47 protein-coding genes and 2 pseudogenes (1 of these 49 only partly in view) are annotated in these 57,329 nt (G+C 71.1%); 19 read left to right on the plus strand and 30 right to left on the minus strand.

Features of this window, described 5'->3' with window-relative positions; translation table 11 throughout:
• The 3 genes from ACFV2X_RS08260 to ACFV2X_RS08270 form a co-directional block, all read right to left on the minus strand.
• On the minus strand, positions 1–911 hold the 5' portion of the coding sequence (locus tag ACFV2X_RS08260; RefSeq protein ID WP_385613467.1) for an ABC transporter permease. Its footprint begins 34 nt before the window's first position; only the first 911 of its 945 coding nucleotides appear in the window; its start codon is at positions 909–911; its stop codon lies off the left edge, out of view.
• 152 nt (positions 912–1,063) lie between these two features.
• Positions 1,064–2,593, minus strand: a complete 1,530-nt coding sequence (locus ACFV2X_RS08265) for a sugar ABC transporter ATP-binding protein (RefSeq protein WP_385613031.1) — start codon at positions 2,591–2,593, stop codon at positions 1,064–1,066.
• Positions 2,594–2,797: 204 nt separating this feature from the next.
• Positions 2,798–3,979: an ROK family protein gene (locus ACFV2X_RS08270; RefSeq protein WP_385613033.1), complete on the minus strand. Its 1,182-nt coding sequence runs from the start codon at positions 3,977–3,979 to the stop codon at positions 2,798–2,800.
• 350 nt (positions 3,980–4,329) lie between these two features.
• Between ACFV2X_RS08270 and ACFV2X_RS08275 the strand changes: the two genes are divergently transcribed.
• The 8 genes and pseudogenes from ACFV2X_RS08275 to ACFV2X_RS08310 form a co-directional block, all read left to right on the plus strand.
• Entirely contained in the window at positions 4,330–5,028 is a 699-nt protein-coding gene (locus ACFV2X_RS08275; RefSeq protein ID WP_385613470.1) for a DUF1684 domain-containing protein, read from the plus strand.
• A 77-nt stretch (positions 5,029–5,105) separates the two neighbouring features.
• Complete coding sequence (locus tag ACFV2X_RS08280) at positions 5,106–6,626, plus strand: ABC transporter substrate-binding protein (protein WP_385613036.1); 1,521 nt, start codon at positions 5,106–5,108, stop codon at positions 6,624–6,626.
• Complete coding sequence (locus tag ACFV2X_RS08285; protein ID WP_385613039.1) at positions 6,626–7,591, plus strand: ABC transporter permease; 966 nt, start codon at positions 6,626–6,628, stop codon at positions 7,589–7,591. Before ACFV2X_RS08280 ends, ACFV2X_RS08285 begins: the two co-directional genes overlap by 1 nt.
• Positions 7,588–8,460, plus strand: a complete 873-nt coding sequence (locus ACFV2X_RS08290) for an ABC transporter permease (RefSeq protein ID WP_385613041.1) — start codon at positions 7,588–7,590, stop codon at positions 8,458–8,460. The genes ACFV2X_RS08285 and ACFV2X_RS08290 overlap by 4 nt, the downstream gene beginning before the upstream one ends.
• Positions 8,457–9,260 (plus strand): ATP-binding cassette domain-containing protein, encoded by an 804-nt coding sequence (locus ACFV2X_RS08295; protein WP_385613043.1) that lies wholly within the window; start codon positions 8,457–8,459, stop codon positions 9,258–9,260. The genes ACFV2X_RS08290 and ACFV2X_RS08295 overlap by 4 nt, the downstream gene beginning before the upstream one ends.
• Positions 9,257–10,042, plus strand: coding sequence for an ABC transporter ATP-binding protein (locus tag ACFV2X_RS08300; RefSeq protein WP_385613045.1), 786 nt, complete (start codon positions 9,257–9,259; stop codon positions 10,040–10,042). The genes ACFV2X_RS08295 and ACFV2X_RS08300 overlap by 4 nt, the downstream gene beginning before the upstream one ends.
• A gap of 24 nt (positions 10,043–10,066) precedes the next feature.
• Positions 10,067–11,272 (plus strand): PP2C family protein-serine/threonine phosphatase, encoded by a 1,206-nt coding sequence (locus ACFV2X_RS08305; protein WP_385613049.1) that lies wholly within the window; start codon positions 10,067–10,069, stop codon positions 11,270–11,272.
• 119 nt (positions 11,273–11,391) lie between these two features.
• A pseudogene (locus tag ACFV2X_RS08310) lies at positions 11,392–12,480 on the plus strand (polysaccharide lyase family 1 protein); the annotation flags it as partial.
• Positions 12,481–12,553: 73 nt separating this feature from the next.
• Here ACFV2X_RS08310 and ACFV2X_RS08315 read toward each other — a convergent pair.
• The 12 genes from ACFV2X_RS08315 to ACFV2X_RS08370 all read right to left on the minus strand — a co-directional run bounded on the left by ACFV2X_RS08315 (position 12,554) and on the right by ACFV2X_RS08370 (position 23,197).
• Positions 12,554–13,477 (minus strand): carbohydrate ABC transporter permease, encoded by a 924-nt coding sequence (locus ACFV2X_RS08315; RefSeq protein WP_385613052.1) that lies wholly within the window; start codon positions 13,475–13,477, stop codon positions 12,554–12,556.
• Positions 13,470–14,432, minus strand: coding sequence for a carbohydrate ABC transporter permease (locus ACFV2X_RS08320; protein WP_385613055.1), 963 nt, complete (start codon positions 14,430–14,432; stop codon positions 13,470–13,472). The genes ACFV2X_RS08315 and ACFV2X_RS08320 overlap by 8 nt, the downstream gene beginning before the upstream one ends.
• On the minus strand, positions 14,429–15,748 hold the full coding sequence (locus ACFV2X_RS08325) for an extracellular solute-binding protein (protein WP_385613058.1): 1,320 nt from the start codon (positions 15,746–15,748) through the stop codon (positions 14,429–14,431). Before ACFV2X_RS08325 ends, ACFV2X_RS08320 begins: the two co-directional genes overlap by 4 nt.
• Before the next feature lie 114 nt (positions 15,749–15,862).
• Positions 15,863–16,507 (minus strand): DUF624 domain-containing protein, encoded by a 645-nt coding sequence (locus tag ACFV2X_RS08330; protein WP_385613060.1) that lies wholly within the window; start codon positions 16,505–16,507, stop codon positions 15,863–15,865.
• Positions 16,504–17,568, minus strand: coding sequence for a LacI family DNA-binding transcriptional regulator (locus tag ACFV2X_RS08335; RefSeq protein WP_385613063.1), 1,065 nt, complete (start codon positions 17,566–17,568; stop codon positions 16,504–16,506). Before ACFV2X_RS08335 ends, ACFV2X_RS08330 begins: the two co-directional genes overlap by 4 nt.
• Positions 17,569–17,673: 105 nt before the next feature.
• Positions 17,674–18,447 (minus strand): HdeD family acid-resistance protein, encoded by a 774-nt coding sequence (locus tag ACFV2X_RS08340; protein WP_385613065.1) that lies wholly within the window; start codon positions 18,445–18,447, stop codon positions 17,674–17,676.
• A 122-nt stretch (positions 18,448–18,569) separates the two neighbouring features.
• The gene (locus ACFV2X_RS08345; protein WP_385613067.1) at positions 18,570–19,010 is read right to left on the minus strand and encodes a TIGR03668 family PPOX class F420-dependent oxidoreductase; all 441 of its coding nucleotides are present in this window, start codon (positions 19,008–19,010) and stop codon (positions 18,570–18,572) included.
• Between the two features lie 18 nt (positions 19,011–19,028).
• Positions 19,029–19,853 carry an LLM class F420-dependent oxidoreductase gene (locus tag ACFV2X_RS08350; protein WP_385613070.1) on the minus strand — a complete coding sequence of 275 codons (825 nt, stop codon included), beginning with the start codon at positions 19,851–19,853 and terminating at the stop codon, positions 19,029–19,031.
• A gap of 91 nt (positions 19,854–19,944) precedes the next feature.
• Entirely contained in the window at positions 19,945–20,100 is a 156-nt protein-coding gene (locus ACFV2X_RS08355) for a hypothetical protein (RefSeq protein WP_014174767.1), read from the minus strand.
• A 27-nt stretch (positions 20,101–20,127) separates the two neighbouring features.
• On the minus strand, positions 20,128–20,604 hold the full coding sequence (locus ACFV2X_RS08360) for an SPW repeat protein (RefSeq protein ID WP_385613074.1): 477 nt from the start codon (positions 20,602–20,604) through the stop codon (positions 20,128–20,130).
• Positions 20,605–20,712: 108 nt separating this feature from the next.
• Positions 20,713–21,732 carry a cytochrome d ubiquinol oxidase subunit II gene (locus ACFV2X_RS08365; RefSeq protein WP_385613077.1) on the minus strand — a complete coding sequence of 340 codons (1,020 nt, stop codon included), beginning with the start codon at positions 21,730–21,732 and terminating at the stop codon, positions 20,713–20,715.
• Positions 21,733–21,799: 67 nt separating this feature from the next.
• A complete protein-coding gene (locus tag ACFV2X_RS08370; RefSeq protein WP_385613079.1) occupies positions 21,800–23,197 on the minus strand; it encodes a cytochrome ubiquinol oxidase subunit I in 1,398 nt (465 codons plus the stop codon).
• 192 nt (positions 23,198–23,389) lie between these two features.
• Between ACFV2X_RS08370 and ACFV2X_RS08375 the strand changes: the two genes are divergently transcribed.
• Positions 23,390–24,133 carry an SDR family NAD(P)-dependent oxidoreductase gene (locus tag ACFV2X_RS08375; RefSeq protein ID WP_385613080.1) on the plus strand — a complete coding sequence of 248 codons (744 nt, stop codon included), beginning with the start codon at positions 23,390–23,392 and terminating at the stop codon, positions 24,131–24,133.
• Positions 24,134–24,381: 248 nt separating this feature from the next.
• Here the strand turns inward: ACFV2X_RS08375 and ACFV2X_RS08380 are convergent, their stop codons facing one another.
• Together ACFV2X_RS08380 and ACFV2X_RS08385 are read right to left on the minus strand one after the other, a co-directional pair.
• Entirely contained in the window at positions 24,382–25,350 is a 969-nt protein-coding gene (locus ACFV2X_RS08380; protein WP_385613084.1) for an acetylxylan esterase, read from the minus strand.
• Between the two features lie 111 nt (positions 25,351–25,461).
• Positions 25,462–26,448, minus strand: a complete 987-nt coding sequence (locus ACFV2X_RS08385; RefSeq protein ID WP_385613087.1) for an Lrp/AsnC family transcriptional regulator — start codon at positions 26,446–26,448, stop codon at positions 25,462–25,464.
• Between the two features lie 170 nt (positions 26,449–26,618).
• Here ACFV2X_RS08385 and htpG point away from each other — a divergent pair, with 170 nt between their 5' ends.
• Positions 26,619–28,526, plus strand: a complete 1,908-nt coding sequence (gene htpG, locus ACFV2X_RS08390) for a molecular chaperone HtpG (RefSeq protein ID WP_385613472.1) — start codon at positions 26,619–26,621, stop codon at positions 28,524–28,526.
• Between the two features lie 52 nt (positions 28,527–28,578).
• Here the strand turns inward: htpG and recQ are convergent, their stop codons facing one another.
• Positions 28,579–30,456, minus strand: a complete 1,878-nt coding sequence (gene recQ / locus ACFV2X_RS08395; protein WP_385613474.1) for a DNA helicase RecQ — start codon at positions 30,454–30,456, stop codon at positions 28,579–28,581.
• A 256-nt stretch (positions 30,457–30,712) separates the two neighbouring features.
• Here recQ and ACFV2X_RS08400 point away from each other — a divergent pair, with 256 nt between their 5' ends.
• Positions 30,713–31,279 carry a snapalysin family zinc-dependent metalloprotease gene (locus ACFV2X_RS08400; RefSeq protein ID WP_385613090.1) on the plus strand — a complete coding sequence of 189 codons (567 nt, stop codon included), beginning with the start codon at positions 30,713–30,715 and terminating at the stop codon, positions 31,277–31,279.
• Between the two features lie 313 nt (positions 31,280–31,592).
• Here ACFV2X_RS08400 and ACFV2X_RS08405 read toward each other — a convergent pair whose 3' ends face one another.
• Positions 31,593–32,645 carry a LacI family DNA-binding transcriptional regulator gene (locus ACFV2X_RS08405; protein WP_385613093.1) on the minus strand — a complete coding sequence of 351 codons (1,053 nt, stop codon included), beginning with the start codon at positions 32,643–32,645 and terminating at the stop codon, positions 31,593–31,595.
• Between the two features lie 236 nt (positions 32,646–32,881).
• Here ACFV2X_RS08405 and ACFV2X_RS08410 point away from each other — a divergent pair, with 236 nt between their 5' ends.
• From ACFV2X_RS08410 to ACFV2X_RS08420, 3 genes are read left to right on the plus strand one after another with little or no spacing between them, the layout of a single operon-like run.
• Positions 32,882–34,207, plus strand: coding sequence for an MFS transporter (locus tag ACFV2X_RS08410; protein WP_385613096.1), 1,326 nt, complete (start codon positions 32,882–32,884; stop codon positions 34,205–34,207).
• Positions 34,204–38,271, plus strand: coding sequence for a hypothetical protein (locus ACFV2X_RS08415; protein WP_385613099.1), 4,068 nt, complete (start codon positions 34,204–34,206; stop codon positions 38,269–38,271). The genes ACFV2X_RS08410 and ACFV2X_RS08415 overlap by 4 nt, the downstream gene beginning before the upstream one ends.
• A gap of 34 nt (positions 38,272–38,305) precedes the next feature.
• Positions 38,306–40,888, plus strand: coding sequence for a family 78 glycoside hydrolase catalytic domain (locus ACFV2X_RS08420; RefSeq protein WP_385613101.1), 2,583 nt, complete (start codon positions 38,306–38,308; stop codon positions 40,886–40,888).
• On the opposite strand, the gene ACFV2X_RS08425 is transcribed toward ACFV2X_RS08420, so the two are convergent.
• Entirely contained in the window at positions 40,878–41,708 is an 831-nt protein-coding gene (locus tag ACFV2X_RS08425) for a DeoR/GlpR family DNA-binding transcription regulator (RefSeq protein ID WP_385613104.1), read from the minus strand. The two genes, ACFV2X_RS08420 and ACFV2X_RS08425, sit on opposite strands and share 11 nt — an antisense overlap.
• Before the next feature lie 173 nt (positions 41,709–41,881).
• Here ACFV2X_RS08425 and ACFV2X_RS08430 point away from each other — a divergent pair, with 173 nt between their 5' ends.
• Entirely contained in the window at positions 41,882–42,655 is a 774-nt protein-coding gene (locus ACFV2X_RS08430) for an HpcH/HpaI aldolase/citrate lyase family protein (RefSeq protein ID WP_385613106.1), read from the plus strand.
• A 68-nt stretch (positions 42,656–42,723) separates the two neighbouring features.
• Here the strand turns inward: ACFV2X_RS08430 and ACFV2X_RS08435 are convergent, their stop codons facing one another.
• Together ACFV2X_RS08435 and ACFV2X_RS08440 are read right to left on the minus strand one after the other, a co-directional pair.
• Complete coding sequence (locus tag ACFV2X_RS08435) at positions 42,724–43,281, minus strand: GNAT family N-acetyltransferase (protein ID WP_385613108.1); 558 nt, start codon at positions 43,279–43,281, stop codon at positions 42,724–42,726.
• A 16-nt stretch (positions 43,282–43,297) separates the two neighbouring features.
• On the minus strand, positions 43,298–44,272 hold the full coding sequence (locus tag ACFV2X_RS08440) for a hypothetical protein (protein ID WP_385613110.1): 975 nt from the start codon (positions 44,270–44,272) through the stop codon (positions 43,298–43,300).
• A gap of 489 nt (positions 44,273–44,761) precedes the next feature.
• On the opposite strand from ACFV2X_RS08440, the gene ACFV2X_RS08445 reads away from it, so the two are divergent.
• The 3 genes and pseudogenes from ACFV2X_RS08445 to ACFV2X_RS08455 form a co-directional block, all read left to right on the plus strand.
• Positions 44,762–45,193 (plus strand): ATP-binding protein, encoded by a 432-nt coding sequence (locus ACFV2X_RS08445; RefSeq protein WP_385613113.1) that lies wholly within the window; start codon positions 44,762–44,764, stop codon positions 45,191–45,193.
• Entirely contained in the window at positions 45,193–45,366 is a 174-nt protein-coding gene (locus ACFV2X_RS08450) for a hypothetical protein (RefSeq protein WP_385613116.1), read from the plus strand. The genes ACFV2X_RS08445 and ACFV2X_RS08450 overlap by 1 nt, the downstream gene beginning before the upstream one ends.
• A 392-nt stretch (positions 45,367–45,758) precedes the next feature.
• A pseudogene (locus ACFV2X_RS08455) lies at positions 45,759–46,458 on the plus strand (transposase); the annotation flags it as partial.
• Between the two features lie 609 nt (positions 46,459–47,067).
• Here the strand turns inward: ACFV2X_RS08455 and ACFV2X_RS08460 are convergent.
• The 8 genes from ACFV2X_RS08460 to ACFV2X_RS08495 form a co-directional block, all read right to left on the minus strand.
• Positions 47,068–48,447, minus strand: a complete 1,380-nt coding sequence (locus ACFV2X_RS08460; protein ID WP_385613118.1) for an NAD(P)/FAD-dependent oxidoreductase — start codon at positions 48,445–48,447, stop codon at positions 47,068–47,070.
• 121 nt (positions 48,448–48,568) lie between these two features.
• Positions 48,569–49,558: a zinc-dependent alcohol dehydrogenase family protein gene (locus ACFV2X_RS08465; protein WP_385613121.1), complete on the minus strand. Its 990-nt coding sequence runs from the start codon at positions 49,556–49,558 to the stop codon at positions 48,569–48,571.
• The gene (locus ACFV2X_RS08470; protein WP_385613124.1) at positions 49,555–50,442 is read right to left on the minus strand and encodes a carbohydrate ABC transporter permease; all 888 of its coding nucleotides are present in this window, start codon (positions 50,440–50,442) and stop codon (positions 49,555–49,557) included. The genes ACFV2X_RS08465 and ACFV2X_RS08470 overlap by 4 nt, the downstream gene beginning before the upstream one ends.
• Positions 50,439–51,422, minus strand: coding sequence for a carbohydrate ABC transporter permease (locus ACFV2X_RS08475; protein ID WP_385613127.1), 984 nt, complete (start codon positions 51,420–51,422; stop codon positions 50,439–50,441). Before ACFV2X_RS08475 ends, ACFV2X_RS08470 begins: the two co-directional genes overlap by 4 nt.
• The gene (locus tag ACFV2X_RS08480; protein WP_089510174.1) at positions 51,415–52,770 is read right to left on the minus strand and encodes a sugar ABC transporter substrate-binding protein; all 1,356 of its coding nucleotides are present in this window, start codon (positions 52,768–52,770) and stop codon (positions 51,415–51,417) included. Before ACFV2X_RS08480 ends, ACFV2X_RS08475 begins: the two co-directional genes overlap by 8 nt.
• 75 nt (positions 52,771–52,845) lie before the next feature.
• On the minus strand, positions 52,846–53,607 hold the full coding sequence (locus ACFV2X_RS08485) for a DeoR/GlpR family DNA-binding transcription regulator (RefSeq protein ID WP_353591831.1): 762 nt from the start codon (positions 53,605–53,607) through the stop codon (positions 52,846–52,848).
• A 274-nt stretch (positions 53,608–53,881) separates the two neighbouring features.
• On the minus strand, positions 53,882–55,243 hold the full coding sequence (locus ACFV2X_RS08490; RefSeq protein WP_385613131.1) for a 6-phospho-beta-glucosidase: 1,362 nt from the start codon (positions 55,241–55,243) through the stop codon (positions 53,882–53,884).
• Positions 55,240–56,001, minus strand: coding sequence for a DeoR/GlpR family DNA-binding transcription regulator (locus ACFV2X_RS08495; protein WP_385613133.1), 762 nt, complete (start codon positions 55,999–56,001; stop codon positions 55,240–55,242). The genes ACFV2X_RS08490 and ACFV2X_RS08495 overlap by 4 nt, the downstream gene beginning before the upstream one ends.
• Before the next feature lie 168 nt (positions 56,002–56,169).
• On the opposite strand from ACFV2X_RS08495, the gene ACFV2X_RS08500 reads away from it, so the two are divergent.
• The gene (locus tag ACFV2X_RS08500; protein WP_385613136.1) at positions 56,170–57,288 is read left to right on the plus strand and encodes a carbohydrate kinase family protein; all 1,119 of its coding nucleotides are present in this window, start codon (positions 56,170–56,172) and stop codon (positions 57,286–57,288) included.
• Positions 57,289–57,329: the final 41 nt, after the last annotated feature.

A 57,329-nucleotide genomic window follows, 5' to 3' on the forward strand; every position in this document is an offset into this window, starting at 1 on the left:
AGGACGGCGGCGACGATGATCGCCCCCTTGGCGATCTGCTGGACATCGCTCTGCAGGTTGTTCAGGGCGAACAGGTTGGTGATGGTGGTGAAGACGAGGACGCCGAGGACCGAGCCGGTGATGGTGCCCCGGCCGCCGCTGAGCAGTGTGCCGCCGATGATCGCGGCGGCGATGGCGTCGAGTTCGTAGAGGTTGCCGTTGGTGTTCTGGCCGGACCCGGTGAGCACGATCAGCATGAACGCGCCGATTCCGCAGCACAGCCCGGACAGCAGGTACAGCATCAGGCGCTGCCGCCTGACGTCGATGCCCGCGAGCCGGGCGGCCTCCGCGTTGCCGCCGATGGCGACGGTGCGCCGGCCGAAGGTCGTACGGTTCAGCACCAGCCAGCCGACCACGGTGACCAAGGCGAAGATCATCACCAGCGGCGGGATGCCCAGGACGTACGCGTCGGGCAGCCCCAGGTCCAGGACCGGCTGCACGGTGACGACCTGCGTCTTGCCGTCGCTGAGGTGCAGCGCGAGGCCGCGGGCCGAGGCGAGCATGGCGAGCGTGGCGATGAAGGGGACCATGCCGCCGTACGCGATGAGCACACCGTTGACCAGGCCGCAGCCGAGCCCGACCAGGACGGCGCACATCAGGATGCCGCCGAGCCCGAAGTCCTGGGTGGCCAGCGTCGTGGCCCATACGGAGGCCAGGGCGACCATCGCGCCGACGGACAGGTCGATGCCGCCGCTGGTGATGACGAAGGTCATGCCGACGGTGACGACGCCGATGACGGACGCCTGAGTGAGGACGAGTTGCAGATTGTCGGTGGTCAGGAACTCATTGGGCTTGGTGAAGCCGCCCACGGCCACCAGCACCGCGAGGACCCCGACCAGGGACAGATTGCGCAGATCGACGAGCGCCCGCAGCCGGCCGCCCCCGGCGGTCCGGCTCGCCGGCGGACGGCCATTGGACGCTCCCGGCGGGCTCTGCTTGGTGAGCGTGGCGGTGGATTCGGCGGTGGCATCTGCGGATACGGCATTCGCGGGGGCGGCGGACCCCGGCTGCCCCCCGGGTTGATTCAGCACGACGGGCTCCCTTCCATGACGAGGTCGAGGACGCGGTGTTCGTCCAGCTCCCGCGCCGGTGCGGTGTGTACGACGCGGCCCTCGCGGAGCACCAGCACCCGGTCGGCCAGGCCCAGGACCTCGGGCAGTTCGCTGGAGACGAGCAGGACAGCCACGCCGTCGTCGGCGAGGCGGCGGATCAGGGCGTACAACTCGGCGCGGGCGCCCACGTCGACGCCGCGCGTGGGCTCGTCCAGCAGCAGCACGCGGCAGCCGCGCAGCAGCCAGCGGGCGAGCACGGCCTTTTGCTGGTTGCCGCCGGACAGGGTGCGCACCGGGCGCTCCGGGTTGTCCGGGCGCAGCGACAGATCCCGTACGGCCTCCCGGGCCGCGGCCCGTTCGGCCCCGCGGTCCAGCCACCCGGCGCGCGAGAAGCGGGCCAGCGAGGACACCGAGACATTGCGGGTGACGGACTCCAGCATCAGCAGCCCCTGCGCCTTGCGCTCCTCGGGGGCGAGGCCGAGCCCGGCGCGTACGGCGGCGGTAACGCTGCCGGGGCGCAGCGGGCGCCCGTCGACGAGGACGCGGCCGGCGGTCGGCCGCCGGGCCCCGTAGACGGTCTCCAGGATCTCCGAGCGGCCGGAGCCGACGAGGCCGGCGAGACCCACGATCTCGCCGGGGCGCAGATCCAGGTCGAGCGGTTCGAACTCGCCCTCCCTGGCCAGCCCCTCGAGCCGCAGCACGGCCTGCCCTTCACCGGGGTCCTCGGCCGGTGCGGGCCGCTCGGGGAAGGCGTACTCGACGTCGCGGCCGGTCATCAGGGCGACGATGTCGCGGGTCGAGGTGGTGCGGGCGGGCAGTCCGCGGGCGGCGACGCGGCCGTCCTTGAGGACGGACACGCGGTCGCCGATGCGGCGGATCTCCTCCAGCCGGTGGGAGATGTAGACGACGGCGACGCCGTCCCCGGTCAGATCGCCGACGATGCGGAAGAGGTTGTCCACCTCGTCGGGGTCGAGGGCGGCGGACGGCTCGTCCATGACGATCAGGCGTACGTCGTGGGAGAGGGCGCGGGCCATGGAGACGATCTGCTGTCCGGCCGCGGGGAGCGAGCCGACCAGCGCGTCCGCGGGGATCTCCGGGTGGCCGAGGCGGGCGAGGAGATCGGCGGTGGCGGCGCGGGCCGAGCGTGGGCGCAGAAATCCGCCGGTGGCGAGCTCGTGGCCGAGGAACACGTTCTCGGCCACGGACAGCCCCTCCACCAGGTCGAGTTCCTGGTAGATGGTGGCGATGCCCAGGCGCATGGCGGCGACCGGCGACTTGAGCCGCACCGGGCGGCCCTGCCAGTGGATCTCGCCCTGGTCGGGCTGATGGGCCCCGGCCAGCACCTTGATCAGGGTGGACTTGCCCGCGCCGTTCTGGCCGAGCAGACAGTGGACCTCACCCGCCTGGACGTCGAGGTCGACCCCGTCGAGGGCCCGTACGCCGGGGAAGGACTTGGCGATGGCGGACATGGTGAGCAGTGGTGGCGGTTCTGGCGGTGCCATGGCGGGCCTCCTCGGCGGTGCGCCGGTGAGTGGGCAGGGCTGATCGCGGAATGGCGGGGGGTTGGTGTGGTGCGCGTGGTGCGGTGCGTACGGAATGCGGCGGGTGTGGCGCGCGTCGCGCGGATTACGTGCGCGCGTGCCCGTGGTGCGTGCCTGTGGTGCGGTGGGGTGTGGTGCCTGTGGTTGCGGGTGGTGCGTGTCGGGTCAGGCCGGGGAGTAGAGGTGGTCGCTGATCAGGCGGGCCGCCCCGATGACCCCGGCCACGGCGCCGAGTTCGCCCAGCACGATGGGGAGGTTGCCGGTGGCCAGCGGCAGTGACTGGCGGTAGACCTGGGTGCGGATGGCGGCGAGCAGGTTGTGGCCGAGGCCGGTCACCCCGCCGCCGATCACCACCAGGCCGGGGTTGAAGAAGCTGACGAGTGAGGCGAGTACCTGGCCGGTGCGGGTGCCGCCGTCGCGGATGAGGTCGAGCGCGGCTGCGTCGCCCGCCGAGGCGGCAGCCGCGACATCGGTGGCGGCGAGGGATCCGGCGGCCTCCAGCCGGGCGGCGAGCTCGGCGGACCGGCCCTCCCGCGCGGCCGCCTCGGCGTCGCGGGCGAGCGCCGCGCCGCCGAAGTACGCCTCCAGGCAGCCGCGGTTGCCGCAGGCGCACGGCCGGCCGTCGCGTTCGGCCTGGATATGGCCGATGTCGCCCGCGCTGCCGGTCGTACCGCGGTAGACCTCGCCGCCGACCACGATGCCGCAGCCGATACCGGTGCCGATCTTGACGCAGAGGAAGTCCTTCGCGGAGCGCGCGACGCCCGCCTGCTGCTCTCCCATCGCCATCAGGTTCACGTCGTTGTCCACCATGACGGGGCAGCCCAGCTCCTGGCTGAGCGCTTCCCGTACGGGGAAGCCGTCCCATCCGGGCATGATCGGTGGTGCGACCGGCACCCCTTCGGGGAAGCGCACCGGGCCCGGGACCCCGATCCCGGCCCCGTCGAACCCCTCGGCCACCCCGGACCCCCGGAGCTTCGCGGCCATGGCCAGGACCTGCTCGAAGACCGCGACCGGGCCCTCGCGCACATCCATGGGCTGGGTCACGTGGCCGAGCACTTCCAGCTCGGCGTTGGTGACGGCCACGTCGACCGAGGTGGCGCCGATGTCGACGCCGAGGAAGCGCAGCGTGGGGGCGAGCCGGATGTTGTGCGAGCGGCGCCCGCCGCGGGAGGCGGCGAGCCCGTCGGCGATCACGAGCCCGGTTTCGAGCAGCCGGTCGACCTCCACGGCCAGCCGGGAGCGCGAGAGGTCCATCCAGTCGCCCAGCTGCGCCCGGGAGGTGGGTCCCCCGTCGCGCAGCAGACGCAGCAGACGCGCCTGATGGGCGTTCGCGGGTCGTGCCGTCATGCGCCTCACACTGCCCCTCCCGCCGTCATCGGCATGCCACTGGTCGGGCTTTCAGGGGGAACGTAGCAGCGGTTGTCCGGCGTGGGAAGAACTTACGCTGCAATCGCTGTGGACTTTCTCCTGTCTCAGGACAAAGCCTCGCCGAATCCGCCGTCCGCGCCCCCTGTGAGGCGGGGGCATCTCGCCATCTGGCGCGAATTTGACATTAGGAAGACTTATGGGTGATAAAGAAGGCCCTTTGGATACTTCACGCAGCGTGATCATCGAGGCGTGACACACTCCGAAATGAGCCGCCCGCCGTGACCCGCACAGCCGCCACCCCGGATCAGCCGACCGCCGACCAGCCGACCGTGGACCCCGCCGCGGCCTGGGAGGACTGGCGAGCCCGGCGTCGGCGTTCGGTCACCTCCGCCACCGGGAACCTCGCCCTCGTGGAGACCCGCTGGCTGCCGGCCGGTGAGCGCCCCGACCTCGACGCGGCCCGCGCGGGACAGCCGGAGCACGTCACCGTCACCGCCCTCGCCCGCACCGACCTGGTCACCGGCGAGCCCGAGCACGGTCTGCGCTTCTGGGACGCCCAGTCGCCGGCCATCCGCCACTTCGAGCGCACCGACGCCTTCCCGTACGACCCGGCGTGGGTCCTCGAAGCGTCGTACCACCCGGTGCCGGGCGCCCGGCGCGTCGCGTTCGAGCACATCCGCGACAACGGCGGCACCCGCGATCTGGTCGTACCGGGCGATATCGCGCTCACCGTGGACGGCCGCGACTACACGCTCAGCGCCTTCGACGACGACGGCACCCTGCTGCTCGTCTTCGGCGACCCCACCAACGGCGACACCACCTATGGCGCCGGACGCTTCCTCTTCGTGGAGCGCACCGCCGACCCGGGCCGGGTCCGGCTGGACTTCAACCGCGCCTTCGTGCCGCCCTGCGGATTCTCCGACCAGTACAACTGTCCGATGCCGCCGCGGCAGAACCGCTTCCACCTGCCCGTCGAGGCCGGTGAGCAGCGCCCCGTCTTCCGCGACGGCTTCCTCGCACAGCACTGATCTCCCCGCAGCACACCCCTTCGCGGCACACCCCGCGGCATTCGCGGCACTCCCCGCAGAAAACGAGCTCACCCGCCATGAACATCACCAAGTCCGCCCTGTACGGCGGCGCCACGGCCGCCACCCTCGCCCTGACCCTCACCGCCTGCGGCGGGGGCGGGAACGGAGGCAGCGCCTCGGGCGGCGCGTACGACAAGAACGCCACCGTCGGCGTCGGCTCGCTCTACGAGCCGCAGAACCTCGACAACACCGCGGGCGGCGGCCAGGGCGTCACCGAGGCGCTGGCCGGCAATGTCTACGAAGGGCTGTTCCGGCTCACCGACGACGGCAAGGTCGAGAAGCTGCTCGCCCAGGACTACAAGGTCAGCGGCGACGGGCTCACCTACACCCTCACCCTGCGCGACGGCGTGAAGTTCCACAGCGGCAAGAAGCTCACCAGCCAGGACGTCAAGTACAGCCTGGAGAAGGTGATCGGGAAGGACTCGCAGTCCGCCCGCAAGAGCAACCTCGAGGTCATCAAGGACATCGCCACACCCGATGCGAAGACCGTGAAGGTCACGCTGTCGAAGAAGTCGATCTCCTTCGTCTACAACCTCTCCTACGTCTGGATCGTCAACTCCGAGGCGAAGAGCCTGAAGACGAGCGAGGACGGCACCGGGCCGTACACGCTGAACAAGTGGACCCGCGGCTCGGCCCTCTCCCTCGACCGGTTCGCCGGCTACTGGGGCCGCGCGGCCGCCAACAAGGGCGTCGTCTTCCACTACTACAAGAACGCCACGGCGCTGAACAACGCGCTGCTGACCAACGCGGTGGACGTGGTCACCAGCGAGCAGTCGCCCGACGCCCTCGACCAGTTCAAGAACAACCAGAACTACAAGGTCAACGACGGCGACTCGACCACCAAGCTGCTGCTCGCCTTCAACGACAAGGCCAAGCCGTTCACCGACGTCCGGGTCCGCCAGGCGGTGTCCTCCGCCATCGACGACAAGAAGCTGCTGGAGTCCGTCTGGGGCGGATACGGCAAGCTCATCGGCTCGATGGTGCCGCCCACCGACCCCTGGTACGAAGACCTCACCAAGGTCAACGCGTATGACACCGCCCGGGCCAAGAAGCTGCTGAAGGACGCCGGCTACGAGAACGGCTTCACCTTCACCCTCGACACCCCGAACTACGACCCGCACCCGACCGCGGCCACCTTCATCAAGTCGCAGCTCGCCAAGGTCGGCATCACCGTCAAGATCAACACCATCACGCCGGACGAGTGGTACACGAAGGTCTACAAGAACCACGACTTCGCGGCCACCCTCCAGGAGCACGTCAACGACCGCGACCTGGTCTGGTACGGCAACCCCGACTTCTACTGGGGCTACGACAACAAGCAGGTCACCCGCTGGGTGGAGCAGGCGGAGGCGGCGCCCACCACGGCCGCGCAGACCGAGCTGCTGAAGAAGGTCAACCGCAAGACCGCCGAGGACGCGGCCAGCGACTGGCTGTACCTGTACCCGCAGATCGTCGTCGCGAACAGCAAGCTCTCCGGCTACCCCGTCAACGGCCTCAACTCGCAGTTCTACGCCTACGACATCCAGAAGAAGGGCTGATGGCGCGGTATCTCCTGCGCCGCCTCGCCTTCCTGCTGGTGTCGCTGGCGCTGGCGAGCGTGGTGCTGTTCGTACTGCTGCGCATGCTGCCCGGGGACCCCGCCAACGCGCTCACCTCGGTCGGCGCGGGCCCCGAGCAGATCGCGGCGGCACGCCACTCCATAGGCTCCGACCGGCCGCTGCCCGAGCAGTTCACCCACTGGATCGGGCAGCTGGCCAGGGGCGACCTCGGCACCTCGTTCGTCAGCTCGCTGCCGGTCGGGCCCGAGGTCTCCTCGCGGCTGAACGTCACCATCCCGCTGACGCTCGCGGCCTTCGTACTGGCGGTGCTGATCGCAGTCCCGGCCGGGTTCCTCGCCGCGTACAAGCGGCGGACCTGGTACGGCGCGCTGCTCAGCGGGGTGTCACAGCTGGGCATCGCGATCCCGGTGTTCTGGCTCGGCATGATCCTCATCGCCGTGTTCGCGCTGAACGCCGGATGGCTGCCCGCGGGCGGCTTCCCGCAGGACGGCTGGGCCGAGCCCGCCGAGGCGATCCGCTCGCTCGCGCTGCCGGTCGTCACGATCGCGCTGGTCATGGGCGCCTCGCTGACCCGGTACGTCCGGTCGGCCACCCTCGACGTCCTGGGCAGCGACTATCTGCGGACCGCGCGGGCCCTGGGCGCCTCGTTCGGGCGCGCCATGTGGCGGCACGGGTTGCGCAACGCCTCCGTGCCGGTGATCTCGATCCTCGGCATCGAGCTGGCGTCCACGCTGCTCGGCGCCGTCGTCGTGGAGTCGGTGTTCGCGCTGCCGGGCCTGGGCTCGATGCTCGCGACCGGTATCGCCCAGCACGACTATCCGGTCATCCAGGGCGTGCTGTTCGTCTCCACGCTCGCGGTGCTGCTGATCGGCTTCGCGGCCGACCTCATCCAGCGGATCATCGACCCGCGGCTGCGGGGCAGGCTGTCGGGAGGCTCCCGATGACGCGCGTGACACCCCCGGCGAAGCTCTCCACCAAGTCCGAGGCCAAGCCCCGGGCCAAGCGGTCGTACACGCTGATCGTGGGCTGCGTCCTGGCCGGTCTGATCTTCCTGCTCGCCCTGGTCTCCCTGTTCTGGCTCCCGTACGCCGCCGACGACACCTCCGGCGGACGGCTCACCGGCCCCGCCGCCGATCATCTCCTGGGCACCGACAAACTCGGCCGCGACCTGTTCACGCAAGCGATGACCGGCTCCCGGATCGCCGTCGAGGCGGGGCTCGGCTCCGTCCTCATCGCGGCCGCGGTCGGGGTCACCCTGGGCGTGCTGACCGCGTTCGCGCAGGGCTGGCTCGACGACACGCTCTCCGCGTTCCTCGACATCCTGATCGCCTTCCCGACGCTGCTGCTCGCCATGCTGATCGTCGCCGCCCGCTCGGCCACCCTGGGGTCGGCCGTGCTGGCGATCGGCATCGCACAGAGCGCGGTCGTGGCCCGTCTGGTGCGCATCCTGGTCAAACGGGTGCTCGCGCAGGACTACATCACGGCCGCCCGCACCTCGGGCACCTCCTGGCCCCGGATCGTGGCCGGACACGTCCTGCCCAATATCTGGCCCACCCTCGTGGTCAACCTGGCGCTCCAGTTCGGCCTCGCGGTGCTGGCCGAGGCCGGGCTCTCCTACCTGGGCCTGGGAGCCCCGCCGCCCAGCGCCTCATGGGGCCGGATGCTCCAGGAGGCCCAGGCCACCTTCACCACCGCCCCGGCGGGTGCGCTCGCCCCCGGCATCCTGCTCGTCCTGCTGGTCATCGGCGTCAACCTGATCGCCGACGGCCTGCGCGACACCCTCGACCCGGCGACCCGGCGGAGGCGCGCATGACCCCCCTCCTCGACGTACGCGGCCTCACCGTACGCACGGCGGACGGGCACACCCTCGTGGACGACCTCTCGCTGTCCATCGCCCCCGGCGAACGGCTCGGCGTCATCGGCGAGTCGGGCTCCGGCAAGTCGCTGACCACCCTCGCCGTCCTCGGGCTGCTGCCCGAGGGCATGACCGCCACCGGCAGCGTGGAACTGGGCGGCACCCAGATCGTCGGCGCGAGCGAGAAGCGGCTCACCGGGGTGCGCGGCCGGGACGCCGCCATCGTCTTCCAGGAGCCGCTGACCGCGCTCGACCCGCTGATGCGGGTGGGCCGGCAGCTCGCCGGACCGCTCCGCCGGCGTCGGGGGCTGACCGGCGGCGCCCTCAAACGGGCCGTCGCCGAGGCGCTGGAGCAGGTGCGGCTGCCCGAGCCGGGCCGTATCGCCCGCGCCTTTCCGCATGAGATCTCCGGCGGCCAGCGCCAGCGCGTGGCGCTGGCCATGGCGCTGGCCTGCGAGCCCAAGCTGCTCATCGCGGACGAGCCGACCACCGCGCTGGACGTGTCCGTACAGGCCGACATGCTCGCACTGATCGACACCCTGGTGCGCGATCGTGAGATGGCGGTCCTGTTCGTCAGCCACGACCTGGCGGTCGTCGCCAAGGTCACCGACCGGGCCCTGGTCATGAAGGACGGCCGGGCCGTGGAGGAGGGCACCGTCGACGAGATCGTCCGGGCGCCCCGCGAGGAGTACACCAGGACGCTCGTGGCCAGCGCGCGAAAGCTGGAGTCCGCCCTGGCCCCGAGGAGCGCGCGATGACCCCCGCAGTGGACGCGACGACCGCCGTACTGGAGCTGGACGACGTCGCGCTGCGCTACCGGGGGAGCACCGCCCCCGTCGTCGAGGGCGTGTCCCTCGCCGTCGCGGCCGGGCACAGCCTCGCCCTGGTCGGCGAGTCGGGCGCGGGCAAGACGACCCTGCTGCGCCTGCTGCTCGGGCTCGCCCGGCCCACCGTCGGCACCGTGCGCTTCGACGGCGAGGCGCTGCGCCCCGGCGACGCCAAGCTGATGCGCCGCTTCCGCGGCAGCGTGCAGTGCGTCTTCCAGGACCCGTACTCCTCGCTCGACCCGCGCCGCCGCGTGGGCGCCACCGTGGCCGAGCCGCTGCGCTCGCTCGGCATCGACAGCAGGCGTACGGCGGCGCCCAAGGTGGCCGAGGCCCTGGAGCGGGTCGGGCTGCCGGCCGACGCGGCGCGGCGCTATCCGCACGAGTTCTCCGGCGGTCAGCGCCAGCGCATCGCGATCGCCCGCGCCACCGTATGCGACCCGAGGGTGCTGCTCGCCGATGAACCCGTCAGCGCGCTCGACGTCACGACCCGGGTCAAAGTCGTCGATCTGCTGGCCGAGTTGCAGCAGGAGCGGGGGCTGACGATCGTCATGGTCTCCCATGACCTGTCGGTGGTCGCGTCCCTGTGCGAGCGCACCGCGGTCCTGGAGCGCGGCCGCATCGTGGAGCAGGGCGACACCGCCCAGGTGCTGGGCGACCCGGCGCATCCGTACACCCGCCGCCTCGTCGACAGTGTGCCGCGCCTGCCCGCCTGAGCGGGATTCCGTACAGTTGACCCTATGGTGGGCGCGGAGGCGTCGATCTCGGCCGGAACCGCGGAAGCCCTGCTGGAAGAGCTGGTCAGGACATCCCAGGAGGCTTCCCCCGCGGAACTCCCCGAGGTCCTGAACCGCTATGTCCAGGCCATGGACCTGGGCCGGGTCGTCGTGTATCTCGTCGATCTCCAGCAAAGACTGCTGCTGCCGCTGGACGAGGGCGAAGAGGACCTGGAGGTCGACGGCACCCTGGCCGGATGGGCGTACCGCACGGACGCCCTGAGGGTGACCGAGGACGGCGCGGGCGGCCTGGTCGTATGGCTGCCGCTGGTCAACGCGGCGGAGCGGCTGGGCGTCGTGCGCTTCACGATGAAGACCCTGGACGGGCACAGGCTCTGGCGCTGCCGGGCGCTGGCCTCGCTCCTCGCCCTGATCGTCATCTCCAAGCGCACCTACATCGACACGATCGCGCAGCGCACCCGCACCCGGCCCATGCAGCTGCACACGGAGATGCTGCGGGCGTTTCTGCCGCCGCGCTCGATCGGCACCGGCCGGGTGGTGTCGACCGCGGTCGTGGAGCCCGCGTACGAGCTGGGCGGCGACGCCTTCGACCACTCGTTCACCGAGGACATCCTGCACGCCACGATCCTCGACGCCATGGGCCACGATCTGGCGTCCGGCCTCACCACCTCCGTGGCCATGGCGGGCTGCCGCAACGCCCGGCGCACCGGCGCGGACCTGGCGCGGCTGGTCACGCGCGTGGACGAGGCGCTGTCACGGTGGCTGCCGGACCAGTTCTGCACCGGCATCTTCGCCCAGCTGCACATGCCCACCGGCGTGCTGCGCTGGTGCAACTGCGGCCATCCGGCGCCGCTGCTCATCCGCCGCCACCGGCTGCACCAGAAGGCGCTGGCGCGGCCCCCCGAACCGCCGCTGGGCCTGCCCGCCAGCATGTCCGGCGACCCCCGCCAGGTGCACGAGACGGCGCTCGAACCCGGGGACCAGATCCTGCTCTACACCGACGGGGTCGTCGAAGCGCGCGACGAGGGAGGCGAGCAGTTCGGCCTGGAGCGCTTCACCGACTACATCATCCGGTCGACGGCCGCGGGGCACACCGCCTCGGAAGTGCTGCGCCTGCTCATCCACGCCATCCTCGACCAGGGGAAGAACGAACTCAGCGACGACGCCACGATTCTGATGATCGAATGGCAGCCGCCCGTCGCGGAGTAGTTTGCGCCGAAGGCGCGAGACGATACCTGCTCTCGGCGGCCGGACGATGGGGCAACCTCTCGGCCCGCGGCGGCGACAGGGGCATGGACGACATCCCCCGAGCTGTGGAAGAGGTAGCCATGGAAGCCGAGCGGCAGAATACGCGGCGCAGCAGGGGCTGGGGCAGGCTCGGCCTGACGGCCGGACTGGCCCTGGCCCTGGGCGCCGCGGCCGGTCTCGCGGACGGCGGGACCTTCGCCCGGGCCGAATCCGGGCCGCGGGCGGAGCTGACGACGAGCGCGGCGGCGTGGGCCGATGACGTCGCCGACGGTTTCGCCTCGGTCAACGCGCTGGGACAGAACGGGACGTACGGCGGCCGGGGCGGGGCAACCGTGACCGTGCGCACGCTCGCCGATCTGGAGAAGTACGCGACGGCCGCCGAGCCGTACGTCATCGTGGTGGCCGGGGCGATCACCATGGACCCGAAGGGCAAGGAGATCAAGGTCGCCTCGAACAAGACGATCGTGGGCTCGGGGACCGCGGGCCAGATCGTCGGCGGCGGTTTCTTCCTCGGCCAGGGCGTGCACAACGTCATCATCCGCAACCTGACGATCCGCGACTCCTACGAGGGCACGTGGAACGACAAGGACCACGACTGGGACGGCATCCAGATGGACGGCGCCCACCATGTGTGGATCGACCACAACGATCTGCGGCACATGGCCGACGGCCTGATCGACAGCCGTAAGGACACCACCTATCTCACGGTGTCCTGGAACCGGCTGGAGCAGCACAACAAGGCGTTCGGCATCGGCTGGACGGAGAACACGACCGCCGACATCACGATCCACCACAACTGGTTCCACGAGACCGAACAGCGCAACCCGTCCACCGACAACGTCGCGCACGCGCATCTGTACAACAACTATCTGCAGGACGACCCGGGGACGAGCATCAACTCCTCGTACGGCAACTACGCCCGCGGCAACACCAAGATGGTGCTGGAGAACAGCTACTTCGAGGGCATGAAGAACCCGGTGATCAAGGACGCCACCGCCTCCCTGGTCCAGCGGGGCAGCGTGTTCGCCAACACCTCCGGGCGCAACGAGAGCGGCGGAACGGCCTTCGACCCGAAGTCGTACTACGCGTACACCCTGGACCCCGCCGCCCAGGTGCCCTCCATCGTGAAGTCACGCTCCGGGCCCAGCTCCGCGATCGGTGGCACGGCGCGCTGAGCGTTCGGACGAGCGACCCGGGCGGCCGGGCCGCCCGGGTCAGCGCGTCCTGACGGCCCCCCAGCCGTCAGCCTTTCAGCCCCGCCGAGGCCATGCCCTCGACGAAGTACCGCTGGGCCACCAGGAACAGCGCGATCATGGGCAGAGTGGCCAGGGCCGTGCCCGCCATCAGGAAGTTCCACTGGACCTCGATGTCCGCGTGACTGAACACCGCCAGGCCGAGTTGGATCGGGCGCATCTCATCGGTTCGGGTGACCAGCAGCGGCCACAGGAAGTCGTTCCAGGACGACTGGAACTGGAACACCGCGATGGTGATGACCGCCGGTTTGATCAGCGGCGTCATCACACGGGCCCAGATGCCGACTTCCGACAGCCCGTCGAGGCGGGCCGCGTCGGCCAGCTCGGCCGGCAGATCCACGTAGAACTGGCGGGCCAGGAACACGTACAGCGGTGCCAGCGCGCCCGGTACGATCAGCGCCCACCAGCTGTCCAGCCAGCCGATGCCGCCCTGCCCCAGCCAGTCGTTGCCGCCGGCGAACGGGATCGACCGCACGATCAGGAAACGGGGGATCAGGATGACGTACACCGGGACCATGATCATCGCTACCGTCAGCCCGAAGATGACGGTACGCCCGCGGATCGGTGTGCGGGCGAGGGCGTAGCCCGCGGCGGTCGCGAGGACGACGGTGATGAGCGTCTGGGCGACGGCGATGATCAGGCTGTTGCGGAAGTAGACGTCGAAGGGCGCGGCTTTGAAGGCGTCCACAAAGTTCTCCCACCGCACGTCGTGCGGCAGCCACGTCCCCTTGCCGAGCTCGGAGGCGGGCTTGAGCGCGGTGAGGATCATCCAGAGGAACGGGACGAGCATCACGGCGGCGCCCAGCGACAGGACGGTGTACAGCAGGGCGCGCGGGATCCACGTGGTGCGCGCCCGCGGCGGCATGGTCGGTGCGGATGACCGCGCGGTGGGTGCGGCCGTCGGATCAGTCATCGCGGGCTCCCCTGGCCAGTCGCATCACGACGGCCGTGACGACGCCGATGATCAGCACGAAGACCACGGTCTCCGCACAGGCGTAGCCGAATTTCAGCCGTGTGAAGGCGTTCAGGTAGATGTCGTACGTCAGGACGAGGGTGCTGTTGATGGGGCCGCCGCGCGTCATCACGTACACCTGCTCGAAGACCTGGAACGAGAAGATGACCGAGGTGACGAGCACGAAGAGGTTCGCGGAGGCGATGGATGGCCAGGTGACCGCGCGGAAGACCTGCCGGCGGTTCGCGCCGTCGAGCTGGGCCGCCTCCTTCAGCTCGCGCGGCACGGTCTGCAGGGCGGCGAGATAGATCACCATCTTGGTGCCCAGGCCCTGCCAGATGCCCAGGACCATGATCGCGGGAAGCGCCCAGTCAGTGGAGCCCAGCCAGTTGGTACGCGCGATGCCGAACAGGGCGAGGAAGTTGTTGAGCGCACCGAGGTTCGGATCGAGCAACCACAACCAGACCACGGCGATCGCCACCGTCGCCGTCATATGCGGCAGATAGTAGGCGGTGCGGAAGAAGCCGCGGGCCTTGATCTTCTGGTCCAGTCCGAGCGCGATGAGCAGGGCCAGGGCCATGCCGACGGGCACCACGACGACGGTGTAGAGCGTGGTGTTCCACAGCGCGGTGTGAAAGCGGTCGTCGTCCAGCAGCGTCCGGTAGTTGTCGAGCCCGACCCACTCGGGAGCCTGGAGGAAGTCGTAGCGGAAGAAGCTGAAGCCCAGCGCCATCAGCATCGGTACGGCGACGAAGAGGCTCATATGGGCGAGCGCGGGTGTGAGCAGCAGCCAGCCGGCGCGGCGCTGGCCGCGGGTCAGCGCCCGGGACGCCGCGCCGTACCGCGGGGCACGCGCCGGGGAGGGGCGGGAGCGCTGCGCGGCGCCGGGGAGGGCGCCGGTATCGATCCGGGTCACATCGAACCTGCCTTTTCCGCGAGGGACGTGAGCGCCTCTTTGGGCGAGCGACGGCGCAGCAGCGCCTCGTCCAGCGCGGGCGCGAACTCGTCCTGGAGCTGCAGCCAGTTGGGAGCGCCGCCGGCGTACGCCGAGTACGCGGTGTTCCGGCCGGCGAACCGGCTCGCCGGATTCGACCTCTCGACGGCGGAGCCCTGCGCCGCCCGGGACGCGGGAATGGCCAGGTTGAGCTTGGCCAGGTCCTGCTCCGCCTCGGGGGAGGTGAGGACCTTCAGCAACTGGTAGGCCGCGCCGGGGAGGTGGGTGCGTGAGGAGATCGAGACGATCTGGCCGCCCATGAACATGGCCTGCTCGGCGTCGGAGATGTTGAAGAACCCGAGGTCGTCGCAGACCTTCCGGCCCACACCCGTCTTGTTGTCGCAGTCGACGTACGCGCCCATGAAGCCCATCGCGGCCCGCCCCGTAAGGACCATGGGGCTGCCGTCCGTGGCGCCGGTGGCGAAGTCCTGCGCTCGGTCGGTGTTCATCAGGTCGTCCATGGCTTCGAGGGCGCGTACGCCCCTGGAGTTGTCGAACGCGGCGGAGCCGTTCGCGGTGTAGAGGGATCCGCCGGTCGCCTTGAGGAAGGTCAGATAGTCCTGGGTGTACTGGTGCTGGGTGGGGTTCACCCAGAAGTCGAAGCCCGAGCGCACCAGCCTGCCGTCTTTGCGTACGGTCAGCTTCTTCGCGTAGGCGCGCAGTGCGGCGATCGTCGTCGGCGGCTTGGCGGGGTCGAGCCCCGCCGCCCGGAACATGCTCTTGCGATAAGCGATGATCTTGGCGCCGCCGATGTTGGGGACCCCGTACACCTTGCCGTCGTGGACCGCGGGCGGGACGAAGCCCGGTCGTACCCGCTGGGCCAGTGTTTTGGGGGTGAGCCCGAAGGAGGCCAGGTCGGCGAAAGCACCCTTGTCGGCGAACGGCGGGATCCAGCCGACCCCGGTGACCATCACATCGGGGAGGTCCCCGGCGGCGACGGACGTGGTGACCTTCTCGTTGAGGTGGAGCCAGGAGGCGAGGTCGGTCTCCACCTTCACCTTCGGATAGGTCTCGTGGAAGGTGTCGATGACCTTCTGCAGAGCAGCCTTGCCGGCGGGCGTCGTGGGATAGCCGGGTGTCAGGAACCGCAGGGTGCCCGTCACCTGGGCCGGATCGCGATCGGGCTTGAAGCGGCCCGGCGGTGTGGAGCGGTCGGCGCACCCGGTCAGGCCGCCCAGCAGTCCCATGAGGGCCGCAAGCGCCGCAGCTGCCCGCCGCGCTCGCGCTGCGTTGCGCATAGCGGTGTCCTCCGCGTACTAGGGGATGGGGGATAGAAACCGGTTGTCGCGGCGAGCATAAAAAGAACTCTGCAGTAGGACAAGGGTCTTGCCGAGGATTTCGGCAACCGCTTTCTAAGCGCTGGGGGACCAGCCGGGACCCGTCGGGACCCCGGCGAACAGCCGGTGCAGCACCAGCGCGGGCACGCTGATCCCCCACAGGGCGGCGAGCGTCGGCAGCCGCCACAGTACGGCCCCCCAGGTCGCGCAGAGCAGCACCGCGCAGGCGCAGCGGCCCGGCCGTGTCACGGCAAGGCGCAGACCGGCGAGCACCCAGTCGCGCGGCGGCGCCTGCGGATGCCGCGCCGCCACCTCGAACACGGTGATGTGCACGGCCGCGACCACGATGGCGACCGGCACCAGTGCCGCGGTCGCGAACACCAGCAGCGGCCCGGGCGCGCCCAGCCAGAACGAGCCGGACAGCCACAGCCCGAGGAGCGACACCAGCCCGGCAGCCGCCAGCGGCAACGAGCCCCGGAGCACTCGCCGGCACTCCCGGAAGAAGTACGCCGCCACTCGGTTCTCACCCTCTTCGCGCCACGCCCGCAGAGCTGAGTGGAGCGCGATTCCGGCGGCATACGAGGTGATGAGGGGCAGCGAGGCGAGCAGCCAGCACAGGTTCAGCACGGCGAGGTGGGCGGGGTACTCGAACCAGCGCAGGGCACGGGACATCAGGGTGGAGCGGGTGCCTGGGCGGCCCCCGCGCGCGGGGGCGCTCACAGCGCCGCCCCCGCCGGCGGGGCCACCGAGTCGCGGATCACCACATGGGTGCCCAGGAGCAGGTGTTCGTCCGGGGTGTCCGGTGTTCTGCCGAGGCCGGTACGGACGGCGAGCCGGCCCAGCTCCTCGTAGGGCACATGGACCGTGGTCAGCGGCGGACGTAGATCCCGGGCGAACGGGATGTCGTCGTACCCGGCGAGCGACACATCGCCGGGTACGCGCAGCCCCGCCTCGTGGAGCGCGGCGAGCGCCCCCGCCGCGACCATGTCCGTGGCGGCCACCACGGCGGTGAACTCCAGCCCCGCGTCGAGGGCTTGGCGCATCAGCCGGTGACCTGAGTCACGGGTGAAGTCGCCGGACAGCCGCAGCAGCGGGTCCGGATCCAGGCCCCGGGCGCGGTGCGCGGCCAGATAGCCGCGCTCGCGCCCCTGGGCCGCGGTGTTCTCCGGTTTGCCCCCGAGGAAGAGGATCCGCCGGTGGCCCTGGGCGAGGACATGCGAGCACAGCGCGAAGGCCCCGCTCTCGTTGTCGTACTCGATGACCGTCACCGGGGTACCGGGATCCAGCGGCGGCCGCCCGCACAGCACCAGCCGCGAGCCGGCCGAGGCCAGCGACTCGGCGATACGGGCCATGCGCCGGCGGTAGTCGGAGGTGTCCGCGGCGCCGCCCACCAGGATCACGGCGGCGGCGCGCTGGGCGCGCATCATCTCGATGAACTGCTGCTCGTGGTCGGCGTCGCCGTCCGTGCTGCACACCAGGCACAGATGGCCGAGCCGGGCCGCCTCGCGCTCCACGCCGTGCGCCATATGCGCGAACGACGGGCCGGTGATGTCGTCGAGGACGAACGCGAGCGTCGGGGTGCCGGCGCCCGCCACCGCCTTGGCGTGGGCGTCGGCGACATAATCCAGCTCGCGCACCGCCCGCATCACCCGGGTACGCGTCTGCGCGCTGACCGGGTACACGCCGCCGAGCACCCGTGACACCGTGGACGCGGACACCCCGGCGCGAGCCGCGACATCCCGGATCGTGCGACGTCCCCCGTCGCCGCCCTTTCGTACCATGGCCCACCCCTCGCTGTGCCCCCGAGCCGGGTAACCGCATGACAACCGGTTGCCACAGCAGAGGCTAACAGCGGGGGAGCCGCGCGGGGAGGGCCATGACCGGGGCTACGGCTGGGGATGCGGCCTGAAGCGCGGGAAGTGCGGTCGGCGTTCCGCCTCGCGCGGAGGGTGGTGGCCCAGCTGAACCCGCAGCTGGACACCGTGGAACACCTCGATCACTCCCAGCGCCAGCAGCCAGATACCGGCCACCACGGCGAGCGCCGTGATGGAGCCGAAGGGCGCGACGATCAGGATGATGCCGGCCAGCATGCTGATGACACCGAAGAAGATCTGCCAGCCGCGGGCCGGAAGCCCTTCGTGGGAGATGGCCGCGGCGGTCACCATGACGCCGCGAATCAGCCAGGCGAACCCGATCCACAGGGCCAGCAGCAGGATCGACTGCGCCGGTCCCCGGAAGGCGAGCAGGCCGAGCAGTACGGCGAGTGCGCCGCTGATGAAGCTCAGCACGCGCAGATGCCCCGGCACATGGGCGCCGAAGGCCCCCGCCAGCTGGAAGATCCCGGTGATCAGCAGATAGGCGCCGAACAGCGCGCCGATCACCGCCAGAGTGGGCCCCGGCCAGGCCAGCACCATGACGCCCAGCGCGACCGCGATGATGCCCGTGGTCACCATGACCTGCCAGGTGGCGTTGGACAACATGCCCAGGGCACCGGCGAACGGGCTCTCGAACTCCGGGGGCCGCTCGCCTCGCTGAGCCGTGCCGTAGGGCTCTGTGCTGTGCTGCTCTGCGCCCCGCTGCCCAGCACCTTGCTGTTCGGCGCCATAGGGCTGCTCGCGCCGCTGTTCGGCGCCGTGTGCGTCGTCGGAGGAGAAACTCATGGCCGTCCACCTCCTCGATGGAACAGAAGGCCGTACCCGACACCACCATCCTCTCCCCGTATGGGTCTCTTCGCCTGGCGGCGCGGGTGGTCTCGGGCGGTCTCGGGCGGCGCCGGGTGGCCTCAGCCGGTATCGGCGGCCTGCCAGCCGCTCCACCGGTCGACCGCGATCTCCACGACCGGCCCCGCCGGTGGCCGGTCCGCGTACTGCGCCGCGTACTTGTCGGCCAGCAGCCGTACGTACGCGGCGGAGGCGGCCGACTCGTCGGCGGGCGGCAGGACGCGGGCCGTGCCGTCGGCCCGCGCCCACCACAGGAGGTCCCAGTCCTCGTCGTAGCCGTCCACCAGGAGGCATACGGCGGGGTTGGCCCGGATGTTGTCCAGGCGTCTGAGCCGCTGTGAGCGTTTCGGCTTGTGGTCGACCGCGGTCGCCACCGTGTCACCGGTCAGCGCGAACACCACCGGCACCAGATGGGGCCTGCCCCCGGCGCCGAGGGTCGCCAGGCGGGCCACCCTGGCCCGCGCGAAGCGCTCCCGCGCCCGGGCACTCGTCGTCGTGGGCACCGCGCGGCTCCCGGCGGCTCACCGGAACCGGGCGGCGACCTGGGCCATCGTGTCGAGTTGGCCGAGTGTTTCGCTCTCCGGCATGGTCGGCAGATAGAACAGGACCCGCTCCACGCCCAGCCGCCCGTATCCCTCGACCGCCTCCGGTGTGGGTGGTACCGCGTACACCGTCACCGGCACGTCCCGGCCGGCCACACTCCGCAGCCGCTCGATCAGCGGGGCCAGCTGCTCAGGCGACGACGCGTTGGCGAGCCAGGCGTCGCCGAGGGCGGCGATCCGCTTGAAGGCGGCCTCGACGCCGCCCACGTAGATCGGCGGATACGGGCGCTGCACCGGTTTGGGCCACAGGTACACCGGGTCGAAGTTGACGAATTCCCCGTGGAATTCGGCCTTCTCCTGGGTCCACAGCTCACGCATCGCCTGCAGCCGCTCGTTGACCAGCCGGCCTCGGGTGGCCGGGTCCGTACCGTGGTTCTCCATCTCCTCGCGGTTCCATCCGGCGCCGATCCCGACGATGACGCGCCCGCCGGAGACGACGTCGAGCGACGCCACTTCCTTCGCCATGATGATCGGGTCCCGCTGTGCCACCAGGGCGATACCCGTCCCCAGCAGCAGCCGCTCGGTGACCGCGGCGATGGCGGTCAGCACGATGAACGGGTCGAGCGTGCGGTAGTAGATCTCCGGCAGCTCCCCGCCGCCCGGGTAGGGCGTACGACGGCTCACCGGGATATGGGTGTGCTCGGCGATGAAGAGCGAGTCGAAGCCCCGCTCGTCGAGGGCTCGCCCCAGCGGGGCGGGCCCGATTCCCTGGTCGGTGACGAAGGTCGATACACCGATCTTCACGGCGGCTCCTTCTTGTCGAGGAGGGCCGGTGACCGCCGTCACCGGCCCGGCCCCGGGCACCGGGGCCTCCGAGCCCTCGTGGCCTGGATACTTACTTCTTCCGCTCGTTCTTCTCTTCCTCCTCGCGCTCCCCTTCTGCCTGGGAGGGGGTCGACACCGGCACATCGGGGTGAACCGTGCGCCCGGGTGTGTCGTTCTCGCGCTCGCCTTCCGCCTGGGACGGGGTGGAACGGTAGGGCTCAGTCATCGCATGCCTCCGTTCTGTCCCGGGCCGTCAGCGCCCCGCGCGAGCGGATGAGCCCCCGCGGCCCGGGGTGGACGCCTTCGCCCTCGCCTTCGAGCTGGCGAACAGTGCGAGCACCAGGGCGACAGCGCCGACGATGACGTTGCTGATGATGGTGCGCATGGTGGCCACGCTGCCCGACACCACCCACGGCGCGATGATTGCCCAGACGCCCAGCAGCGCGGCGGCCCAGGCCATGCCATGGGTGCGTTCATAGGCATGGCCGAAGCCGCCCATGAGCACCGCGTAAGCGACTCCGGTGATCAGGTTGGTCACGGCCAGCGTCATCATGCCGTTGAAACCCACGATCCACGGGGAAGCGGCAAGGTACAGACCGGTGATCAGGGATATCGCTTCGACGGCCTGGACCACGGGCGTGGTAGCGGCCTGTTCGGCCCAGGTGTGGCGTTCCCGCATCGCCAGGATGTCCGGATGGGACTCCATGGTCGCATGGGTCGGTTCCGTCATGATCGCCTCCTGCGGTCAATTCGCTCCGAACCCCGGGTGCCCGATATGTCCCCTCGTAACGCTCGGGCGGCCAGAAACTTCGCGGCCCGTGTGCACAGCTTTCGGCTGCTAGTGGCCGGACTCGCCCGGCGCCGCTGCCGGCTCCGGCTCGCGCTGGAACACCGAATAGAGCCACCACAGGGACGGCACCAGGATCAGGGACCCGACCGCCAGGCTGAGCAGGCAGGCGATCAGGACCGGGTGGGTGGACGCCGCGTCGCCGACGGTGACACCGGGTACCAGCATGGCCGGGTACTGGGCGACGCCCCACGCCCAGAGGATCGCCGCCACGGCCAGCGCCGCCAGCGGCCGGGCCAGGCCCGGGCCGCGGCGCAGCAGCGCCAGGGCGGCCACTCCGGAGCAGGCGCTGAGCAGCACCAGCGGCAGGGCGCGGTGGGTGAGCCCGTGGAACAGCCGAGGGGCGTCGGCGTGCAGGACGGCGATTCCGGCCAGCGCCACGGCTCCGGCGGCCAGTCCGCTGATCACCGCCCGGCCGCGGAACCACGCCCCCAGCTCCGGCTGTCCCAGCCGCTCGGTCTCCGCGCACAGATAGACGGCGGCGAGGTGGGCGCAGGTCAGCACGGCCAGCACCCCGCCCAGCAGGGAGGTGGGGTTCAGCCAGCTGGTGATCAGGTCCCCGGCCGCGAGACCCGGCGGGACCCGGCCGGAAGCCACTCCGCCGGCGACGGTGCCCAGAAAGAACGGGGTGAGCACGGACGACAGCGCGAAACACGCCCCGAACAGCCGTTTCTGCCATAGCTCGGTGCTGGCCTTGCGGAAGGCGAAGGCCGCGCCGCGCGCGATGATGCCGAGCGCGGTCAGGGTGAGAGGGATGTACAGCGTGGACATCACGGCCGCGAACACCGGCGAGAAGCCCGCCCACAGCAGCACCACGACGAAGATCAGCCAGACGTGGTTGGCCTCCCACACCGGCCCGATGGTGTGCTCGATGAGGGCGCGCCGCGGGGCGCCGGGCCCGCTGCGGCCCGCCAGCAGATCCCACAGCCCGGCGCCGAAGTCGGCGCCGCCGAACAGGGCGTAGCAGGTCAGCCCGATCCACATCACCCCGAGCGTCAGATTCGCGAGCACCGGCCGTCCCCTCTTCTCATGTCACCCTTCTCATGTCACCGGTCTTCTCGTGCCACGGGTACCGCCCTCATGTCACCGGGTATCGCGGTACGTCGCTCTCCTGCGGGGCGATCGGCACGGGCTGGTCCCGGGCCAGGCGGCGCAGTACGTACACGGTGGCCACCGTCATGCCGAAGTAGACCAGGAGCACCAGCCACAGCCCGTTCAACAGGCCGGGCGCGGGGTTCACCGCGTCCCGGACCGTCATGACCCCCTGTACGACCCACGGCTGACGGCCCAGCTCGGTGACCACCCACCCGCACTCCAGGGCGACCACGGCGGCCGGTCCGGTCAGGACCGCGAGCGTCAGGAACGCCCGTGTGCCGGGCACGCTCAGTACGCCGTCGGCGCCGGTGCGCCGCCGCAGCCACCACGCCAGCACCAGCCACACGCCCATGAGCAGCAGAAACAGGCCCGCCCCCACCATCAGGTCGAAGGCCAGATGTACACCGGTGACGGCCGGCCACCGGGACCGGGGCACCTCGGACAGCCCGCGCACCACGGTGTCCGGGCTGTAGCCGATCAGCAGCGACAGACCGCTGGGGATCTCCAGGCCGTACTTGAGACCGCTGCGCCCGTCGCTGATGCCGAGGACCGTCAGCGGTACATGGCTGCCGGTGCGGTAGACACCCTCCATCGCGGCGAGCTTGGCCGGCTGGTAGTGGGCCACGAAACGGGCCGCCCAGTCGCCGACGACCAGTTGGAACGGGGCGACGACGGCCCCGACCGTGAACGGGATGAAGAACCCGGCGCGGTGGTACCGGTCCCGGCGACCGCGCAGCAGCGCCACCGCGTACACGCTCGCGGTCAAGAACGCGGCCACCATCAGCGCGGCCAGGATCATATGCGTGGTCTGCGGCGGGGCGGCCGGATTGAACATCGCGGCCCATGGATCGACGGACACCACGTGCCCGTCGCGGGACAGCTCGAAGCCGCGCGGCTGGTTCATCCAGGCGTTGGCGCATACGACGAAGAACGCCGAGGCCACCCCGGCGATGACGATCGGCACACCGGTGAGCAGGTGTTTGCCGGGCGGCAGCCGGTCCCATGCGTACAGATACACGCCCAGGAAGATCGCCTCGATGAAGAACGCGATGCCCTCCAGCGCGAACGGCAACCCGATCACCTGCCCGTACCGGCCCATCAGCCCCGGCCACAGCAGCCCCAGCTCGAAGCTGAGGATCGTGCCGGACACCGCGCCGACCGCGAACAACACCCCCATGCCCCGCGCCCAGCGCCGGGCCAGGATCCTCAAGGCCGGGTCCCCGGTGCGCCACCCCAGCCATTCGGCGATCAGGGTGAGCAGTGGCAGCCCGACCCCCAGACAGGCCACCACGATGTGCCAGGCGAGCGAGAAACCCATCTGCGCCCGGGCCCCGCTGAGGTCGCCCTCGGTGGCGGCATGAGCGAGCGGGACAGCGAACACCGGGAGCCTCCGGGGCTGGGTGAGGTACGAGCAGAATCGTGCGTTATCCCGGCGGCCGTGCGGTCAAACGCGGATACGGCCGAACGGCGGGTCGCGGCCGCACCCTTGCGGCCATTGACAGGAAAGGGCTTACTCCCTAGCGTCTGTTCACGAATATGACCGGGATTCAATAAGGTGTACGGGGAGGCCGGAATGGGACGACGGATCGTGGTGTCGGGCGGCGGCACGGGCATCGGGCTGGCGACCGCCGAATCCTTCGCCGCGGACGGGGACCGGGTGGTCATCGTCGGGCGCCGCGCCGAGGTGCTGCGCGCCGCCGCGGACAAGGTCAACGCCGCATACGGGGCCGACCTGGTCACCTGGACCAGCGCCGACCTCAGCGACCCCGAGCAGACCCGGAGCGCCGCCGAGTTCATCGCCGCCGACGGCCCGGTCGACGTCGTGGTCACCAACGCGGGCGGCAATGTCGCGCCCGGCAACGACGGCACCCTCGAAGGCATAGCCGACCAGTTCCAGCGGAACTTCTCGGCCAACGTGCTGACCGCGGTGCTGCTGACCGAGGCCCTGCTGCCGCATCTCACCCGGCCCGGCGGCCGGATCGTGCATCTGTCCTCCGTGGCGGCGCTGCGCGGCCCCGGTTCGTACGGCGGCACCAAGGCGCATCTGCATGTCTACACCTACGACCTGGCCAAACGCCTGGGCGCGGAGGGCATCACCGCCAACGCGGTGGCCCCCGGCTATGTCCAGGACACCGAGTTCTTCGGCGAGCGGGGAACTCCCGAGTTCATCGCGCAGCAAATCGGGCAGACGCTCACCGGGCAGCCCGGATACCCCGCCGAGATCGCGGCGGCCATCCGCTATCTGGCCTCCCCGGAGGCCGCCTATGTCACCGGCCAGGTGCTGCACATCAACGGCGGCGCGCAGTTCGGCCGCTAGGCCGCGTCCGTCGGCCCGGCCTTACCCGTCCAGGGCCGGACGGCCCTGGATCAAGGGCCGGTCGGCCCTGCCCTCGCCCTCGGCCACCAGCCAGGATTTATCCTCGCAAGGGGGGAAGAAGGACGGACGGCCGGTCCGGAGGGAGCCTCCCCGAAGGCTCTCAACCATCTCCGGGCACGGCCGTCCGTCCTTGGGGGCTGTGGGGGCTGTGGGGGCTGTGGGGCGCTTGGGGTTCGGTGGCTGGGGGGCTACCGAAGCCTTGGCGGCAGCCAGTCCAGCTGGACCTCCTGATGGACGGGTCCGCCGCCCTCGTGGTCGTTGAACGAGTACACCTCGATGTGCTTGTCCTCGACCGCGTAGGCGTTGTACGCGGCGAACACGGTGGACGGAGGGCAGGTCTGGTCCTCCAGCGCGGTCGAGAAGAGCGCCGGCGCCCGCCCCCGGGCGGCGAAGTGGACCCCGTCGAAGTACGAGAGCGTACGGAAGATCCGCTCGTCCCGGCCGCGGTGGGTCTTGAGGTAGTTGCCGATCTCGCGGTACGGATCGCGGTCGGTCAGCGTCGCCGCCCGCCGGAAGTGGCACAGGAAGGGCACATCGGGGGCGATCGCGACCAGGTCGGGCACCAGACCGCCCACGGCGAGCGTGATGCCCCCGCCCTGGCTGGTGCCGGTGACCGCGGTGCGGGCCGGGTCGGCCAGCGGATGGGACCGGGCCGCCTCCACCGCGCGCACGGCGTCGGTGAAGACCCGCCGGTAGTAGTAGTCCTCGGGGTTCTCGATGCCCCGGGTCATGAACCCCGGGAACGCGGGCCCGGAGCCGACCGGATCCGGGGTGTCGCCACTGGCCCAGCCGCTGCCCTGGCCGCGGGTGTCCATCACCAGGTGGGCGAAGCCCGCGGCCGGCCACAGCAGATGGGTGTGCGCCAGCCCGCGTCCGCCGCCGTAGCCGATGTACTCGACCACGACCGGCAGCGGCTCCCGGGCCCCGGCCGGATGCAGAAACCAGCCCTTGACCGGGTGGCCGCCGAACCCCGCGAAGGTGACGTCGTACACCGCCACACCGGTGAGCGCCGTGGCGACGGGCTCGAAGGTGGCGTTCAGATCGTGCTCACGGGCTTCGACGAGGGTCTTCTCCCAGAACCGGTCGAAGTCCTCGGGCTCGGGGACACGTGGCCGGTAGTCGCGCAACTGGTCGAGCGGAAGGTCGAACAGGGCCATGGACAGGCAGCTCCCTTCAATGCCGTTGCGAAGGAAACCATCGCGCGACAGCCCCTGACAAGGGGGCGGGGAGCACGGGCAGGGAGGGCGGCGCAGGGCTGTACTGCCCGGTCAGATGGGCAGTAGCGCCCCGGCGCGCTTGACGGTGCGGATGACCGGGGCCGTCTCCAGGGAGCGGATCGCGTCCAGCGAGGCGATCCGCTCGGTGAGATAGCGCGCGAGATGCTGGGCGTCCCGGCAGTTGACGGCGCCGAGGAGATTGGTCGGGCCGGTGGTCATGGCCACGAGTGACACCTCGGGGTGTTCGGCCAGCGCCGACGCCACCTCGGCAAGCCGCGACGGGCGCACCGACATCCACAGCCGCGCCTCGGCGCGGAAGCCGAGCGCGGCGGGCGGTATGTCGACCAGGAAGGCGAGCACCCCGGCGCGGCGCAGCGCGGTCAGCCGGCGGCGCACCGTGGAGTCGGACCAGCCGGTGGCGGACGCCAGTTCGGCACAGCTCGCCCGGCCGTCCCGGGACAGCACATCGAACAGCGGCTGGTCCCCGTCGGCCAAACTGACCTCGCCGTCGGCGTCAGCTGCGGCGTTGTCGACAGGTCGCGGGCTGAGCAGCGCGGTCTGTTCCGGGGTCAGCCGGGCGGGCCCCGCCCAGCTGTCGGGCAGGGCGGAGTGGCCGAGCAGCAGATGGGCGGAGATGGCGGTGATCCGGCCGGTACGGGGGAGCCGGTGCAGCAGCAGCGCGTCGCTCTCGTCGCTGGAGCGGGTCTGCGCGCTGCACGAGATCTCGGTGCCGCCCGAGAGCAGATGGACATACGAGGTGTCGGGGCGGGCGGCCAGCGCCCGGGCGATGGTGCCCGCCGCGTCCGGGGTGCACTGCAGACGGATGGTCCAGGCGTTGTAGCCGAGCCGGCCGCCGTTGAGGGCGCCCACCACGCGCAGCACCCCGGCGGAGCGCAGCCGGCGGTAGCGGCGGGCGACGGTGTTCTCGGAGACGCCGAGGGCTTCGCCGAGCGTGCGCAGCGGCGCCCGGCCGTCGATCTGGAGGGCGTGGACCAGGCCCCGGTCGATGTCGTCGAGGGTGACGGAATCCGTGTTCATCGGCCGTCAGCATGCCAGTTTGCACCCCATTCGAGCCCTCTGAGGGGCACCTTCGCCTCTAAGCTGACGTCAGGTACTCGCTACAAGTGCTCGCTCGTGAAAGGAAGCATGTGAACACGAAGGCCGAAACGTTCGAGTTTCAGGTCGAGGCGCGCCAGCTCCTGCAGTTGATGATCCACTCCATCTACTCCAACAAGGACGTCTTCCTGCGGGAGCTCATCTCCAACGCGTCCGACGCCTTGGACAAACTGCGGCTGGAATCGCTCCGTGGCACCGACCTGCACGCGGACACGTCCGATCTCCACATCGAACTCGAAGTGGACCAGGAGCGCCGCACGCTGACCGTGCGCGACAACGGCATCGGCATGTCGCACGACGATGTGGTGCAACTCATCGGCACCATAGCCAAGTCCGGCACCGCCGAGTTCCTTCGCGAGCTGAAGGACTCGAAGGAGGAGTCGAAGGACGCCGCGGCCTCGCAGGACCTCATCGGGCAGTTCGGCGTCGGCTTCTACTCCGGCTTCATGGTGGCCGACCAGGTCACGCTGGTGACCCGGCACGCGACCGAGAGCCAGGGCACCCGCTGGGAGTCCACGGGCGAGGGCACGTACACCATCGAGGCGGTCGACGAGGCGCCCCAGGGCACCTCCGTCACTCTGCGGCTGAAGCCGGAGGACACCGAGGACCACCTCTACGACTACGCCTCCCCGCATAAGCTCAAGGAGATCGTCAAGCGATACTCCGACTTCATCACCTGGCCCATCCGTATGACCGCCGAGCCGACGAACGCGGCCACGGATACGGATACGGAGAAGGACGGGGACGGCGAGGCCGAGACTCCGCCCGAGCCCGAGGTCGAGACGCTCAACTCGATGAAGGCGCTGTGGGCGCGCTCCCGGGACGAGGTCACCGACGACGAGTACCACGAGTTCTACAAGCACATCAGCCACGACTGGACCAACCCGCTCGAGACCATCCGCATGCAGGCGGAGGGGACCTTCGAGTACCAGGCGCTGCTGTTCATCCCGTCGCAGGCGCCGCTGGACCTGTTCATGCGGGAGCGCAAGCGCGGTGTGCAGCTCTACGTCAAGCGCGTGTTCATCATGGACGACTGCGAAGAGCTCATGCCGGAGTATCTGCGCTTCGTCAAGGGTGTCGTCGATGCGCAGGACCTGTCGCTGAACGTGTCCCGCGAGACCCTTCAGCAGGACCGCCAGATCCAGCTGATGCGTCGGCGCCTGGTCAAGAAGGTGCTGTCGACGGTCAAGGACATGATGTCCGCCAACGCCGAGGGTTACGCGACGTTCTGGCGGGAGTTCGGCCGCGCCGTCAAGGAGGGCCTGCTCGACGACTTCGAGAACCGCGACGCGATCCTGGAGATCTCCTCGTTCGCCTCGACCCATGACACGGAGCAGCCCACCACCCTGCGGCAGTACATGGACCGCATGAAGGACGGGCAGCAGCACATCTACTACGTGACGGGCGAGTCGCGCTCGATCATCGAGAGCTCGCCCCATATGGAGGCATTCCAGGCCAAGGGCTACGAGGTGCTGCTGCTCACCGATCCGATCGACGAGATGTGGGTCGGGTCGGTGCCGGAGTTCGACGGCAAGCAGTTCCAGTCGATCGCCAAGGGCCAGGTCGACCTCGACACCGAGGAGGAGAAGAAGGAGGGCGAGGCCGAGCGCGAGCAGCGGCAGAAGGACTTCGCCGAGCTGCTGTCCTGGATGACGACGACCCTGAGCGAGCAGGTGAAGGAGGTGCGGCTGTCCTCCCGTCTCACCACCTCGCCCGCGTGCATCGTGGGTGACACGCACGACGTCACCCCGGCGCTGGAGAACATGTTCCGCGCCATGGGCCAGGACATGCCCCAGATCAAGCGCATCCTCGAGCTCAACCCCACCCATCCGCTGGTGACCGGCCTGCGCGAGGCCCACGGCGCGGACGGGAGCGCGGACGGTCTTGCGGAGATGGCCGAACTCATCCACGGTATGGCGCTGCTCGCCGAGGGCGGCGAACTCGGCGACCCGGCGCGCTTCATCAAGCTGATGTCCGACCGGCTGCAGCGCACGCTGTAGCGCGGACACCGTACGGGGGGAGGGCCGGCCGCCGGACCTCCCCCCGTACGCGTCACTCCTCCGCGGCCGCGACCGTTTCCAGGATCTGCTCCCCGTACTTGGCCAGCTTGTTCTCGCCGACGCCGCTGACCGCGCCGAGCTCCGCCAGGGTGCCGGGCGACAGCGTCGCGATCTGGCGCAGCGTGGCGTCATGGAAGATCACATACGCCGGGACGCCCTGCTCCTTGGCGGTGGCCCCGCGCCAGGCGCGCAGCCGCTCGAACAGCGGCACCGCCTCCGGCGGCAGGTCCACCGGGGCGGCGGCGCGGCCCGATTTGCCGGACTTGGCGGCCGACGACGAGGACTTCGCGGCCCGTGGCGCCCGCTCCGGCTCGCGCCGCAGCATCACCTGGCGCTGCCCGCCCAGCACCTCGCCGCTGCTCTCGGAGAGCACCAGCGTGCCGTAGTCGCCCTCCACGGCGATCAGCCCCTGGGCGAGCAACTGGCGCACCACGCCCCGCCATTCGGCCTCGCGCAGCTCCGTGCCGATCCCGAACACGGACAGCGCGTCATGGTCGAACTGGATCACCTTGGCGGTCTTCTTGCCGAGCAGGATGTCGATCACCTGACCGGCGCCGAACTTCTGGTTCCGCTCCCGCTTGAGCCGTACGACGGTCGACAGCAGCTTCTGCGCGGGGACGGTGCCGTCCCAGGACTCCGCGGGCGTCAGACACGTATCGCAGTTGCCACATGCGGTGCTCTGCTGACCGAAGTAGGCCAGCAGCCCCACCCGGCGGCACTCGACCGTCTCGCACAGCGCCAGCATCGCGTCGAGGTGGCTGCCGAGGCGGCGGCGGTGGGCCGCGTCGCCCTCCGAGCCGTCGATCATCTTGCGCTGCTGGACGACGTCCTGGAGGCCGTACGCCAGCCAGGCGGTGGAGGGCAGCCCGTCCCGCCCGGCCCGGCCCGTCTCCTGGTAGTAGCCCTCGACCGACTTGGGCAGATCGAGATGGGCGACGAACCGTACGTCGGGCTTGTCGATGCCTATGCCGAACGCGATCGTGGCGACCACGACCAGCCCGTCCTCCCGGAGGAACCGCGCCTGGTTCTCGGCCCGGGTCCGGGCGTCGAGACCCGCGTGGTACGGCAGCGCCTCGATCCCGTTCTTCACCAGGAACTCGGCGGTCTTCTCGACCGAGGCACGCGACAGGCAGTAGACGATGCCCGCGTCCCCCTGGTGCTCGGTGCGCAGCAGCTCCAGCAGCTGCCGCTTGGGGTCGTTCTTGGGCGCGATGCGGTACTGGATGTTCGGCCGGTCGAAGCTCGCCACGAAGTGGCGGGCGTCCTGCAACTTGAGCCGGGAGGCGATCTCGGAGTGGGTGGCCTCGGTGGCGGTCGCGGTCAGCGCGATACGGGGCACATCGGGCCAGCGCTCGTGCAGCTCGGACAGCGCCAGATAGTCGGGGCGGAAGTCGTGCCCCCACTGGGCCACACAGTGCGCCTCGTCGATGGCGAACAGCGAGATCGAGCCCCGGCCCAGCAGCGAGAGTGTCGACTCCACCCGCAACCGCTCCGGCGCGAGGTACAGCAGGTCGAGCTCGCCCGCGAGGAATTCCGCCTCGACCAGCCGCCGCTCGTCCAGGTCCTGGGTGGAGTTGAGGAACCCGGCCCGTACGCCCAGCGCCCGCAACGCGTCGACCTGGTCCTGCATCAGCGCGATGAGGGGCGAGACGACGACGCCGACGCCGCGGCGGACGAGCGCGGGGATCTGGTAGCACAGCGACTTGCCGCCGCCGGTCGGCATCAGAACCAGCGCGTCGCCCCCGGCCACGACATGGTCGATGATCTCTTGCTGATCGCCCCGGAACGCGTCATAGCCGAAGACCCGGCGCAACACGCGCAGCGCGTCGCTCGTATCGCCCGGGTCCGGTTCTCTGGTGTCCGGTTCTATGGTTTCCGGGCTGCTGGGGGCCGGGTCGTCGATGTCACCGTTCGTGAGGGGATCGATCTCGGGGAGAGGCACCCGGCGAGTGTAGTGGGCCGAAAGGGTGGATCGCGCCGAAGGACGGCCGCCCCCGAGGGTCGGTTGGGGATGTCTGTGGGTGGGCAGTGTGGCCGTGAGGCATGTGGGATAGTCATGCTCGCGTCAGCGACCGTGCGGCGTAGCCGCGTATCGATACAGCCCTTACCCCACGAGGAGGCCGATCGTGAGATCAAGCAAGGCTCTGCGCGCATTACCCGCCGTCGCGGTGGCGGTGCTCGCCCTGGCGGGCGGCCAGGCGGTGGCGGCGCCGGCGTCCGGGGCGGCGCAGCAGCAGGTCATTGCCGCGAGGGTGCTGACGTACGACTCGTCCCAGGCCGCGGAGTTCAAGGACGCCGTCACCAAGGGCGCCGCGATCTGGAACGACAGCGTGGCGAACGTGGAGCTCAAGCCGGTCGCCTCGGGGCAGCGGGCCAACATCCGCATCATCGCGGACAACGGCTGGCCGCGTACCGCCACGACCAGCCTGGGCAGCGGCACGATCTACTTCGGGCGGCAGGCCGTCGACGAGGGCTACAACACCGTGCGGATCTCGTCCCACGAGCTCGGCCACATCCTGGGCCTGCCGGACATGAAGCCCGGCCCCTGCTCGAGCCTGATGTCCGGCTCCACGGCCGGTACCTCCTGCACCAACCCGAACCCCAACGCGGCCGAAAAGGCGGAGGTCGAGGACAACTTCGCCGGCGCGCTCGCCTCCTCGGCGGCCACGCGCGATCTGCTGTTCGTGGACTGACCCACCACGCGGGCCGGGAGCCCCCCTCCCGGCCTGCCCCTTTTTTTGCGGCTCGGCTCTCCCTCAGCTACCGCTGGCGGGGGCACCTCCCAGCGGTAGTTGGGGGCGCCCCCAGGGGCGCTACAGCCCCTGTCGACGGTCGGCCACGCGGCGGAGCCGCACATCGATTGCAGCCTCGCCCGCCCGCGCGGCGGAGCCGGCTGTATCGATCTGCGGCTCCGCCGCGTGGTGATCGCAGCCTCGCGGCCTGCGCGCGCTCTCCCTTTCACGGTGACATCAGCGCCTCCGGCGCGGGCGGCCGCGCCCCTTCGGCTCACTCGCCGGAGCCCTCGGCGGTCGGCGGGGGACCCGTCGTCCCGCGGACGACCAGGCTCGGGGACACCGTCATCAGCACGGACCGCGTGCGGCCCTCGATGCGCTCCAGCAGCAGCCGGGCCGCCGTCGTGCCCATCAGGCCGCCCGCCTGGTCGACGCTGGTGAGCCGGACCGGGGCGAGCGCGGCGACGGCGGTGTTGTTGTAGCCGACCAGTGAGAAGTCCTCGGGGATCCGCAACCCCAGCTCGCGCGCGGCGCGGAAGACGCCCATGGCGGCCACGTCCGCCCCTCCGAAGACCGCGGTCGGCCGGTCCGCCGAGGCCAGCAGCTCCATCCCGGCCCGGTAGCCGCCCTCCTCGGAGAACGCGGTCATCGCGACCCGCGCCAGGTCCTGGAGCCCGTGCCGCCGCATCGCCTCGTGATAGCCGCGGCGCTGGACCCGCTCGGGGGTGCCCGACCAGCCGCTGCCCCGGTTGCCGGGGGTGGAGGTCAGGGCGATCCGGCGGTGGCCGAGCCGGACCAGGTGGTCGATCACCAGGCCCGCGCCGAGGGCGTCGGCGTCGACGACCGAGTCGTGTTCCTCCGCCACGTCGTGGTGGCCGATCACCACCGTGGGCACGGTGGCCGCCGTCCGCAGCACTTCGGTGCGCGGAAAGCCGGGGCCGATGAGGATCAGCCCGTCCATCTGGCGGTCCACCAGGGCCCGGGCCAGCCTGGTCTGGTCCTCCTCACCGAAGCCGGCCGCGCCGATCAGCACCTGGTAGTCGCCGCCCCGCAGTTCGGTGTTGACGCCCTCGAGGATGTCGGCGAAGAAGGCGTTGCGGATGTTGTCCAGCAGCACGCCGATCGTGTACGTGCGGCCGCGCATCCCGCGGGCGGCCGCATGCGGGCGGTAGTCGAGCTCGGCCATGGCCGCGCGCACCCGTTCGCGCATCTCGGGGCTCACCCCGTAGGCGTTGCGGAGCACCTTGGACACGGCTGATGTCGAGACCCCGGCGTGCAGCGCGACATCCGTGATCGTCACGCGGCGCTTGCCGCTCGTGGGGGCCATGGGGACTCTCCCTGCGGTGTCCTGTGAAACGGTCTACAGAACGCAACTGTACGCCGTCGAAGGGAGCGCGGCGCCGATGGCCGCCCGTAGCGCTTTTCGCATCGTTACCTGCCCGTGACTTGACCCCCGTGCCGTCCGCGCCTCACCTTTGAGTCGTTTCAATTCGGAGAACGTTCTACACACGTACTCTCCGGGTCGGGACTCCGGAGCATGTCAAAGAAGACGGGAGCCACCGGATGACCATGGATCAATCCACCCAAGCCACCTCGGCCGAGGCCGAGGGCACCGTAAGCCGTCAGCAGTGGAAGTGGTCGGTCCTGGCCGGCATGGCCTCGTATCTGGACGCGGGGTCGATCGTGGCACTGGGCGCGGGCCTGGCGCTCTTCCAGGACGAACTCGGCCTCAGCGACTCCGGCCTCACCGGCGTCGGCGCGCTCGCGGCCATCGGGCCCAACGCCATCGGCGCGGCCGTCGGGGCCTTCATCGGCGGCCGGCTCGGCGACAAGCTCGGCCGCAAGCGGATCTACCAGTGGGACCTGCTGGTCTACGCGGCCGCGATCCTGTGCATCGCGTTCGCCGTCAACCCGGCGATGCTGTTCATCGGCACCTTCGTGGTGGGCGTGGCGGTGGGCGCCGACGTGCCGACCTCGCTGGCCCTGGTGGGGGAGTTCTCACCGGCCAGGGCCCGGGGCAAGCTGCTCGGGTTCACCCAGGTCGCCTGGAACGTCGGGCCGATGATCGTGCTCCTGCTCGCGCTCGCGCTCTCCTCACTGGATCTGCTGGGCATCCGCATCGTCTTCCTCCATCTGTTCGTGGTCGCGCTGGTCACCTGGGCGCTGCGCAGAGGGATGACCGAGTCGGCGGTGTGGAAGGCCGCCGCGGACAAGGCGGACAAGGCGGCCAAGGGGACGGCGGCCGCGGCGGCCGGGGTGCGGGAGCTGTTCCGCGGGGCGCATCTGAAGGCGCTGCTGTGGACCGGAAGCTTCTACCTCTTCTGGAACCTGGCCGCCGGCACCGCGGGCCTGTTCACCCCGTACATGGTCAAGAACCTGGGCGCGGGGGGCCAGGGGACGAGCGTGGCGCTGTCCTGCGCCGGGTTCGGCGTCGGCATCGCCGCCACCGTCCTGGTGTTCATGCCGCTGACCGACCGCGACCACCGCACCCGCCGGATGCTGTGGGCCGTGGGCGCGGTGATGCAGATCGCCGCCTACGCGCTCTTCCTGTGGTTCCCCTTCACCGTGCCGACGATCCTCCTCAACACCTTCCTGTTCGGCGTGGGGGCCGCGATTGCCGGTGAGGCGGTCTACAAGACGTTCAGCCAGGAGCTCTTCCCGACGATGCTGCGCGGCACCGCCCAGGGCTTCACCTTCGGCGCGGCGCGCACCTGCCTCGGCATCTGGAGCTACTTCGTGCCCCACCTCGCCGACACGGGGATCTCCACCATCGCGGCCCTGCTGACCGCGTTCCTGGTCCTCAGCGGCGGCATCGGCTACTTCTTCATGCCGGACACGGCCGGGAAGTCCCTGGACCGCATCGAGGCCGAACGCCGGGCGGCCGCGTGACGGCGGCGGACGAACTGCTCTCCCGGTTCACCGACCCCGCACCCGAATACGGGCCGCTGCCGATCTGGTGGTGGAGCGGTGCGAAGGTGACCCGGGAGCGGCTTCGCCGGCAGATGGCGGAGCTGACCTCCCAGGGCATCCGGCAGGCCGTGGTGATGTGCCTCGCGCCGACCGGCCCGACCTTCGGCTCGCTGGCGGACGATCCGCCGTATCTGAGCGAGGAGTGGCTGCGGCTGCTCGACGGGGCCTGCGCGGACGCCGACGAGCTGGGGTTCAGCCTGTGGATGTACGACCAGATCGGGTTCTCCGGCGCCAACTTCCAGGGTCAGCTGACCGCCCGTAACCCCGAGTTCGCCGGGCTCGCCCTCTACCGTACGAGCGCGTCCGCGGCGGGCGGCGAGACCGTGCTGCGCCCGCCGACCGGCCACACCGCGCTCGCCGCGTACGCCGTCCCCGCCGCCGTCCCCACCGGGGCCGGCGGCCCCGCGGCCGGGCGGGTCGCGGTGCCGCTGCGCGGCGGCGCGGCCCGCTGGAGCGGCGGCCCCGCCGAGATCACCCTGGTGCACAGCGGGGTCAGCGGCTTCGACTACTTCGGCGAGTCCGCCTGCGCGGCGCTGCTCGACCGGGTGCACGGCACCCTGGAGCGGCACGTCGGAAAGTGGTTCGGCCGCGCCATCGGCGGCTTCTTCCAGGACGAGCTGCCCGCGATGCCCACCTGGGGCCGCGACTTCGCCGCGAGCTTCGCCGAGGTGTACGGCTACGACCTGGTGCCCGAGCTGTGGGCGCTGTGGGAGGGCGAGGACCCGCACGCCGCGCGGGTGCGCCGCGACTACCAGGAACACCGCGCCCGGCTGGGCCGGCGGGCCTTCTTCGACCCGCAGGAGGCGTTCTTCGCCCGGCACGGCCTGGTCTGCGGTTTCGACCAGCCCTCACCGGCCCGCGAGGGGGACCCGGTGGGCGGTGTCCGGGTGTACGGCGACTACCAGGGCACCCACGCCGGATACGGAGCGCCGGGCAGCGACCACTGGGGCGACGCCAAGGCGCACAGCTCGATGGCGCACGCCTTCGGCCATCGGCGCACCTGGATCGAGGCGTTCCACTCCTCCGGCTGGGGCGGCACGCTGGAGGAGACGTACGACTGGCTCGCGCCCTTCCTGCGCCGCGGCGCCACCCTGTACGACCCGCACGCCGTCTACTACAGCACCGTCGGCGGCTGGTGGGAGTGGGCGCCGCCGTCCACCTGCTGGCGGCAGCCGTACTGGTCCTCGTACCACGTGTTCGCCACCGCGGTGGCGCGGCTGTGCTCCGTGCTGACCGAGGGCACCCATGTGTGCGACACGGTCCTGCTCTCGCCGACCACGACCGCCCAGGCGTATCTCACCCTGGACGGTCCGCTGGCCCCGGCGACCGAGGCGGGGCGGCTCTACCACGAGCTGAACGGCGTCAACTGCTGGTTCGCCGAGCGCCGTGGGGTGCTGGAGCGCGCGGGCCTCGACCACGACACCTTCGACGAGAGCACCCTCGCCGGAGGCCAGGTGACCGCCGACGAGGCGGGCCCCGCCCTGGTCATCGGCCAGGAGCGGTACCGCACCGTGGTGCTGCCCGGGCCGTCGGCCCTGCACGCCGCGGCGGCCCGTACGCTGGTCCGCTTCGCGGTGGCGGGCGGGCGGGTGGTGTGCGTGGCCCGGGCGCCCGAGCTGTTCCCCGGTGGCCCCGACAGCGAGGGTGCGGAGGCCGGGCGGCTGTTCGCCGACGCCGTCGCGCGGGGCCACATCACGGTCGTCGAGAGCGCCGAGCAGGTGCCCGCCGCGGTGGCCCGGGGCCCGGTACGGGTCAGCGCCGACGCGCCGTACCTGCTCCGCCGCCACGGCGACGCCCTGGTCCTGGCCCTGGTCGCGCACGACGACCGCAGCGGCACCAAGGCGCCGATCGTCGCCTTCCCCATGGGCGACTGGCCCACGGACGGCTTCTCCTGGGAGCGGTACTGGGAGCAACTGCGCACCGAGGGCTATGACTTCGTGCCCGCCGACGGCCGTACGGCCCGGGTGCGGCTGGAAGGCCCGGACCGGCCGCGCGCCCAGCGCTGGGACCCGGGCACCGGCGACCGTACCGAACTGGCCGTGACCCGGGCGCCGGACGGGGCCTGGCTCATCGAGGTGCCGTTCGAGGACGGGGCGGTGGCGCTGGTGGTGCTCGCCGAAGAGCTGCCCGAGCCGACCCGCGCCCCCCTCGGCCCGGCCACCGGCACCATCCCGCTGCCAGGACCCTGGCGCGGGCTCGCCACCTCCACCCTGGACAACAGCGACGGGGACCTGGCGGCCGCGGACCGCACGGGGGTGCTGCCCATCGAGGTGTGGCGGCTGGAACACCTGGAACCCGGGGCCGAGCGGGGCTGGTCGCCGGTTACGGCAGGCTTCGGCCCGTTCGCGCTGGTCAGGGACGCTGGGGCGGAAGGGTGGCGGCCCGCGGTGTGGTCGCTGTCGCGCGGCATCCCGGACGACCCGCTGCACGATGAGCGGCTGGGCCCCAAGGGATATGTCCCCGAGGAGTTCCTGGACTGGCGGGCCGTCCCGGCGGGCGGGCGTGTCGCGGTCCGTACGCATCTGACGATCCCCGACCGCGACGGGCGCGACGGGCGCGACGACCGCGACGGACTCGACGGTCTCGGCGGGCTGTGGCTCGCGGTGGGCGCGGGCGCGGTCCGCCGGGTGCTGCTCGACGGGGCGGAGCTGCCCGTGGAGGGGGAGGGGTACCGCACCCTCAGCCCGCTGCCGCCGTCCGCCCGCGGCCGTACCGTCGCCCTGGAGATCGAGCTGACGGCCGTCGAGGACGGGCCGGTGCGCGCGTCGTTCGCGGTGGTCGGCGACCCGGACGCGTACCGCCGCCCCGAGTGGATGGAGGCCGGGGACGGCTCGGTCCCCGGCCGCACCCACGAGCTGACGCTGCGGGCCCGGCTGGGCCGGATCCCGGACGACCCGGTCGTCCAGGTGGCCGCCGACGGCGCGTGCGCCGTGCTGGTCAACGGCGTCGAGGTGGGCCGCCAGGGCGACTTCGCCCCGTATCCGGGCCACCGCGACATCCGCGTCCACGCGTACGACCTCGGTGAGTTGCTGCGCGTCGGCGAGAACACCCTCACGCTGCGGGTCACCGACGCGGGCACCACCCCGACCGGGGCGGCCCTCGACTCGGCCCCGGCGGCGCGCGGCGGCCTCGGCTGGATCAGTGGCAGTGGCGGCGGCAGCGGGAGTGGCGGCAGCGGCGGTGGCAGTGGCGGCGGCTGGGAGGCGAGCCACGACGGCGCGCCCGTGCCGCTGCGGCTGCGGATCGCCAGCGGCGGCCGCGATCCGCGGTGGATCTGCTCCTGGGCCCGCCCCCATCCGCTGCCCGGCGCCCACTGGCTGGAGCCGGCTGCCGCTCCCGGCGGCGTGGCCCTGCCGCTCGTACCGGACCTGGCGCCCGGGCCCGAGCGCGTGGAGTGGCTGCGCTTCCCGGCCCCGCTCGGCACGACGGCGTTGCGCGTGCCCACCCCGCTGAGCGTCACGGTCCTGGTCGAGGGCCGGGAGTACGCGACGGACGGCGACGGATGGGTGCGGCTGCCCGCCCCGCTGGCCGCCGCCACCCCGGTGCTGCTCAAGGTGGTCGCGGTGGACGGCCGCCGGGGCGGCGCGCTGCTCGACGCGGCGATCGAGGCCGAGGTCGCCGAGGCCGAGGTGCATTTCGCGGCCTGGGAAGAGCTCGGCCTGCGCGCCCTGGGCGGGCGGGTCCGCTACCGCACCACCGCCCAACTGCCCGCCGTACCGGCCGGGCGCACCCTCCTTGACCTCGGGGAGGTCCGCGGCACCGCCGAGATCCGCGTCAACGGCGCCCCGGTCGGCCGCCGGGTGTGGGGGCCGTGGGCGGTCGAGGTCACCGACGCCCTGAGGGCGGGCGACAACGACATCGAGATCGTCGTGAGCGGCACGCTCGCCGGGTATCTCGACGACGCCTCGCCGACCCGCGCGGTCGCGGCGGGCCAGATACGCACGGGCCTGTTCGGTCCGGTTCGACTTGTCCAGTCCGACTGAAAAGCAGTCCGACTGAAAAGGAAGGGAACCAGCGTTGCAGGTCACCACACCGGTCTTCGAACACCATCGGGAACCGCTCGGCATCGGCGAAGCCGAACCCCGGCTGAGCTGGCGCACCGCCACCGAGGCCGAGGGCTGGCAGCAGACGGCGTACGAGGTGCGGGTGTGCGCCGAGGACGGCACCGAACTCGCCGCGCCCGGGCGGGTGGAATCCGCGGAGTCCGTGCTCGTCCCCTGGCCCGGTCCGGCGCTGCGCTCCCGGCAGCGGGTGGCCGTGCGGGTCCGGGTCTGGGGCACCGGCGGCGACGAGCCCTCGGCGTGGTCCGAACCCGCCCACGCCGAGACGGGGCTGCTGCAGCCCGAGGACTGGACGGCCCGCCCCGTCACGTCCGGCCGGCCCCAGGCGGACGGCCCACACCCGGCCGACCTGCTGCGCCGCGAGTTCACCGTCCGCGGGCCGGTGGCCTCCGCGCGGCTGTACATCACCGCCTGCGGTGTGTACGAGCCCGAGCTCAACGGCGTACGGGTCGGGGATCACGTACTGGCCCCGGGCTGGACCTCGTACGCCCACCGGCTGCGGTACCAGACCTTCGACGTGACCGATCTGCTGCGCGAGGGCGCGAACGCCGTCGGCGCGCTGCTGGGGGAGGGCTGGTACGCGGGCCGCGTCGGCTTCAACGGCGGGCGGCGCGCAATCGGGGGCGAACACACCTCGCTGCTGGCCCAGTTGGAGATCCAGTACGCCGACGGAACGGGCGAGACCGTGGCCACCGATCCCGACTGGCGGGCCGCCACCGGACCCGTGCTGCGCTCGGAGATCTACGACGGCGAGGTGTACGACGCCCGCCTGGAGCGCGACGGCTGGTCCCGCCCCGGCCATGACACCACCGGCTGGAGCCCGGTCGAGCAGACCGACCCGCCGGCCGGGGAGCTGGTGGCGCCGACCGGCCCACCGGTCCGGCGCGTCGAGACCCTGGCGCCGACCGAGGTGATCACCACCCCGTCGGGCCGTACCGTCCTGGACTTCGGCCAGAACCTGGTGGGGCGGCTGCGCATCACGGTCAGCGGCCCGGCCGGACACACCGTCACCCTGCGCCACGCCGAGGTGCTGGAAGGCGGCGAGCTGGGGGTGCGGCCGCTGCGCGAGGCCGAGGCCACCGACGTCTACACCCTGCGCGGCGAGGGCACCGAGACCTACGAGCCGCGGTTCACCTTCCACGGTTTCCGCTACGCCGAGGTCACTGGCTGGCCGGGCCCGCTGGACCCGGCGGACGTACGGGCCGTGGTGGTGCACACCGACATGGCGCGCACCGGCTGGTTCTCCTGCTCCGAGCCGCTGGTGGAGCGGCTGCACGAGAACGTCGTATGGAGCATGCGCGGCAACTTCCTGGACATCCCCACCGACTGCCCGCAGCGCGATGAACGCCTGGGCTGGACCGGCGACATCCAGGTGTTCGCGCCGACCGCCGCCTTCCTCTACGACTGCTCCGGCATGCTCGCCGGCTGGCTGCGCGACCTGTCAGCCGAACAGCTGGCCCACCCCGAGCAGGTGCCGCCGCTGGTGGTGCCCGACGTCATACCGCCGGAGTTCGAGCCCTTCCCCCGGGCGCAGGCCGTCTGGGCGGATGTCGCGGTGCTGCTGCCGTGGGTGCTGCACCAGCGATTCGGCGATCTGGGGCTGCTGCGCGACCAGTACGCCGGTATGCGCGCCTGGGTGGAGACCGCCGCCCGGTACGCGCGCGAGGGCGGCGGGCTGTGGCGCGACCACCACCACCTGGGCGACTGGCTCGACCCGACGGCCCCGCCGGACCGCCCGGAAGCCGCCCGTACGGACGGCGATCTGGTGGCGGGCGCCTATCTGGTGCGCTCGGCCGAGGTGCTGGCCGAGACCGCCCGGCTGCTGGGCGAGACGGACGACGCGCTCCGCTACGACGCGTTGGCGAAGGAGGCGCGGTCGGCCTTCCAGGAGGAGTTCGTGACCCCGGCCGGACGGCTGTCCTCCGACGCCCAGACCGCGTACGCGCTGGCGCTGTGCTTCGCGCTGCTGCCGACCGGGCGCCAGCGGGCGGGGGCCGGGGCGCGGCTGGCCGCGATCGTGCGGGACGCGGACTTCCGGATCGCCACGGGGTTCGCGGGCACCCCGCTGATCTGCGATGCGCTGTGCGCGGCCGGTCAGCCGGAGCTCGCCTACCGGATGCTGCTGGAACGGGGCTGCCCGTCCTGGCTGTACCCGGTCACCATGGGCGCGACCACCATCTGGGAGCGCTGGGACTCCATGCTGCCCGACGGCACCATCAACCCCGGCGAGATGACCTCCTTCAACCACTACGCGCTCGGCGCCGTCGCCGACTGGCTCCACCGCACCGTCGCCGGGCTGGCCCCGGCCGCCCCCGGCTGGCGGCGGCTGCGCATCGCGCCCGTCCCCGGCGACGGGCTCGACCACGCCAAGGCTGCCCATCTGACCCCGTACGGGCTGGCCGAGGCGGGCTGGCGGCGGGACGGCGAACGGCTGGTCGTCGAGGTGCTGGTGCCGCCGAACACCCGGGCCGAGGTCCGGCTGCCGGGCGACGCAGAACCGTTCGAGGTGGGCTCGGGGCGGCACACCTTCACACGGTGACCACGTCCACCTCGGGCAGGGCCCGGAAGGGCGCGAGCTGGTCATCTGTGGCGCCGCTGTCGGTGACCAGCGTCCAGGGCCCGGTCAGCGGGGCCCAGGCGGTGAAGGGCGACTGACCGAGTTTGCTGCTGTCGGCCAGTATGTACACCTGTCCACCGCGCCGGGCCATCAGCTCCTTGAGCGCGGTCTGCTGCAGGCTGGCCTCGCAGATGCCGAGCTTCGCGTCGAGGCCGTCCGCGCCCAGGAACACCTTGTCCGCGGTGAGCCGGGTCAGGGTCAGCTCGGCGAGTGGGCCGACGAAGCCCTGGCTGACGTGGCGCAGCGTCCCGGCGAGCGTGATCAGCTCGATGCCGTCGGCCTCGGCCAGCTCCCGCAGGGCGGTCAGACCGCTGGTGATGACGGTGAGTTCGGTCCGGCCGCGCAGATGGTGGGCGAGCCGTCCGGCGGTGGTGCCGGCGTCCAGGATGACGGTGTCGCCCTGAGCGATCCGGGCGGCCGCCCAGCGCCCGATGCGGTCCTTCTCGGCCACGGCCAGGCCGCTGCGCTGGCCGAGCGTCGGCTCGGCCTTATGGCCCGCGCTCATCGCGCCGCCGTAGGTGCGGGCGATGGTGCCCTGCTCGGTGAGCAGGGCGAGGTCCCGGCGGATGGTGGACGGGGTGACGTCCAGGGAGCGGGCCAGTTCCTCGACGACGACGGTCCCGTCGGTCTGGATCATGCGGGCGATCAGCGCACGGCGGTCCGGTGCCCGTAGCCTTCTGGGATCCTCCGCCCCGGCCGGCGCGGCCGTCGTGCCTGGTGTGCGCGAACTTGCCGGACTCATGCGTCTGATCCTCTCCGCGACTGGCCGCGATTGGCGGGTTAGCCTATCAGTCTGCGCATTACGCGCCATTTCTCCGGCGCGATTGTCCGGAGTCTTGCGTGTTGCGTGCAGTCATGCGAGCGTTTCGCTCACAACATGCATGAGGTGGGGGGCTGATGAGAGAAGCTGAGAGCATGACCAATTCCCCCGCCGACTTCGCGGCCCGGCTGCGCGCACGTCGGCGGATCCTCGGCTACTGGGTCGTCCTCGACAACCCGGTCGGCACCGAACGCCTGGCCGGGCTCGGCTACGACTACATCTGCGTGGACGCCCAGCACGGCCTCCTCGACTACAAGGGCACCCTCGCCGCGATGACCGCCATCGACGCGCGCGGCAGCAGCGCCGGTATGGTCCGGGTCCCGGCCAACGACGGCTTCTGGATCGGTCAGGCCCTCGACGCCGGTGCACGCGGCGTGATCGTCCCCCTGGTCAACACCGCCGCGGAGGCGGCCGCCGCCGTCAGCGCCTGCCGCTACCCGCCGCACGGCGCCCGCAGCTACGGCCCGATGCGCTCGGGGCTACGGGTGGGCCCGACCCCGGCCGAGGCGAACGAGCAGGTCGCCTGCATCGTGATGATCGAGACCGCCCAGGCGCTCGGCAACACCGCGGAGATCTGCGCGACCAAGGGGCTTGACGGCGTCTACATCGGCCCCTCCGATCTGACCCTCGCCCTCGGCGGGCGTACCTCCACCGACACCGCGGTCGCCGAGCAGTTCGAGGCGGCGCTCGCGAAGGTGGCCGAGGCCGCCAAGTCGGCGGGCATCGCGGCCGGAATCCACTGCCCGAACGGTGCCTCGGCCGCCAAACGGCTCGCCCAGGGCTTCACCTTCGCCACGGTCAGCAGCGACCTGGCCCACCTGGAACAGGCCGCGGCCGCCCACCTCCGCGACGCCCACGCCCACGACTGACCGCCGCGCACGGCCAGACGAACGGGAGGTAGCGGTTGTAGCGGCTACCCCTTCCCACGCCCGGGTGCTTACGCGGGCCGCAGGATGCGCAGCATGGTCGCGTACACCGGGGCGTCGGGGAATGGCTGCTGGTCTCCGATGTTCTCGTAGCCCCACGACTCGTAGAGCGCTTTCACCTTCGGGTGGGTCGGCTCGACCAAGAGGGTCACTCGGTCCTCTGCGCGGCCGGACAGAAGCTCTTCGTGGATTCGGTGAGCGGTGCCAGTCTTCCGCCACGGCTGCCGCACCATCAGCTCGCACAGGGCCATGGTCCGTGTGCCGTCCTCGCGGGTCATCTCCTCGGGAAGCGGCTCGAGCATCCCGGCCCACCAGCGAGAGCGGGGCGGGAGGGGCGTGCCGTAGGCGTAGCCGACGGGCTCGTCGCCGTCCCAGCCGATGACGACTTCCCAGGGGTCGCGGGAGGCATGGCCCTCCAGCCGTTCCTCGAACCGCTCGACGGAGAAGAACGGGTCGGAGAGCCGGTCCGCGTAGACCTCGGCGTAGACCTCGGTGAGGGTCTGCCGGATGGCGTCGAGGTCTTCGCGTCCGTAGCGTCGCAGCTCCACGGTGGTCGGTGTGGTGGTCACAGGGGGTCCTTCCAGGTCAGGCGGTGCGGGCGTTCCATTCACGGGTGATGCGTGCCCCGGGGGCGGCCGTGTTGAGCTTGGCGGTGAAGCTGTCCAGCAGGTGGGGGATGCGGCCCGCGCTGGTGGATCCGGGCGGGGCAATGACGCCAGCGGCGGTGGTGCATGCCTGTTCGGGGTCGCCCTGGCCGAGTTGGGCGAAGGCGACGTTGACGGCGTAGAAGGCTCGGTTTCGGTGCTGGTCCGGGCGGAGGGCGGCGAGGGAGCGGTGAAGGTGGTACTCGGCCCGTTCGGGCTGGCCGAGCCACAGGTGGGTGATGCCGGTGAGGCCGTCGAGTTCGCTGCGGGTGTAGAAGTCCATCGAGGCGGGGCGCCACTCGTGGGGGTCGGCTCGTTCGAACGCCTGCTCTGCCCGTTCCAGGGCGCGTAGGGCGCGCGTGTGGTCTCCGGTTCCGGGGAGAGAAGCCGCGAGGCGCGCGTGGCTGAGGGAGGCGTACAGGGGGTCTCGGCGGTGCGCGCTTGCGGACATGGCGGCCTCGGCCGCGGCTACGGCCTCCGGCCAGCGTCCACGTTGTTTGGCGAGCATGGTGGCGTATTGCCAGATCTGGTGCTGTACCTGCCCGTCTCCGGAGAGTCCGGCAAGGTGGGTCGCCCGCTCCAGGTGGCGTTGTGCGCGGACGGGTTGCCGGGAGTCGACCGTGGCCCACATGGCCATGGCGGTGGCGGCGGCGCCGAGGGAGTACAGGTGGTTCCGGATGCGGCTCGTGGCGCTGCCGTTCCGCTGGAGGTCGACGGTCTTGTCAGCAAGGGCTATCGCGCGTTTCTCCAGCTCGGGGCCGCTGCCTTCCCGGTCGTCCAGCTTCGACAGGTCTGCGAGTTCCTGGCGCAGGCGTCGAACATCGCTGGCGCCGACGGTGGAACGGGCGCAGACGGGCGCAGTTGCCCCGGCGAGGGCTGCGGCCGGGACGGCGGTCACGAAGGTACGGCGGCGCAAGGGATCCTCCTGCGATGGCCCTGAGACCGCTTGGTTGCGGCCTCGTGGCACAAACCCTAGGCGGACAGGGTCCAGGCCGGTGAGGTGCTGGATGGCCGCGCGGGTGACGGCGTTGGGCCAGCGGACCCGGCCAGCCTTCCAGTCCCGGACGGTGCGCCCGTCGTATGTGCCGGGACTGCCGGTGAGCGTTTCCTTCGCCTTGCTCACAGCCTGGGCAAAGGATTGGAGCTGTGGCCGTGGGCCTCCATCCACTCCTCAAACGCGGTGTTACGCGTGGTGCTCATAAACGCACGGTAGTGGATGTGGCACCCACCGTCAGGCAAAGAGGGGGTCAAGTCATCCTAGGGGCTGCTGGCGGGAGCCTGGGCTGTCTCCTAACCTCCCTGCGTCTGATGTCGGTTAGGTGGTCGTACGTCCCCGAATCGTGCCTCGCCCCCGTAGGCACGGTCCGGGGGTTCCGCCCCCTGACCATGGCGAGACGGCATGAAGATGACGATCAGACCCCGCGCGACGGGGTACCCCGGCTACTCCGAAACCCACCCCCGCACCGAGCTGACAGCCTGCCTGGCCCGCAAACTCGTCGGCAACGCATGCGCCACATGGGGCCTGACCGAAGAGGCCACGCAGGCTACAGCCCTGGTGATGGCCGAACTCATCTCCAACGCCGTACGCCACGCCCGGGGCCCCCGCGTCCGGGTCATCGTGGACCGGCCGACCGATGACCGCGTGTATGTCGCAGTCGTCGACCGCGCCCCGCACCGCACGCCTGAGATGCGCACGCCGGATGACGGGGCCGAGTACGGTCGCGGGCTGCTCCTGGTCGACACGCTCAGCGACCGGTGGGGCTATGACGTGCTCGGACCGGCGGGGCGCCCGTGGGGGAAACGGTGCTGGGCCGAACTGAAATCGGGTGCCCTGTGATGCTCCTCGACGGCTTGGACCAGGCGCTGAAGGAAGCGGGCCGCCCCGCGAGCCACCGTCGTCGGTGGAGATGCCGGTTCGGATGGCGGCAGATCACGGCCCAGGTGCTGTACGTCGCCGCCGTCACCTTCTTCGTGGTCTCCCTGCTGCTGTACGGGCAGGGCGGCCGATGAGCCCTGGCGGCCGGGCGGTGTGCATGACGGTCTCGCCCGGCCGCCGGTTCCGGCTCCGTCCCCGTGCCCACCCCCTGATTGAAGGAGGAGAGTTGAAAAGTCACCCGATCGTCGCCCTGCTGGGGCCTCCCGGCAGCGGGAAGAGCACGGTGTCAGCAGCCTTATCCGCCTGGTGCGATCTGCATGTGTTCCGGCTGCGGGATGTCTCCCGCACCCAGGCCCGGCGCGATCCACTCATCGCTGGGGTCATCGAGGGCACCCGGGACCCGCTCGGCTGGTTCCCTGACCCGATCGCCGTTCTCCTGCTGCGCCGAGCCCTCCAAGACCCTCGCGCCGCCTTCACGCCGGTGCTCCTGGAGGGCTACCCCGGCACTGCGGCCCAGGCTCGCAGCCTCTTTGTCTTCGGGCAGCCCGACACCTGGGGCACCGAGCAGGCCACGATCACCGACACCCGGCTCTACGGGAAGGCGACCGCGCGGGCGTGGGACCGGCTGCACCCCAGGCTGACCGGCCGGGCAGCCCGGCTCGCCCACGACGGGCCACTGCCCATCATCGAGGGCACCGTCATCCGCCTTACCGTCGAGAAACCGCCCTCCGGCGGAGTCAACAAGCCGGTCTGGCTGTGGTGGTCCGGCGCCGGCCGGCTGATGTCGGCAGCTGCTGGCAGTCCTTCCTGCGAAGATTCGACATCGAGCACACGTTCCGCATGCTCAAGCAGACCCTGGGCTGGACGAAACCCAGGCTCCGCAGTCCCGAGGCCGTGGACCGCTGGACCTGGCTGGTGATCGCCGCCCACACCCAGCTCCGGCTCGCCCGCTCGCCGCCGACCTACGCAGGCCCTGGGAGAGGAAGGCCGAGCCGAACAAGCTCACCCCGGCCCGAGTCCGCTGGAGGTTCCGAAACCTCCACGCGCAGATGCCCTCTCCGGCGCGTGCACCGCAACCTCCCCGACCCGGCCCCGGACGCCCTCCCGGCTCGAAAAACCGCCGCACAGCAACGCGTTACGACGTGGGACGTGTCCTCGCCACCGGCGAGGCACACACACGACCCGCCCACCACAAAAAGGGAACGAAACCCGGCCGAACTGGATAAGCGACAAGCTTAACGACGGTTCCTAGTTCTATGGCTGCTGTTTCAGGGCGCCGTCTGGATCGTCCAGGGCGGCTCGTGCCAGTTCGCGGAAGTGGCTCAAGCTCGGCCAATGGGCAGGTGTGAATGATGGTGGGTCGCCTCGCCTGGCTGGCTCCAGCCCCCACCTCACGAAGGTACTACGCAGGATGAACCCGTAACCTCGCGTTACTGATTTGGCTTCCGCAGCGAGCTGCCAGGTCCCGCCAGCGCCACGGCGCTGTCGGCCTTCGCGAGCGCCGACATGAGCCGACGCGCCTCGGCGGCTCGCTCCGGCAGGTCTGCCGGTGCCGAGCCCTCCATCCGGGCAAGCGCGGACATCACTGGCGCAAGTTCCTCTGTTGCGTTTACGAACTGAGCGTAAGCATCGGCGCGAGTTTGCCGCCGCCAGTGCTCGTGCTGTGAGCGGCGCTGGGAGTCCCCCGTGTTCTTGGCCGCGCGTACGGCCCCGAAGGCGCCAATTCCGGCCCCAACTACAGCTGCAGCGGCGGCGATTGATGCTGTACCCCCTAGATCCATTGGCGCATTATTCCAAGCACTAGCGGGATCAGCAGCGGACTTCGCCGGATTCGCTCAGCCCGCCGCGCCCTCCACCCGCAGCGGAATGCTCGCCAGCCCCGGCCGCCGCGGCAGCAGTATCGTGCGCAGCGCGACCGCGGGGGTCAGCAGCCGGGACGGCCGCGCGGCCAGATGGGTGACGTCGCGGAAGGCGGCCCCGACGGTCGGGTCATGGGTCGCCCGGGCCGCCAGTCGGCCGAAGTACCAGGTCTGCAGCCGCTCGGCCGTCCCAGGGGACGTGGCGTCGGCGCCCGCGGAGTACGGGCGGTCCGCCCCCGCGGCGGTCAGCCACGCGGTCTCGCTCGCGCGGGCGACGGCGCGCTGGGCCGCGGCCGCGAAGCCGGGGCGGCGCGGACCGCCGTCGGCCAGGCATTCACGCAGGGCCAGTCCGCTCAGAACGGCCACCGACATGCCCTGCCCGTAAATCGGATTGAACGTGCAGGCGGCGTCCGAGACCGCGATGAACCCCTCGGGGACGCCGCCCGGGGCGTGGTAGTCGCGGCGGCGGTTGGCGGTGTCGCGGTAGGCGTACGGCGGGGACACCGCTTCGCAGGTCTTGAGGTGGTCCAGCAGATACGGTTCGCCGAGCGAGGCCACGAAGTCGGGTACCGCCGAACCGTCGGTCGGCGGATGGTGGCCGCGCACCCCGGCGAGGGTCAGCAGCCAGTTGCCGCCCTCGACGGGCGACCACGCCGCGCCACGCGGAAGAGCGGGCCTGGGCTCGAGGACCACGGCCGTGCGGAGCGGCTCGGCGGGCCGGAACATCTGGGTGGAGTAGCCGATTCCGGCGTCGATCACCTCCTCGCGCGGCGCCGGGCGGCCGAGTTCCGTAAGCCACCGCGGTGCGCGCGAGCCACGTCCGGAGGCATCGACGACCAGCTCGGCGGGCAGATCGCGCTCGGCGTGCCCGGCATCGCGCGAGCGCACGCGGACGCCGGTCACCCGGTCCGCGCCGCCGAGGAGCCCGACCGCCTCCCACGCCTGTAACACCTCCACCCGGGTGCCGGACTCGGCGGCCCTGGCGAGGACCTGGGCCCGTACGGTGGCGTCCAGGAGCGGCCGGGTGCAGCTGATCACGGCGTGTCTGCCCTCGTGCAGACGGCGGTGCCAGCCGTGCGGGGTCCTGGTGAGCACATCGCGCGGCGCCTCCATACGGCGCGCCCCGGCCGCTTCCAGCTCCGCGACTGCCCCGGGCAGCAGCTTCTCCAGGGCCCGCTGCCCGCCGGAGAGGAAGACGTGCAGATGGCGGCCCTGGGGCACCCCTTTACGGAACACCGGCTGTTCCGGGTAGCGGTCGCGCTCGACGACGGTCACCGTCTCCACCTGCCCGAGCAGCGCCGCCACCGCCAGCGTTCCGGCCAGACCGCCGCCCACCACCACCGCGCCGCCGCTCATACCGCACCCCTCCTCGTGCCGTTTTGATCAGTACGGCCCAAGCCTGGGGTGCCTGGCTTGGGCCGTCAACGGCGCATGGTGGGGCGCGTGTCGAATCAGCCGTCGGGGCTCAGGGCCGGCCTCAGGGCTCGACGACGATCTTCCGGCCCTGTCCCGCGCGGAACTGGTCGAGCGCCTGCGGGTACTGCTCAAGCGGCAGCCGGTCGCTGATGAAGACCTTCGGGTCGAGCACCCCGGTGGCGAACAGCTGGGCCGCGCGCTCATAGCTGTGCAGCACGGCCATGGAGCCGGTGATGGTGATCTCCTGGTTGTAGATCTTGTACGGCTCGATCACGGCCTTGGTCGCGTAGTCGGAGACCCCGAACTGCAGGAACGTTCCCGCCTTGGCGACGCGGCCGAGCCCGTCCTGGATCGCGGCCTGGTTGCCCGTCGCGTCGATGACCACGTCCCAGCCGCGCGGCTGGTCGAGCTCATCGGCTGAGGCGGCGGAGCGGGTGCAGCCGAGCTGGTTCGCGGTGGCGAGCCGGTCGGGGTTGATGTCCAGGACGTCGACGCTCGCCGCCCCGGTGCGCTTGGCCAGCTCCAGCATCATCAGGCCCATGGTGCCAGAGCCGTAGATCAGCACCTCGTTGGCCAGCCGGCTGTTCAGCACGTCGTAGCCGCGCACCGCACAGGACAGCGGCTCGATGAGTGCCGCGTCCGCCACGTCCACATGCTCGGGCAGCCGTACGCAGTTGGCCACCGGCGCCACGGCGAACTCCGCGGCGCCGCCGGGCACGCTGACCCCGATGGCGTTCCAGCGGTCGCAGAGGTTACCCCGGCCGATACGGCAGTAGCGGCACTCATGGCAGTAGAGGGACGGGTCGACGGCGACCCGGTCGCCCACCGCCACCTCGGTGACCTCGCTGCCGATGCCGACGACCTCGCCGGCGAACTCGTGTCCGGGGACGATCGGCAGGGTGGGGGCGAACTCCCCCTGGAGGATGTGCAGATCGGTGCCGCACAGCCCGCAGGCCGCCACATCGACGACCACGTCGCGCGGCCCGGGGGTCGGGTCGGGGACGGTGGCGACGCTGACCTTGCCGGGGGCTTCGATGACGGCGGCCCTCATTTGACTGCTCCTAGCGAGAGGCCCTGGACCAGCTTGTCCTGGGCGGCGAAACCGGCGGCGAGCACCGGGAGGGAAATGACGATGGAGGCCGCGCACACCTGCGCCAGGAACAGGCCCTGGCTGGTGACGAAGCTGGTCAGGAACGCCGGTGCGGTCTGGGCGACCACGCCGGTGAGCACATTGGCGAACAACAGCTCGTTCCAGCTGAAGATGAAGCAGATCAGCGAGGTGGCGGCGATACCGGGCCCGGCGATCGGGGCGACGACCCGAAGCAGCACGGTCGGCAGCTTCGCCCCGTCCATCTGGGCCGCCTCGATGATGGACACCGGGATATCGGAGAGGAAGGACTGCATCATCCACACCGCGATCGGCAGGTTCATCGAGGTGTAGAGGATGACCAGCAGCCAGATGTTGTCCAGGAAACCGGTGTTCTTGGCGAACAGATACACCGGCAGCAGCCCGGCCACCACCGGAAGCATCTTGGTGGACAGGAAGAAGAACATCACATCCGTCCACTTGCGCACCGGCCGGATGGACAGCGCGTACGCCGCCGGCAGGGCCAGGACCAGCACGAAGAGGGTGGAGAACAGGCTGGCGCCCAGCGAGTTGAGCAGCGGCGGCCAGGGGTCGGCCCCGCCGTTCACCCCGAAGAACTCGCGGTAGCCGTCGAGGGTGAGCGGGGCGGTCAGGGACGGCGGGTTGGTGGCGGCGTCGGCCTCGGAGTGGAACGAGGTCAGCGCCATCCAGGCGACGGGCAGGGCGAAGAAGATGCCGGTCAGCCAGGCCAGCAGGCCAAGCGCGGCGCCGCGGCGGCGGGCCCGGCGGGCGGCCGGCGGGACGGTGGTCACGGGGGCCGCCGGGGCCGTGGCGGTCAAGGAGGTCATGCGCGGGACACCTCCTCACGGAACAGGGACGACACCACGCGCAGCGCGAAGGTGGCGATGATGATCGTGCCGATCACCACCAGCACACCCGCGGCGGATGCCTGCCCGTACTCGTGGGCGTTGTAGAAGGTCTCGTAGATGGTGTACGGGAGGTTGGCCGTGTCCAGTCCGCCCCGGGTGATGGTGAACACCGCGTCGAAGTTCTGCACGATGTAGATCGAGCCCAGCAGGGTGCCCAGCTCCAGATAGCGCCGCAGATGCGGCAGGGTCAGATAGCGGAAGATCTGCCAGTTGCTCGCGCCGTCGAGCCGGGCCGCCTCGATCATCTCCAGGGGGCGGCCCTGCAGACCGGCCAGCAGGATCAGCATCATGAACGGTGTCCACTGCCACACCAGCGAGGCCTCGACCGCGAACATCGGCATATCGGAGACCCATTCCGGCTGCGGCGGATTGTCCACGCCGAACAGGTCGCCCACCCAGCTGAGCACGCCGTTGAACAGGCCGTACTCCGGGTTGTACAGCGCATGCTTCCACAGCAGCGCGGACGCCACGGGGACCAGCAGGAACGGCGCGATGAGCATGGTGCGCACCAGCCCCCGGCCGCGGAACTTACGGTCCATCAGCAGCGCCAGCATCAGCCCGAGCACCACGCTCACGATGACCACGGTCGCGGTCAGCAGCACGGTGGTGACGATCGACTCGCGCAGCCCCTCGTCGCTCACCGCCGAGGTGTAGTTGGACAGACCGGCGAACTCGCGCTCATCGGGCTTGAGCGAGTTCCAGTCGAAGAGGGAGATCACCAAGGTCGCCACGAACGGCAGCTGGGTGACCGCGATCAGAAAGATCAGGGCGGGCATCAGCGGCGCCCGGGTGGCCCAGGCACGGGCCGCACTGGGCTTCCGCGGGGCGCGCCGGGGCGGGGCGGCCACGGTTGGGGGCGGTCCGCTGCGCACGGGCGTCGCCGTGAGTGGATTAGTCATCTTGGTACTCCTCGCCCACCTTCTCGGCCAGCTTCTGCGACTTCTTGAGTGCCGACTCGACGGACTGTTTTCCGGCGATGGCGGCGCTGATCTCCTGGGCGACCTTGGTCCCGAGGTCGGAGAACTCGGGGATGTCGACGAACTGGATGCCGATGGTCGGCCGCGGCTGCACACCCGGGTCGCGCGGATTGGTGCTGGTGATGGACTGCCGGGTGACCTCGGAGAAGGTGCCGGCCGCCTTGCGGTACTCCGGGTTGGCGTAGGTGGAGGCCCGCTTGCCCGCGGGCGCGCTGGACCAGCCGTATGTCTTGCCGACCAGGGCCTCGTACTTCTTGCTGGAGGCCCAGGAGACGAACTTCCACGCGTTGTCGCTGTTACGGGACGCCTTCTGCACGCCCCACGCCCAGGTGTAGAGCCACCCGGAGCTCTTGGTCTTCACCACCGGCGCCTGGACATAGCCGATCTTGCCCCGTACGGGCGACTTGGTGCCCTCCAGCGAACCCGCCGCGGAGGTGGCGTCGTACCACATGGCCGTCTTGCCCTGGGTGAGGTTGTTCAGACACTCGGCGAAGCCCGACTGGGCCGCCCCGGACTCGCCGTGCTTGCGCACCAGGTCCACATAGAACTCGGTGGCCGCGGTGAACTCGGGGGAGGTGAGCTGCGCCTTCCAGTCCTTGGTGAACCAGGTGCCGCCGAAGGTGTTCACGACCGTGGTGAGCGGGGCCATCAGCTCACCCCAGCCGGGCAGCCCGCGCAGACAGATGCCCTTCATCCCCTTGCGGGCGCCGTCCACCTTGGCCGCGAGGTCCGCGACCTGCTGCCAGGTGGGGTGCTCGGGCATCTTCAGGTTCTTCTCGGCGAAGACGTCCTTGCGGTACATCAGGAAGGACGACTCACCGTAGAACGGCTGGGCGTACAGCTTGCCGTCGTCGGCGGTCAGGGACTGCCGCATCGAGGGCAGGATGTCCTTCTGGTCGAACGCCCGGTCGTCGGCGACATGGTCGTCCAGCGGCAGCAGCCAGCCGTTCTTGGCGTAGAACGGCACCTCGAAGTTGCTGATGGTGGCGACGTCGTACTGGCCGGCCTGATTGGAGAAGTCCTGGCTGATCTTGTCGCGGACGTCGTTCTCGGGCATCACCGTGAAGTTGACCCGGATGCCTGTTTCCTTGGTGAAATGCTTGGCGGTGAGCTTCTGCAGATCCATCATCTGCGGGTTGTTCACCATCAGGACGTTGATGGTCTTGCCACCGGAACCACCGCCCCCCATACCGGCGCACCCCGCGAGGAGCGCCCCCGCGGCCATGGCCACGACCGGTATCCGGGCAGCACGAAGTGTCAGGATGGGCATAACGGGTCCAATCGATGGGACTGTTGAAGAAGCTAGGAGAAGCGACGGGGAGTCAGAACGGTGGGGACGGGGGCGTCAGACCCGGATGATCTGCGGGCCCAGCAGCGAGTAGCGGTTGGCCTCGGTCAGCGGGAGCCCGGTGTCCGTCACGATCGTCTCGAAGTCCGACACATCGGCGAAGCGGCAGAAGCTGACGGCCCCGAACTTGTTGTGCACCCCGGAGAACACTCTGCGCCGGGACACCTTGACCACCCGCGCCTTGACCTCGCTCACCGCCGGATCGGGCGTGGTGAGCCCGTACTGCCGGGAGATGCCGTTGGCGCCGATGAACGCCAGGTCGATGACGAAGCCCGAGAGCATATGGGTGGCCCAGTGGTCGACGGTGGCCATGGTGCCACCGCGCACCCGGCCGCCCAGCAGCAGCACGGTGGTGTTCTCGCGGGTGGCCAGGCCGCTCGCGGCCGACAGCGAGGCGGTGATCACCGTGAGCGGACGGTCCCGGGGCAGGGCCTCCGCGATCAGCTGGGGGGTGAAGCCCTCGTCGATGAACACGGTCTCGGCGTCGCCGAGCAGATCCGCGGCGGCCGCCGCGATCCGCGACTTCTCCGGGACGTGCATGGTGGTGCGGAAGGCGAGGGTGGTCTCAAAACCGGCGCTCTCCACGGGATACGCACCGCCATGGGTGCGCCGTACAAGACCGTGGTCCTCCAGCACCCGCAAATCGCGCCGCACGGTCTCCTTGGAGACCCCGAGGTCCGCGGCGAGCTTCCCGACATCGACGGACCCCGCGCGCCGGGCCGCGTCGAGGATCTCCCGACGGCGTTCCTCCGCGTCCACACCGCACCTCCTGCCTGCTGCTGACTTGCGTGGCAGTTTTACAAACGGGCAACACGGCCGCCAGTGGCGGCACAGGGCGGATCGTGCCCGGCTGCGTCCGTTGCAGGACCGTTGTCTTGCCTGGTGGGCCAGGGTGCGGGGAGCGGTGGTCGCACGGTGGGGTGACCGAAGACGCGCCCGGCCTGCCCGTTCGCTGCCCGTTTCTGGAAAATGGGCATGAACGGAGCCCGGCCGGGCGTGTTCAGAGACTAGGGAAAGCCCGTTCGGGCATGTGCTAGGAGGCTGAGAGCGCTCCGGAGGCGTCGAGGATGCGGCTCGCCACATTGACGGAGTCGACGAGCGGGTGCACGGCGAGCGCGCGGAGGGCCGCGGCGCGGGCGGCCGGGCCGTGCGAGGTGGCCGCGGCGATCGTGGCACGTTCCACGGCCTTGAGGACAAGCATCAGCCCGAGCTGGTCCGGCGCCACGGGCCCGGCGGCCAGCGGGCGCGCCCCGCCCGCGTCGACCAGACAGGGGACCTCCACCACGGCGTCCGCGTCCAGACCGGGGACCGCTGTGCGGTTGCGCACGTTGAGGATCAGCGTGGCGCGCTCGTCGCGGGCGATGGCCCGCATAATGGCGAGCGCGATCCGGTCGTAGCCACCGCCGTCCAGGTCGCAGGAGTCCCGCTGCCAGCCGCCGCTCGCCTCCCGGCTCTCGGCCATGTACGTGGCCTCGCGCTCCATCCGGGTCCGCTCCCACAGCTCCAGGGCCCCGGCCCCGGCGGCCCCCTCAGCCGTTCCCGCCGCCGCGGCCTCGGCGTAGAAGCCCGCCTGCTGGTCGCGCAGGAACTCCCCGCGGGTGGCCGGGGCCTGCCGGATGGCGCTCACCGCCTCCCGGTTGAAGTAGTAGTAGTGCAGATACTCGTTGGGCAGGGCGCCCAGCGCCTGCAGCCACGGCGCGCCGAAGAGCTTGCCCTCCTCGAAGGACTCCAGGGCCGCGGTGTCCGCCATCAGCTCGGGCAGCCGGTCCCGCCCGTCCACGATCACCCCGCGCAGCCAGCCCAGGTGGTTGAGGCCCACATAGTCGTAACTGGCCCGCCCCGGGTCGGCGCCCAGCGCCCGCGCGGCGCGGCGGCACAGCCCGACCGGGGAGTCGCAGATGCCGATCACCCGGTCGCCGAGCACCCGCTGCATCGCCTCGGTGACCATGCCGGCCGGGTTGGTGAAGTTGATGACCCAGGCGTCGGGGGCCACGGCGGCGATCCGCTCGGCGATCTCCAGCGCCACCGGCAGGGTGCGCAGCCCGTACAGCACCCCGCCGGCGCCCACCGTCTCCTGGCCGAGGACGCCCTCGGCCAGCGGGACGCGCTCATCGCGCGCCCGGCCGGCCAGGCCGCCGACGCGGATGGCGGAGAAGATGAAGTCGGCGCCGCGCAGCGCGTCGTCGAGGTCGGTGGTGGCACGGACGGCGGGTGCGCCGGGGCGGCCGGCGGCCTGTTCGGTCAGGACGGCCCCGATCGCGTCCAGCCTGCCGCGGTCGGTGTCGAACAGGACCAGTTCGGTGCAGCGCCCGGCGGCGTCCCCGCTGTCGTCCAGCAGCGCCCGGTACACCAGCGGCATACGGAATCCGCCGCCGCCCAGCACAGTCAGCCTCATACGGTCACTACCTCCACACCGGCCTCGCGGAACACCTCGAGGGTCGCCGGGTCTGATGTCTCGTTGGTGATCAGGGTGTCGATCTGCTGCGGCCCGCAGATCCGGGCGAGCCCGGTGTCGCCGGGGAACTTCCCGGCGGTGACCAGCAGCACCACCTCGCGGGACGAGGCGAGCATGGCCCGTTTGACGGGCACCTCCACATGCGTGCTGTCCAGCACGCTTCCGTCGGGCAGCACCCCGCTGGCGCCGAGGAAGAGACGGCCGACGTGCAGCTGGCGGATGTTGGACTCGGTGAGGAAGCCGACCACGGACCGGTAGTTGCTGCGCACCTGTCCGCCCAGCAGGATCAGGGTGACCTCCGGGTCGTCGCGCAGCTCGTCGTAGATGGCGAGGTTGCTGGTGACGATGGTGACCGGGCGGCCGCGCAGCAGCTTGGCGAGCTGGAGCGTGGTGGTGCCGATGTCCAGGAGCACCACGTCCCCGTCGGCGATCAGCCGGGCGGCCCGCCGGGCGACGGCTGTTTTGTCGGCCAGGTCGTCGACCGCCACCTCGCCGAAGGGCCGCTCCTCGTCCGGCTGGGGGGTGGCCACCGCGCCGCCGTAGACCCGGGTGAGCCGGCCGGCCCGGCCCAGCTCGGTCAGATCCCGGCGGGCGGTGGCCTCGCTGACCCCGAGCCGCTTGGCGATCTCGCCGATCGGCAGCACGCCCTCGTCACCGAGGATGCTCAGCAGCTTCTCGTGCCGGGTCTCTCGCAGCATGTCGGCAACCTACTCCACGTGAGCGGGTTTGCGCGAGTGTGACCGACCTCTTGCATTCATTGGCTGGGCCATGCAAGGTGTCGCTCACGCAGATCACCCCTGCGCAGCATGACCAAGACATAGAGAACATCTCTGCGAACACCTCGCGAACACCACGAGAACACCGCGATGAACAGGAAGGGCGCACCGGTGAGCACTGCCGGAACCGCAGATTCCATCGACCCGCTGGCCGCCCTGCGCGCCCCCGGAGACCCCGAGCACGACGTCTATCTCACCGGCACCGTGTTCCTCGACATCATCTTCACCGGCCTCGACCACGCCCCGGTGCGCGGCACCGAGACCTGGGCGCGCGGCATGGGCTCCAGCCCCGGCGGCATCGCCAACATGGCCACCGCCCTCGCCCGCCTGGGCCTGCACACCACCCTCGCCGCGGCCTTCGGCGCCGATGTGTACGGCGACTACTGCTGGGAGTCCCTGGCCAGTGGCGAGGGCGTCGACCTCGGCCACTCCCGGCGGCTGCCCGGCTGGCACTCGCCGGTCACCGTTTCCATGGCGTACGACGGCGAGCGCACCATGGTCACCCATGAGCACCCGGCCCCGCCGCCCGCCACCCACACCACACCGCCGCCCTCCCGCGCCTGCGTCACCGCCTTCGAGCCGGGGCGGCAGGAGGACTGGGTGCGCCAGGCGCATACCCAGGGCAGCCGGATCTTCGCCGACGTGGGCTGGGACGACTCCGGCCGCTGGGACCTGGCCGCGCTGCCCGACCTCGCGTACGCCCACGCCTTTTTGCCCAACGCGGCCGAGGCACAGCGCTACACCCGCACCGACACCCCCGAGCAGGCCGTACGGGCGCTGGCCGACCTGGTGCCCATCGCGGTGGTCACCCGGGGCGCCGAAGGCGCCGTGGCCATCGACTCGCTCACCGGGGAGAGCGCCGAGGTGCCCGGGCTGCCCGTGGCCGCGCTCGACCCGACCGGGGCCGGCGACGTGTTCGTGGCGGGCTTTATGACCGGCACTCTCGCGGGCTGGCCGCTGGCCGAACGGCTCGCCTTCGCCAACCTCACCGCCGCCCTCTCGGTCCAGCACTTCGGCGGCTCGCTGGCCGCCCCGGGCTGGGCGGAGGTGGCCGCGTGGTGGGCACTGACCTCCCAGGCCGCCGACGACGGCGCGGCGTGCGGCGAACTGGCGCACCGCTACGGGTTCTTGAACGAGCTGATCCCGGCCGGGGTGCGCGAGTGGCCGCGCCTGCGGGCCCTGCCCACCATCGGCTTCCGGGGCGCGTGACGATGCCCGCGGGCCCCCGAAACGCCTGATACGTCTGAAGG

Origin of the sequence: Streptomyces sp. NPDC059679, assembly GCF_042734105.1 — a bacterium.
Classification (GTDB): Bacteria; Actinomycetota; Actinomycetes; order Streptomycetales; family Streptomycetaceae; genus Streptomyces.

What these genes read in the sequence shown, in the direction of transcription:
- ACFV2X_RS08340 (WP_385613065.1), bottom strand. Translation starts at nt 18,447, where the DNA reads ATGAGTTTCTCCTCCGACGACGCACACGGCGCCGAACAGCGGCGCGAG.
- ACFV2X_RS08425 (WP_385613104.1), bottom strand. Translation starts at nt 41,708, where the DNA reads ATGAGTCCGGCAAGTTCGCGCACACCAGGCACGACGGCCGCGCCGGCC.
- ACFV2X_RS08335 (WP_385613063.1), bottom strand. Translation starts at nt 17,568, where the DNA reads ATGGTACGAAAGGGCGGCGACGGGGGACGTCGCACGATCCGGGATGTC.
- ACFV2X_RS08265 (WP_385613031.1), bottom strand. Translation starts at nt 2,593, where the DNA reads ATGGCACCGCCAGAACCGCCACCACTGCTCACCATGTCCGCCATCGCC.
- ACFV2X_RS08410 (WP_385613096.1), top strand. Translation starts at nt 32,882, where the DNA reads ATGACCATGGATCAATCCACCCAAGCCACCTCGGCCGAGGCCGAGGGC.
- ACFV2X_RS08470 (WP_385613124.1), bottom strand. Translation starts at nt 50,442, where the DNA reads ATGACCTCCTTGACCGCCACGGCCCCGGCGGCCCCCGTGACCACCGTC.
- ACFV2X_RS08305 (WP_385613049.1), top strand. Translation starts at nt 10,067, where the DNA reads ATGGTGGGCGCGGAGGCGTCGATCTCGGCCGGAACCGCGGAAGCCCTG.
- ACFV2X_RS08315 (WP_385613052.1), bottom strand. Translation starts at nt 13,477, where the DNA reads ATGACTGATCCGACGGCCGCACCCACCGCGCGGTCATCCGCACCGACC.
- ACFV2X_RS08465 (WP_385613121.1), bottom strand. Translation starts at nt 49,558, where the DNA reads ATGAGGGCCGCCGTCATCGAAGCCCCCGGCAAGGTCAGCGTCGCCACC.
- ACFV2X_RS08405 (WP_385613093.1), bottom strand. Translation starts at nt 32,645, where the DNA reads ATGGCCCCCACGAGCGGCAAGCGCCGCGTGACGATCACGGATGTCGCG.
- ACFV2X_RS08385 (WP_385613087.1), bottom strand. Translation starts at nt 26,448, where the DNA reads ATGAACACGGATTCCGTCACCCTCGACGACATCGACCGGGGCCTGGTC.
- ACFV2X_RS08480 (WP_089510174.1), bottom strand. Translation starts at nt 52,770, where the DNA reads ATGCCCATCCTGACACTTCGTGCTGCCCGGATACCGGTCGTGGCCATG.
- ACFV2X_RS08270 (WP_385613033.1), bottom strand. Translation starts at nt 3,979, where the DNA reads ATGACGGCACGACCCGCGAACGCCCATCAGGCGCGTCTGCTGCGTCTG.
- htpG (WP_385613472.1), top strand. Translation starts at nt 26,619, where the DNA reads ATGATCCACTCCATCTACTCCAACAAGGACGTCTTCCTGCGGGAGCTC.
- ACFV2X_RS08430 (WP_385613106.1), top strand. Translation starts at nt 41,882, where the DNA reads ATGACCAATTCCCCCGCCGACTTCGCGGCCCGGCTGCGCGCACGTCGG.
- ACFV2X_RS08325 (WP_385613058.1), bottom strand. Translation starts at nt 15,748, where the DNA reads ATGCGCAACGCAGCGCGAGCGCGGCGGGCAGCTGCGGCGCTTGCGGCC.
- ACFV2X_RS08360 (WP_385613074.1), bottom strand. Translation starts at nt 20,604, where the DNA reads ATGACGGAACCGACCCATGCGACCATGGAGTCCCATCCGGACATCCTG.
- ACFV2X_RS08285 (WP_385613039.1), top strand. Translation starts at nt 6,626, where the DNA reads ATGGCGCGGTATCTCCTGCGCCGCCTCGCCTTCCTGCTGGTGTCGCTG.
- ACFV2X_RS08295 (WP_385613043.1), top strand. Translation starts at nt 8,457, where the DNA reads ATGACCCCCCTCCTCGACGTACGCGGCCTCACCGTACGCACGGCGGAC.
- ACFV2X_RS08490 (WP_385613131.1), bottom strand. Translation starts at nt 55,243, where the DNA reads ATGAGGCTGACTGTGCTGGGCGGCGGCGGATTCCGTATGCCGCTGGTG.
- ACFV2X_RS08280 (WP_385613036.1), top strand. Translation starts at nt 5,106, where the DNA reads ATGAACATCACCAAGTCCGCCCTGTACGGCGGCGCCACGGCCGCCACC.
- ACFV2X_RS08475 (WP_385613127.1), bottom strand. Translation starts at nt 51,422, where the DNA reads ATGACTAATCCACTCACGGCGACGCCCGTGCGCAGCGGACCGCCCCCA.
- ACFV2X_RS08460 (WP_385613118.1), bottom strand. Translation starts at nt 48,447, where the DNA reads ATGAGCGGCGGCGCGGTGGTGGTGGGCGGCGGTCTGGCCGGAACGCTG.
- ACFV2X_RS08445 (WP_385613113.1), top strand. Translation starts at nt 44,762, where the DNA reads ATGACGATCAGACCCCGCGCGACGGGGTACCCCGGCTACTCCGAAACC.
- ACFV2X_RS08450 (WP_385613116.1), top strand. Translation starts at nt 45,193, where the DNA reads ATGCTCCTCGACGGCTTGGACCAGGCGCTGAAGGAAGCGGGCCGCCCC.
- ACFV2X_RS08380 (WP_385613084.1), bottom strand. Translation starts at nt 25,350, where the DNA reads ATGGCCCTGTTCGACCTTCCGCTCGACCAGTTGCGCGACTACCGGCCA.
- ACFV2X_RS08290 (WP_385613041.1), top strand. Translation starts at nt 7,588, where the DNA reads ATGACGCGCGTGACACCCCCGGCGAAGCTCTCCACCAAGTCCGAGGCC.
- ACFV2X_RS08300 (WP_385613045.1), top strand. Translation starts at nt 9,257, where the DNA reads ATGACCCCCGCAGTGGACGCGACGACCGCCGTACTGGAGCTGGACGAC.
- ACFV2X_RS08355 (WP_014174767.1), bottom strand. Translation starts at nt 20,100, where the DNA reads ATGACTGAGCCCTACCGTTCCACCCCGTCCCAGGCGGAAGGCGAGCGC.
- ACFV2X_RS08495 (WP_385613133.1), bottom strand. Translation starts at nt 56,001, where the DNA reads ATGCTGCGAGAGACCCGGCACGAGAAGCTGCTGAGCATCCTCGGTGAC.
- ACFV2X_RS08375 (WP_385613080.1), top strand. Translation starts at nt 23,390, where the DNA reads ATGGGACGACGGATCGTGGTGTCGGGCGGCGGCACGGGCATCGGGCTG.
- ACFV2X_RS08500 (WP_385613136.1), top strand. Translation starts at nt 56,170, where the DNA reads ATGAACAGGAAGGGCGCACCGGTGAGCACTGCCGGAACCGCAGATTCC.